Raw genomic sequence first — 57,671 nt, 5'->3', positions numbered from 1 at the left:
ATCTTCAGAAATTGTTTTAGCTTCATTTTCTGGTGATAAAGTTGCAGCCATTATTTTATACAAAATAAATAAAAGAACAATGATGACTACAATAATACCTATAATCAGATATTTCTTTTTATTGTGCTTGGGTGTAACGTTTTGACTTTGAAGAGGGTGACCGCATTGGGTACAGATTTTATGATTATCTTTGACCTGAGCGCCACAGTTTTTACAATATTTCATTTTCTCTCCTCCTAATAGTGATTGGGTTAAATTTTCGAAACAGTGTATAACTTTTAAACAAAGGATAATGAGTGTTTATTTGTGAAGGTAATAGGACTAATTGAAAATAAAGTGATTACAGTAGCATTTTTACTTAATTTGAGGAAATGGTTTGAAATCATAAAGTAAGCTATTTATGGCTTAAGTAACGCAACGCATCCAAGCTATTTTTAATGTTTTGAACCTTAATTTTACTTGTTCTATGTATATATTTTTACTTTGCTTGATACGCTTCTTAGCGTTGTATATCATATCTCTAAAATGATTATTGCCAAATCCAAATACGTTATAACTCAATATTTATTGTTTGGTCATATAAATTGAATTGTAACATATTTGCAAACATAGAATTAATATAAAATTGATTTTTTAGTATTGATATATAAATAAGTTATTTATATATCGTTATATACCAATTGTAAAAGTTAGTTTATCATTTTTAAAAATGATAATGAATATAGCATATAGAAAGGGGTATCTAAAGTAGATAAAAAACATGAATCCCAAAATATGTTTCAGGATTCATGTTATAGATTTAAGTTATATTGTTATAAAATGTTTTATTCTGTTGCATTTTGTTTTTTAAATGATAGAGCTAGGATGAGTGTGATAATCAATAAAATCCCAAATAGTTGGAAAATTTGAAATGTAACATGAAGCCAAACTGCGCTTGCCACGATTGCCATAACAGGTTCTATTGTCCCGAAAAGTGTCGTTTCTTTAGCAGTTAAATAATTTAAACTATTAACGAAGAAAAAGAACGCTATAGCAGTCCCGGCAATAATCCCGAAAGTCAGATATAATGACGTTGAAACTGTTAATGCTGACCATTCAAACTGCCATACAGGGGCTTTAAAGTTCATCATAATTCCAGAAATTAACATAGCCCATCCGACTACTAAAATGGATGGAAATGTCGTTAATAATCGTGTTGCATAAAGCGTATAAAAAGCGAGGGCTAAACCAGAGATAATGCCCCAAACTGTGCTTGGCATGGGAACTACCAATGCACTAAAAGATCCATTTGTCAGTAGCAAAAATGTGCCAGATAACGTAAGCATTATAGCGATGAAATCAAAAGCTTGGAAACGTTCTTTACGCCGGATGACATACCAAATAATGATATATACAGGTGCTATATATTGCAATAACGTGGCAATTGCTGCATTGCCATAATTAATAGATGCCATATACGCGTATTGAACAAGTAACATCCCAAAAATTGAAAAAATTAATAATTGAAATATGTGATGTCTGTTTTTAAATATGCTAAATATTGAAGACTTTCTATTCCTTATTTTGTAAATAGCTAATAATACAATACCACTTATCAGTAACCTGGCAGTTACATACCAATTTATGTCTATGTCTCTTTGTTGAAAAAGAAAATCTGATACAGTACCTCCTAATCCCCAAAAAGAAGCCCCGACAACTGCTAATATAATTCCAATCATACGATGGTTGTCTTTATTTATCATTTAATCACCTATAAAATATAAATATATTTATACTATAGCTTGAAAATTAAAGATATAATATATAAAAATTATCTAAAAGTATCAAAATATTGAGGTGGTCTATTGATGTATCAAGAAATAATTGTAGAAGATACAAGAGAAGAATTAATACAATTTCCAAATAAACAGTGGAAACATGTTATTCTACATACTAATTTGGAACAGACTTTATTTGGTTATATTCCTATACATTGGCACCATGCATTGCAATTTATGTACGTTATTAATGGTGAAATAGATGTTTCAATAGGGGATAAAGTAATTAAGATTAATAAAGAAGACGGCTTATTTATTAATTCAAATATTGTTCATGAAATTCGGAGCGAATGCGCTGAAACGGAATATTATTGTTGGAATATTGAAATACCAGAAACGACATACGATTTGGAATTTAATTATGTAGCACAAATTATGAATAAAGCGAACCAAGTCCCGTATATTTATTTATCTCATATAGATGACCAACAAAATAAATTGATCAAAACAATCCATTCAGCAGGAAAAATATATGAAAACGCGTATCCATATTTTGAATTAGATATCACTGTTAAATATTATGAAGCATTAAAATGGTTATTACTTAATGTAGATAATATATGTGAGCATAAACCATATTATTTTGATCGTCGTATTAAACAACTGATGGCATATATGCAAAATAACTACCATAAAAAAATCTCGTTGCAAACGTTAAGTGAACAAATTCATATGAGCCAATCTGAAACAATTAAATGCTTCAAGTATTATGTTAACCAGACACCTATGCAATATTTAACAAATTTGCGTTTAGAGCGTAGTGTAAGAATGCTGTATAGCAAACAATCATATACAATTACAGATATTGCGATGGCATGTGGATTTTCAACCACAAGTTATTTTATTAAAGTTTTTAAAGAAAAATATGATTTAACACCTAAGCAATTTCAGAAGAAACAATTCACTCCTTATCACGTTTATAAGTATGATAAATAAAAATTGTTATTTTTATTTATAAAAAGATACAATATGCTTAATATAAAATAAAGGAGATTTTGTTGATGGATATTAAACTTATTGTTGTAGATATGGACGGGACATTTTTAAATGATGATAGCCAATTTAATAGTGAAAGTTTTCAATTGCTAAAGCAAAATTGTGAAGCACAGCATATTCGTTTTGTCTTTTGTACTGGAAAACAATGTGAACGTGTAGAAAATATTGTGGGAGATTTAGCAGCGAATACATTTATTGTTGGTGATAGCGCTACACGCATTAAATATAATGGAGATTTTATTTATAATGCTTCAATAGAAAACCAAAAGGCTAAAGAAATCATTAGAGCAATTAAAGAAATTGATAATACGCAAACCGTTTTAGCCTGTTCTCAAACAGGGGCATATGTATTGGATAGTACTTCGGAATCGGAGAGAAGATTGGTACATGGTTCATACCAACATGTGAATTATATTAAAGATTATAACGATATTGAAGAAGATTTATTAAAAATTACGGTGCACGATGCAAAAGGTAAGTGTAAGGACACTGCTGACCGTCTAAATTATTTTGAAAAAGATGTTTATATTGTAGCCTCAGATGAATCATGGATTGATATCGCAGAATTAGGTGTTAATAAAGGGAGCACAATAAATCGAATTCAAAATCTACTTCAAATTACACCAGCTGAAACAATCGCATTTGGTGATGGCTTTAATGATATAGATTTATTCAAAGCTGCCAAATATAAAGTAGCTATGGATAATGCTTACCCCGAGTTAAAACGAGAAGCTAATTTAATTGCAATTAATAATAATGAAGATGGCGTCGTTCAAACGTTAAATTTACTTCTAGGGTTTAAATAAAAAGAATTAAACTTTTCAATTAAAATCAAAAAAACTTTTTTAAATTATAAAATAAATAGCTCTTTATATGATAATATTTGTCTAGTGCATATTTTTATATGCAACGTATATATAAGGAGGCTTATGCATCGTGAATATAAAGCAACAGTCAAATAACAAATTGATTTTGGCTATCGTTTTAAGTGTATTAACGTATTGGCTTTTTGCACAATCGTTTATTAATATATCGACACAAGTTCAACATACATATCAGACAACACCAGGCGTTGTGAATTTGTCTGTGAGTTTAGCGTCATTTGCTACAGGGATTTTTATGGTGGGTGCAGGCGATGTTTCAGACAAAATAGGAAAACTCAAAATGACTTATATAGGCATCATTTTTGGTATTTTAGGGTCACTACTTATTATTGTATCTAGTGTGACGGCACTCTTATTAGTAGGACGTATGTTACAAGGGCTTTCTGCTGCTATTTTACTTCCCTCCACTGTAGGCGTGATTAATGCACAATTTAAAGGTAAAGAGATGCGTAGAGCTTTCAGTTACCTTATGATTGGTAGCGTTGGTGGCATAGGGTTAGCATCAATGGTAGGTGGATTTATAGCAACTTATGTCAATTGGCAAGCTAATTTTATCATCTCTATTATCATTTCAATTATTGCATTTTGGTTATTATGGGGTACTGAAGAAGCAGAAAAGAAAAAAATCGATGCCAGACCATTTGATTATGTTGGTATGTTTCTGTTCGCAGTACTTATAGGAAGTATTACGTTATTTGCGACACAAGGATTTGAACAAGGATGGTTGAGTACGTTTTCGATTACTTGTCTTGTGATTTTTATTATTTCAACACTGATATTTATATTATTTGAGAGACAAAAATATGATCCATTTATTGATTTTTCATTGTTCCGCAATCGTGGTTTTGTGGGCTCTTCAATGATTAACGTCGTGCTCAATTCTGGTGTAGGAACGACGACCGTGTTTAATGTGTATGCACAGACAGAATTAGGATTAAATGCCTTTCAAGCAGGTCTTGTGACAGTACCTTACGTGATTATGGCGGTCGTGATGATTCGTTTAGGCGAAAAACTCTCCTTGCGTTTTGGTGGGAAGCCATTGTTACTTGTAGGCCCACTGTTCCCAGCAATCGGCATTATGTTTATCAGTTTAACGTTATTACCAACACAGTGGTATGTAGGGTTTGTAGTATTCGGGTTTGTTATTTGTGCCATAGGTAACGGTCTGTGTGCCACGCCAGGTATTACAGTTGCAATTTTAACAATTCCTGATGAAAAAGTTGGATTGGCTTCAGGCATTTATAAAATGTGTGCCACGCTGGGCGGTGCGTTAGGTATTGCACTTAACACTACTGTTTTTGCCGCAGTAAAAGTCAATCATAGTGCCAGTGTAGCCGCTACTGCCTCATTTTTAACTGGTTTATCAATTATGATTATTGGAGTAATTCTGACTCAAATCATTATCCCAAAAAATATAAAAGCTTAACCAATCTCTTTTATTATAAAACAAATTTAAATTATATATTGAATATGATGAGAAACAGCTCCTTGTGAGCTGTTTTTTAATTTGTAGGCGTGCTTTCAATTCAATTAAGTTCGTAGCAATCATTGCGGACGCATGTTTATTTTCAAATTAAAGTCGAACTGGTACCTTAAATTGCAAAATCTGGTTCTTTACACTCGGAAAAGGGTATCTTATGATTTTTTGAAAACGGATACAAAATGAAAAAGGGGTAGATTAAAATGTTTAAACCAAAAGATTCATCTATGTCACCAAGATTTGTCGGTCCTAGGACTTTTATGAGATTGCCGTTTGAAAACACTTTAGAAAATGTTGATTTTTTAATCATGGGTGTACCGTTTGATACGGCCGCTTCAAATAGAACAGGCCAACGTTATGGTCCACAAAGTATAAGAGATTTTTCAGTTTTATTAAGACCTTATAACCCAGACCAAGGTATAAATATCTTTGATTATTGTTCGGGTATCGACTACGGGGATGTTGATGTTATACCGGGTAATGTATTGAAAACCTATGATCATATAACAGAAAAATTAGATCCTATTTTAGATCAAGGCATTATACCGGTAATGTTAGGGGGAGACCATTCGATTTCACTTGGACATTTGCGTTCTTTTGCAAAAAAATATGGTCCAGTATCGTTAGTACATTTTGATTCGCACAGCGATACTTGGGAAGATTATTTTGGAGAAAAATATGTTCATGGCACGCCATTTAGGAGAGCTGCAGAAGAAGGCTTAGTGGATACCAAAAAATCAATACAAGTTGGGATGAGAGGACCTTTATATGGCCCAGAAGATATGCAAAATGCTAGAGATTTAGGATATAAAGAGATTGAAATGAGAGAAGCTCGAAAACTAGGTATTGAAAAAGTCATAGAACAAATCCATCAACGTGTTGGAAATAGTCCTGTATTTGTTTCATTTGATATTGATTTTTTAGACCCTGCCTATGCTCCGGGTACTGGCACGCCAGAAGTAGGAGGTCCAACTAGTTTTGAAGCGTTAGAATATGTGAGAAAACTTGATGGATTGAATATTAAAGGCTTTGATTTAGTGGAAGTATTACCAACGTATGATTCAGGAGAAATAACTGCAGTAGCCGCTTCCTCTGTAGTGTATGAAATGATTACACTGATCGCATTAGCAAAACGTAGGAATAGTAACTAATATAAACGTGAACATTTGCGTAAAAAGGGATTGGTTAAATATATGTCAAGCATCGATTTTATAATATTTGCTGTTTATTTTGTCTTATTAATTTCAATCGGAATTTTAGGCGTAGTCAAAGCTAAATCTTCTAAGAAATATATGCTTGCTGATAGTAACTTGTGCGTGTTTATGTTGTTTGGATGTTTAACTGCTGTTTTTCTAGGCGGATCTTCAACTATCGGTTCTTCTCAATTAGGTTATGAAGTGGGCTTGTCAGGGTTTTGGTTTGTTTTCGCAATGGGTATTGGTATAACTTTTTTTGGTTTATTTTTTCTAAATAAAATTTTAAATATGAATGTATTAACGATTAGTGAATTATTATATAAGCTTTTTGGAAATAGAGTACGAATTATTGGTGCAATGATAACTGCGATGTACACTTTAATGATTAGCGTTACTCAAGTTATAGCAATTGGGGCGTTATTATCTGTTATTTTCCATTGGGATCTTAAAATAGCTATTTTAGTTGGCGGAGGCGTAGTTTTTATATACACAATCCTTGGTGGCATGTGGACGTTGTCTATAACAGATGTTATCCAGTTTTCTGTGATGACTATTGGTATGTTTTTAATTATGTTACCAGTAAGCTTACATAGTGTTGGCGGTATTGGTACACTAGTCAATGTACTCCCCTCGTCACATTTAAGTTTTACAAATATTGGATTCAAAGAAATCGTAGGATACTTTATAACCTACACGTTAGGCATTGTAGTAGGGCAAGATATTTGGCAACGCTTTTTCACGGGGAAAACTAAGCGCGTCGCTAAAGTATCTGGTATATTAGTAGGCTTATATAGTGCGTTATATTCTATTGTTATGGTAGTTATTGGCATGTGTGCTTTTGTTTTATTCCCAAATATTCAAAATACACAAAATGTTTTTACTCATATGGCTTTTGAAACATTGCAGCCTGGTTTGTTAGGGATTGTATTTGCAGCGTTAGGCGCAGCAATTATGTCGACTGCTTCAGGGACATTACTTGCATCTTCAACAATTATTGCTAATGATTTATTAAAACCGTTCTTTTTCAAAACGATGAGTGATAAACAATATTTATTATTAACGCGGCTAACGACTTTTGGTTTAGCCATAATAGCTATGGTTATTTCTCTATGGATTAAAGAAGTTTTAGTAGCGATTGATATTGCTTATGCCATTTTGACAAGTGCCATCTTTGTGCCAGTTATATTAGGGTTATTTATTAAATGGATTACTGAAAGAGCAGCGTTTTTAGCTATTATCATCAGTATTGTGACTGTTTTTATAGGGCTAGCAATAGTAGGTCCTAATTCCAATCTCATAATTATATTGGCCATAATTTTAAATGCTATTACTTTATTAGGTGCTTCGTATTACGATAATAATCTGAGTAAAATTGCGAAAACAAAAAATAGTTAAACAATATGGTTAAAATGTTTTGAAAAGTTTGATACATCTACACACATACTTAAAATAAAACGCATCTTCATTTCTGTCGCGCACCCTACATGCTGAGCTTAAAATTCAACTTAAAGGGTGTGCTACGATTATGAGGGTGTTGTTTTTTTTGCTTACTATGCTAAAGTTACACTTATATGAATTTTTAAGGGAGTGTTTATATTTTGAGCAAAGTTCGAGTTCGAAATTTAACCAAAGTGTTTGGTAAAAGAACCCAACAAGCGCTTAATATGGTCAAAGATGGGAAATCAAAACAAGACATTTTAGAACAAACTGATGCCACAGTTGGTGTTCATAATGTGAGTTTTGATGTAGAAGAAGGGGAAATTTTTGTGATTATGGGTTTGTCTGGTAGTGGAAAATCCACACTAGTGCGTTTAATCAATAGATTAATTGAACCTACTTCAGGAAATATTTACATAAATGAAGCAGACGTCTCAAAGATGTCAAAAGAAGCGTTACGGCAATTACGCCGTACAAAAGTGAACATGGTTTTTCAAAACTTTGGACTTTTCCCAAAACGTACTGTGTTAGAAAATGCAGAATATGGTTTGGAAGTTCGTGGTGTAGCCAAAGAAGAACGACAGAAAAAGCAGAGAAAGCTTTAGATGATTCTGGGTTACTTTCTTTTAAAAATCAATATCCTGAACAACTTTCAGGAGGGATGCAACAACGTGTTGGATTGGCTCGCGCATTAGCGAATGATTCGGACATATTATTAATGGATGAAGCTTTCTCCGCGTTAGATCCTTTAATTCGTCGTGATATGCAAGATGATTTATTAGAGTTACAAGAGCGGCTTCAAAAGGTTATTATTTTTATTACACATGACTTAAATGAAGCATTGAGAATTGGAGATCGTATTGCATTAATGCGAGACGGTAAAATAATGCAAATTGGCACAGGCGAAGAAATTTTAACGAACCCAGCAAATGATTTTGTACGTGAATTTACAGAAGATGTAGATCGTTCTAAAGTGTTAACAGCAGAAAATATTATGGAGCATCCGCTAACAATTAATGTAGAAACAGATGGTCCAAATGTAGCGTTACAACGTATGCGGAAAGAAGAAGTGAGTATGTTGTTAGCTGTGGATAGAAAGCGTTATTTGAAAGGGAGTATAACAGCAGAAAATGCTTTAGACGCTCGTGAACAAGGGAAAACATTAAAAGATGTGATAGATAAAAATGTACAAAAAATTGATAGATATGCTTTAATAACTGATATTTTTAATTTAATCTATAATTCTCCTGCGCCACTCGCTGTAGTGGATGAAACGGATCGAGTTATCGGTGTAATTGTGCGTGGCAGTGTCATCGGGGCAATGAGCGATAAAGATACTACTATAAACAACAACGGTGAAAAATCCAAGGAAAAAGAGGGGGCGAATATAGATGCTTGATTTTTTACAAAATGAGATACCTCTTTCTAATTGGGTTGATAGCCTGGTCGATTGGTTAACGAGCAACTTATCAGGATTGTTTTCAGTATTACAGGTAATTGGAGAATCAGTGATGGGCTTTACAACAAATGCCTTATTAGCGATTCCACCGCTATTAATGATGGTGATTTTAGTCATTATCGCTTACTTTGTTTTTAATAGAAAATGGGGATTACCCATATTCATTCTGATTGGGTTACTGTTTATCTATAACCAAGATATGTGGCAAGATTTAATGAATACTGTCACATTAGTTATTATTTCTAGTATTGTCGCGATTATTATTGGTGTACCATTAGGTATATTGATGTCTAAAAGTGAGACCATACAAAAAGTGATTAAACCGATTTTAGATTTTATGCAAACCATGCCTGGTTTTGTTTACTTAATTCCGGCCGTTGCTTTCTTTGGCATTGGTATGGTGCCGGGCGTCTTTGCTTCGGTTATTTTCTCTTTACCGCCTACTGTTAGAATGACAAATTTAGGCATACGTTCTATTTCTACAGAGTTGGTAGAAACGTCTAACTCTTTCGGGACGACTGCTTGGCAACGTCTGTTTAAACTTGATTTACCTATGGCGAAAGAAAATATATTTGCTGGTATTAACCAAACAGTTATGTTGACGCTGTCTATGGTTGTTATTGCTTCAATGATTGGTACACCTGGATTAGGTCAAGATGTTTTAGCGGCTGTACAACGTTCTGAAGTAGGAAATGGATTTGTTTACGGTATCGGTATTGTTATTCTTGCAATTATTATAGACCGTTTTTCACAATCTATAAATCGCACAAAAAAGAAAAAAACACCTAAAAAGCAAAAGACAATCATGGCGGCCATCATTACAGTAGTTGTTTTATTATTTGTTGTACTGGGTGCATTTTCTATTTCAGATGACTCTAATAAAGGTACAATCACACTGGCTTATGCACAGCAAGATGATCAAATTGTCTCTACTAACGTGATAGCGCAAGTCTTAGAAGAAGAGGGCTATACTGTAAATATGACTTCTTTAGACATCCCAGTCGTATGGGAAGCTGTTGCTAACGGAGAAGCTGATGCAATGACAGGTGCTTGGATACCAATTACACACCAAGCGCAATACAAAGCATTTAAAGATGATCTTGATAATTTAGGTTCTAGTATCAAAGGACAAGCAAAATTAGGTTTAGTTGTGCCTTCATATATGGATGTAGATTCGATAGAAGATTTGGAAAATCAAGCAGATAAAAAAATCATCGGTATTGAACCAGGTGCTGGTATTGTAAAAGCGACTGATAAAACATTGGACACTTATTCAAACTTAAATGATTGGGAACAAGTCGTTTCTTCCACCGGCGCAATGAATGCACAATTAGAACGCGCAATTAAGTCAAAGGAAGACATCGTTATCACAGGATGGAATCCATATTGGATATTCCAACGCTATGATTTAAAATACTTAGACGATCCCAAAGGAACTATGGGTCAATCTGAAAATATTAATACGATGGCGCGTAAAGGTTTGAAAAAAGATATGCCAGAAGCTTATAAAATTTTGAAACAATTTAAGTGGGGCGTGGATGATATGGAATCGATTATGTTAGAAATTGAAGATGGCCAAGACCCAGAAGATGCTGCTAGCGATTGGATTGATAACAACCGTGATAAAGTTGACGCATGGGTTAACTAAATCATCAGAGTTTGAAAAATACTCATAAATGATTTGAATATAAAAGAGCGTACTGACATATCTGTATTTATTAAAAATATACATTTGTTCATTATCTTTATCAGGGAGGGACAACGGAGTCTTTTAAGAAAAAAGATTTCTGTCTCGCCCTGTTTTTTTATGCATTTAAAATAGAATAAGATGATTGCTTTTTTGGAGGTATTAAACCCATTTTTTATAACTGAGAATGTATTTAATACATTTTATGCTTATCATTCTTAATGATTAAAAAGGTCATTAGCCCTAATCCCCATATGAGAAATAAAGGATCCCAAATAAAAGCTTGTCCTATAAAGCTTAATTTAAATCCAACTGACATTATGTCTAACAATTTTAACCATCCAACCACTGTATTTACGCCACCATGTATAATGAGTATGATGGCACCAATATAGGAAGTGAACCTTATAACTTTATTGTTTTTGTAATAAAGTATAAGCGGAATCCAAGTGGATAAAAGTTTAAACAATCCTATAAGAAACATGATTAGTAAAAGCGGATTACCATATGATTTTTTCATACCGAAAGTCCAGCCTCCAACAGTCATCAAACCTATTTCGCCGCCAAACGACCAGTAGAATGTTGCTAATGCATGTAAACTGCCCGCTAATAAGAATAAAATCATAGCAATATTTTTGATTAAAACTGATTTGCTTTTCATTTAAACAACCTTTCATTTTAAAATGACTCTTTAGTATAAGTGACTTTTCAAATACATGAATACTTAATTTCTGTTAAATACTACGGAACGATTCACTTAAATTCCAACACATAGTGATCATGTTGGTTTTGACTTCTAACTACCCTCTAATCGCCACTTTAAATAGACCTATTTTCTAAAAATAACTTTTTGTACTGTCATGACTAAAGTCACAATCATTCCTTCTAGTTACTAATTTCGTAAAATTAAAAATTTTTGCATAATTTTCAATAATAATGGTATATTACATGTAAGGGCTTACATTTATAAGAAAAGGAGAGATTTATAGAGCAAAACATATTAAAGAGGGATTAAATATAGATAGGAGAACCTGTATGAAAATTATTCCGTTTTCAGATTTGAAAAACATCATTAACGAAGATGATGTTATAGCTCTGGCAGCCTTATCTACAGCAAATTTACCAGCTGAGATACTTAAAACGTTAGTCGAACAATATGATGAGGATCGATCACTCAATCATTTAACGATAATGCTCGCTAATGATATCAGTGATTATCGCGGAGACAGTTATGATTTAGATGCTTTCGTTTCAAGGGGTATGATTAAACGATTAATCACTAGTATTATTACTGGTTCACCGGTAACCATTCAAGCAATGCAAAATAATGATATAGAAGCTTATTATCTTCCTCAAGGCGTCATTACTACACACTATCGTGGAAGTACAGAAGCTTTACCAGGACCCATTACGAAAATTGGATTAAATACGAATGTGGATCCACGTTATTCTGGTGGGAAGGTCAATTCACGTACTACTGAAGATTTAGTTTCTTTAATTAATATTAATGATGAGCCTTATTTGAACTATCATTTTCCAGAAATCGATATTGCTTTACTAAGAGGCACTTATGCTGATGAAGATGGCAATATTTACATGACGCATGAGACGCATTTAGGAGAGGGTTTTAGTTTGGCGGCGCGTACACATAAAAATAACGGTAAAGTGATTGTTCAAGTTAAAGAAGTGATTCAAAATGGCCGTTTTAATCCGAGTGATGTTTTTATACCTGGCAAACTCATTGATTATGTCGTAGTAAACCGAGACCCTAAATATCATAGACAAGTGTTGCAAACATATTATGATCCGGCGCTCTCAGGGCATTATCAGATTACAGAAATGCGAGAACCATATATAGAATTAGGCACGCGAAAAGTTATTTTGAGACGTGCTTCTCAATTCCTACTTCAAGGAGATGTCATCAGTATTGGTTTTGGCATTAATAATGAGTTATCCAATCTTTTAACTGAAGAAGGGGTTAACGATTTAGTTCAACCCAATATAGATACAGGCGTTTATGGTGGCTTGATTAGTAGTGGCAAGCAATTTGGTATGAATTATAATTTAAGCGCACGTATGAGACACGACATGACTTGGGATTTTATCTATAACGGTGGTGTAGATATAGCATTTTTAAGCTTTGCCCAAGTAGACGCCAAAGGCAATGTAAATGTTTCAAAATTCGGCAATAAAATGAATGGCTGTGGCGGGTTTATTGACATTAGCCAGACTGTCAAAACGATTGTTTTTTCAGGTTCATTAGTTGTCGGGGGTCAACTAAACTATGCGCCTCATAAGGTAAGTGTTGAACAAGAAGGTCACATACCAAAATTTATTAACGAAATTGATAATATTGATTTCAATGTTGAAAATGCTTTTGCGCTTGATCAAGATGTTTATTTTGTTACAGAACGTGCTGTATTTGAACTTACACAACAAGGATTGAAACTGATTGAAATAGCACCTGGACTAGATTTAGAAAGAGACATTCTAGCAAGTATGGACTTTAAACCAATCATTGCAGAACACTTAGAAGAGATAAATCATGATATTTATCAATGTAAGTGGGGAGGATTGTCTGATGAGATAAAGTCGGAATATCGTATTTAAACTAAGGGGGAGAAAAATATGAACTACGACTGGATAAAAACAAGAGCAACATTTGATGATAGTAAAGCCGCGGTGATTGACCCATTCAAAGGTACAGAATGGTCTTATCAAGATTTGAATATACGTGCAGAAAATTTAGCGAATTACTTACAAGACCAAGGAGTTCAACGTGGAGACGTTGTAGGCATATTTACGCCAAATGATGTAGCTTTGTTGGATGTTATGTTCGCTTCATTTAAAATGGGTGCCGTTTACTTACCAATTAATTGGCGTTTAAAAACACAAGAAATACAAAGTGTTATCGCAGATTCGAACGTGAAACTGATTTTTTATGCTGAGAAGCATGTTTCGAGCTTAGAAGGTATTGCAGACGACCTGCTTCACATGGATATTGATTCAAAAGCTTATGATAATATTGTAGATCCATCGCATCATCGTCCTTTTAATACTGTAAGTGTTGAAGGTAGTGATTTAGCTTCATTAATGTATACAAGCGGTACAACAGGATTACCTAAAGGCGTTATGTTTTCATATGACTCTTTTGTAAATAATCCTATTAACACGGCACTTACTTATAAAATTAATGCGACATACACGACAATTATATCGACGCCGATGTTTCATGTACTAGGATTTAATGATTTGACGCTTCCTTTATTAATGGCTGGTGGCACGCTTGTATTACAACGTTACTTTAATGGTGAAGCTTTAAACGATTTAATGGCTCAATATCAACCTAATTATTTAATTCAAATTCCAACGATGTATTATGCCATGTTAGTAGCAGAAAATTTCGACTTGAAAAATTTTGAGAGCATTGATTTCTTAATACAAGGAGGATCGGCGCCCTTACCAATGGTACAAAAGAAATTTAACAGTATGGGCTATTCTATTATCAATGGGTATGGTTTAACAGAAGCGCCACTTGTTATGGTCAATACGCCAGAGAACGGTGCACAGAAACCAGCTAGTATTGGTCAACCTGTTATGTTTATGGATATATGCATATTCGATGATAACTTTGAAGAAGTACAAGTTGGAGAAATTGGAGAACTTGGCGTCCGTGGGAATAATACCACACCAGGTTATTGGAACAAACCAGAAGAGACTGCAAAAGCTTTTCATGGCGAGTATTTCTTAACAGGGGATTTAGCCAAGGTAGATGAAGATGGCGATGTCTATATTGTTGACCGTCGTAAAGAGATGATTATTACGGGTGGTGAAAATGTCTTGCCATCCGAAGTTGAAGCTGTGTTATCAGAGCATCCACTCGTAGCTCAAGGCGTTGTAGTGGGATATGATAGCCCTAAATTTGGTGAATCTGTATCTGCTGCAGTTGTTCTTACAGAAGATGATCCAGATTTTGAAACAAAATTAGATGCGCATATGAGAGAAAATATTGCTGGTTATAAAATACCGAGACTATATTTGAAATTAACACATATGCCATTAAATTCAACTTCAAAAGCAGATAAGTTAGAAATCCAAAAATATATGAATGAAAAAGCTAAAAAAGAAGCACAAGGTAGCGATGAATTGAATTAAAATATAATATCGAGAAAAGCGTAAAGCGAAAAAATTTTCAATATATATGTAAGCGATAACAAAATGGAGGTTTTAATTATGCCAACAAAAGAAGAAACATTAAAAGCATTGTACCCGGAAGATATTTTAAGTATCGGGAAAGATTTAACTGAAGGAGAAGTTAAATTATTAAAACAATTGAATGATATGTTAGAAGAAAAATACCGCGATTCTGTCAATGAGCATTGGTTAAATGCTACTGAACCAGAAGATTACTTTGAAGAATTAGGGAAGCTAGATTATTTTAACAATCCATTGCTTTTTGAAGGGCGTGAAGGCGCGCGTACACCGAGTCAAATGTTTCAATTTTTCATGTCATATACAATCGCTAGATTTGATGTATCTTTAGCAACTTTGTTAGGTGTACACCAAGGCTTAGGACATAATTCATTTTGGTTTGGTGGTAGTAAAGAACAACAAGCTTACTATCTACCTAAATTACAATCACATGAATTACGGACGTGTTTTGCACTTACAGAACCAGAACATGGATCAGACGTTGCAGGTGGGTTAGAAACGACTGCCCAACGTCAAGGTGATGAATGGGTTATCAATGGAGAGAAGAAATGGATTGGCGGAGCAAATGTTTCAGATGTCATGCCAGTATACGCTGTAGATGTGGAAACAGGTAAACCTAAAGGCTTCATTATTGAACCAAGCCAAGAAGGTGTAGAAATCGAGCTATTAGAGCATAAAATTGCACTTAGAATTGTGCCTAACGCAAAAATTCGTTTGAAAAACGTAGTCGTCAAAGAAGCACAACGTCTACAAAATATTAATAGCTTTAAAGATATTGCAAAAGTCTTATATTCAACACGTGCGGGTGTTGCTTACATGGCTACAGGAGCCATGGCTGGGGCATTAAAAGCGACTACAGACTATGTAACTAAACGTAAACAATTCGGCAAAGAAATTAGTAAATTCCAGTTAATTCAAGAGAAACTGGCAATGATGCAAGGTAATTTGGCACAAGCAATGGCTACATGCGCGCAACTTGCACGTATGCAAGCTAACGGTGAGTATGACGAAGTCGCAACGTCAACAGCTAAAATGATGAATTCATTACGACTGAGAGAGTCAGTAGCCATGGGCCGTGGGGTTCATGGTGGTAATGGTATTTTAGCTGGAGAGTATGATATCGCGCGTTTCTTTGCAGATGCTGAAGCAATATACACATATGAAGGTACACATGAAGTCAACGCGTTAGTTATCGGAAGAGCGATCACAGGAGATTCAGCATTTATATAAACATATGTGCATAAAATGTTATAAAAAATAATTGGAGGGTTTAGTATGACGATAAGAAAAGCGACAGTGCTAGGTGCAGGAACAATGGGAAGCCAAATTGCTGCATTACTTGTAAATGCAGGATTAAAAGTTAAATTATTAGATATTGTCATTGATGAAAATGATCCTAATAAAATTTCGAAAAAAGCGTATGAATTTATAACTAATCCTAAACGACCACAGCTGTTTGATTTATCATTTGCGTCCAATTTATCGTATGGAAATTTTAAACAGGATTTACAAGAAGATGATGACGCAGATATATATATAGAAGCGGTAAAAGAAGAAGTGGAAATTAAACATCAAATTTGGGATCAAGTTAAAAAAGTAGCTAGTGATAACGCTATTTTTGCAACCAATACATCAGGTATCCCAATTGAAGCAATCGCTCAAGTATTTGATGACAAAGACAAAGAAAGATTCTTCGGAATGCATTTCTTTAATCCACCTAGAATTATGAAATTAGTTGAAGTCATCCCGAATAAACAAACGCATTCAGATGTCGTAAAACGTGTGCAAGCTTTTGCAGAGGATGTGTTAGGTAAAGGCGTTATTGTAGCAAACGATGTGCCAGGGTTTGTGGCCAACCGTGTAGGTACACAAACAATGAACGATATTATGTATCGAGCAGAACAACAAGGCTTCTCTATTACGGAAGTTGATGCATTAACTGGCCGTAGTATCGGTCGACCTAAAATGGGCACATATGGCCTGTCAGATTTAGTAGGTTTAGATATCGCTATGACTGTGATTAAAGGACTACAAAAAGTGCCGGAAGAACAACCATTCTTCAAAGACGTAGCACTTTCTGAAAAGTTAGCGGAAAATGGCGCATTAGGTAATAAAATAAAACAAGGCTTTTACAAAAAAGTAAATAAACAGCGCTATGTTTTTGATGAGGAACAAAATGATTACGTAGAGCCTCAACGACCACAGCTAGCAATTTTAGGTAAATTTAGTAAAGATCTCGCATCGAATTTAGACGTTATTTTTAATGCGCAAGATGATGCTGGCGTATTTTTATGGGAAACATTGAGAAATAACTTCTACTATTCAGCGATTAATGTGCCTAAAGCAGCTGAAGACTTTAAAGATATTGACCGCGCATTGGTTTGGGGCTTTAACTGGAAGTTAGGGCCATTCCAATTATGGGATCTTATGGGCTATGAACGTGTTAAATCACGTATGAAAGAAGAGTTGGGTCAATTACCAGATTGGATTGAACAGCGTAATGAGTCATTTTATGCTAAAGGCGAATCGATTGAGCGCGTTACACCAGTAACAGCCTATATTGATAAAGCAATATGGGATAGATCAGATTCTAATTTATCTGTAGCAAATAAAGATCAGTTGTTATTAAAATTACAAAGTAAAAACAATGTTATTTCAAATCAGTTTTTAACAGACTTATTAGAGGCTATAGATAAACTTGAAAACGAAGACTTTACGAGTATGGTCATTTACGCAGGTGGCAACAACTTTAGTGTAGGGGCTAACTTGTATCAAATGAAGAAAGCGCATGAAGAAGGACAAGTTGTTTCTGAAGTAGGAGAAGCGGTAGAGCAATTACATCATGTGTTTACGAGATTAAAACATTCATTAAAACCTGTTGTAACAGCTGTGCATGGTCGCGCTCTAGGTGGGGGCTGTGAACTTGTATTACATTCACCAATTGTCGTGGCAGCAAGTGAATCTTACATTGGTCTTGTAGAAGCAGGTGTAGGTTTATTACCAGCAGGTGGTGGGCTAGCAGAACTTACTGACCGCATCATGCGTACAAATCATAAAAATGACGATAAACAAGCTTCTATTACAAAAATTTTAATGCAGATTGGTTTTGCTAAAGTATCTACAAATGCTTATGAGGCTAAGCGATATGGCTATTTAAGAGAGACGGATACAGTTATTTTAAACACGGAGAGACGTATAGAAATGGCGTTGAAACGTGCACGTTATGAATCGGAAACGAATTATGTGCCACTTCCAAAATCCCAATATATTGCTCTAGGCAGAGACTTTAAAGCCTTAGCAGAAGGTCAATTGGATGCACAACGTGTAGGCCACTTTATCAGTAATTACGATTATGAAATAACATTGAAAGTTGCAGAAGTACTGAGTGGCGGAGATATTCCACGTAATACCTATGTAAACCAAAGATATTTACAAAAACTCGAAAAAGAAAGATTTTTAGAATTACTACAAAACAAAAAAACATACGACAGAATTTCTCATATGTTAGAAAAAGGCAAACCATTACGCAACTAATAATCGAACATTATAGAAGAAAGGGTGAAATTAAATGCGAGATGCATATATAGTAGCTTACGGACGTTCAGCAGCTGGTAAAGCAAAGCATGGTGCAATGAATCATGAAAGACCAGATGAGGTTGCTGCGAAAGTGTTAAAAGGTGTATTAGAAAGAGTTGGAGGTTCATTTGAACCTAGCATGGTTGAAGATGTTATTGTTGGAAATTCATTTCCTGAGGGCTTACAAGGTCAAAATATTGCCAGAACCATTGCCTTGTTAGCTGGCATGCCGAATGAGGTACCAGGACAAACCGTCAATCGTTACTGTTCTTCAGGACTCCAAACGATTGCACACGCAGCGAACCAAATTATCGCTGATCAAGCAGACATACTTGTTGCAGGCGGTATAGAACTTATGAGTGCAGTACCTATGGGAGGCAATGAACCGACGAACAACCCAATTCTCCAAGATGAGGATTCTGGTGTTTCCTATCCAATGGGGTTAACTGCAGAAATGGTAGCTGAAACTTATAATGTTTCTAGAGAAGACCAGGATGCCTATGCAGTACAAAGTCATTATCGTGCTGCTAAAGCACAAGAAGAAGGTAAATTTGAAGACGAAATCATTCCAATTGAAGTGAACAAAGTTGATTATAATGAAAACGGACCAGTAGTTTCACAAGAAGTATTTAAAAATGATGAATTGATTAGACCAGACACGAATCAAGAGACATTGTCTAAATTGCCTACTGTTTTCAAGGCGGATGGCACAGTGACAGCAGGCTCCTCGGCACCCTTAACTGACGGCACAGGCTTTGTGGTTGTTATGTCAGGTGAAAAAGTAAAAGCGCTAGGTGTAGAACCTATTGCCAGATTTGTCGGCTTTAAAGCCGTTGGTGTAGATCCTAAAGTAATGGGTATTGGTCCAGCATACGCAATTCCTGAAGTGTTGAAACAAGCAAATTTAAACGTTGATGATATGGATTTAGTGGAATTAAATGAAGCATTTGCATCCCAAACGTTAGCTTCTATGAGAGAAACAGGCTTAGATGTTGAAAAAACAAATGTCAACGGCGGGGCAATTGCATTGGGGCACCCACTCGGAGCGACTGGTGCGATGCTAGTAGGTAGATTACTTTCAGAAATGAAAAAACGTCCAGACACAAAATATGGTATGGTTACGATGTGTATTGGCGTTGGTATGGGCGCTGCAGGTATCTTTGAATATATAAGATCATAACGTTGAAACATCAATATTTACCCCTTAAATGTGAAATCATCACATTTAAGGGGTTTTTGGTTATTATAACGTTTTGATTAAAGAAGAAACGTAACATTACAAATATCTTTTGATGGTTAGTTATTATTGATGTCTATTATGCTTTCGTTTTGAAATTATATCGTTAATCTCATTGATATCGTGTTGATTACGTTTTGTTTCAATAAACCATATCATAAAATAGACAACAGTATAAATAATGATAAAAAATAGAATGGCTGATATTTTAAGCGGAAACCATCCTGCTAATATTGCCAAAGGTAACATAATGATAAGCATAAGGCTAAAGTGAAGCGATGTTTTAAATAATAAAGGCTTCTTAGAGTTTGAAAATATCAAATCACCAAAGCTAAAAGTAATACCGATGAGTGACCAGATAATGACTGAAATAAACATAATTTGTAATTCACTTAAATGTTGAAAATAATACTCACCCATCGTCGATACAGGAGAAACTGGATGAAATTCATTCCGTGCAAAGATAGTGGAACATATTAAAGCAATCATAATACCGATAGCAATGCCTATTATAGCGCCATGAAATAAACGTTTCATAGTTTTAAAGCCTCCTTGATTAATGATAAATAGCGTCTTGAAGAATACGTGAAAGCATTATTGGTAAATCGAATTTCAATAGTGCCATTTTTATTGAGTTTTAGATAATCAATATAGTTAATATTTATAATTTCAGATTTTGAAATTTGTAAAAATTGTGTATTAAGTTGTGATTTCACTTCGTATAAACGTTGCGTAGTGGTGTATTGACAATTCGATGTTATAATCGTTAAAATCTTATTTTCTATACGAAAACAAATAATATCTTGATGTTTAATATAGTAAACAGCTTCATTGTATTTTCCGGGAAATAATTTGTTTTGTGACAGTTGTTTTATATAAGCGATAATTTCTGGTAATTGTTCTGCATGTTCGTGACAATGCATGATAATTTTGCTTTCTGGTAAATAATTATCGTAAATCACATCTAATTCCATAAATGTTGCACCCCCCTGTTGCCATAATTAAATCAAATTTTACCAATGAATACTATGTAAACTATATAAGTGGCATGTATTTGTAGCTAAGTGGCATACATTTACTCTGACTGATGTAGTTTTTGACCATAAACAAGTCCCCTTAAAACTTGGATGCGTCCTAAGTTTTAAGGGGACTTGTTGTAATATTTTCTAATTTAAAGTAATGAATTGATGCGCGTGTTGAGATGTAAGTGAATCTGGCCACGCTATATCAAATGCTACCCAATGGCTGCCGCCATCATCTGAATAATAAACACCTTTGTTATTAGCAAGATAAAAAATGCCATCTCTTTCAGTAACCGCTGAAACTAATGTGCCATCTGGAGAAGGTAATCCTTTGGTAGCTTCTGTCCACTTACTTTCTTGCTTTTTATCAATATAGTAAATCGTGGAAAATGTGTTATTTCCATAGTTATGTGCATCAAATGGAGAGTCTGAAGTAGCGATAACAATATTATCTGGGTTTAGAGAATGAACCGCTAAGCCATAACCGTATCTGTGCTCAATACCATCAATAAATGTCGTCCAAGTCTTGCCATAGTCATCACTTTCAATAAAGGTGTCTCGACCTCCATTTAAGAAAGCGTCACCTAAAACACCGTACATTTTATTAGGATACTCTAGATGACTTTTTAAGACATGAATATCAATTGGTGTATCTTGTGTCTTTGGCGCCTCCCAATGTTGACCCGCATCAGTGGATTGAATAAAGCCACCTGCCTCAATTGTAAGGTTAATCATATTTGGTGATTTAATATTTGTGTCAAACCATTTTACGTGATGCGTATGTGGTCTAGGAGGGAAGAACCAATGGTCTTTACCAGTAATATGACTAAAATCGGTAAGCAATTCGAATGAATCACCTTGATCATATGATATGAACAAAGCACTAGGTTCAGTACCTACGAGTACAGCACTGCGATTATCGCCTGTATCTATAACTGTAACTGCAGTGACAGCTGTCATGTGAATGTCATCTTTGTTGAATGGACTATTATAAGTAAAACGTGTGCCAATAGGGAACCATGTCTGACCTTTGTCTACACTTTTCCATAAACCGCGATCAAATGTGCCACAATAAAGTGTATCTCTAGCATGAGGGTCTTGGGCCACCGAAATCGTATTCATACCTTCTAATTTTCTTTCAAGTTGAATATGCTCATTTTCTTTGTTTATCAGTACTAATGCATTGTCATAAGTTATTGCGTATTGAGTCATATTATAGCCACCTTTTAAAAATTGAGTACGAACAAAAATGAATTCAGACTACATCATTTTATCCATAACTATTTAGCGTTGATTAAGATAGTGATTATTAATTTAAGATATTTATATCCTAAATTAATACACATCTCGTTGATATCTTTGGTTTTTAATGAGTTCTGTTAAATAATCTTCCGCTTGTGCTTGAGTAAAGTCACCATGTTGCACTAATACATTTACAAGTGATTGGTGCACCCCTTTAGCCATTTCATCTTTGTCACCACAAAGATAAACGGTTGCACCGTTTCTTAACCATTTATAGAAATCTGCGCCATTCTCTTCAATACGGTGTTGGACATAGATTTTGTTTTCTGTATCTCGTGAAAAAGCTAAGTCTAATTTGCTAATAATACCTTTTTCAAGCCATGACTCTAAATCACTACGATACAAGAAATCGGCGTCATAATTTTGATTTCCAAATATTAACCATTGATTTCCTCTAAGTTGTAAATGTTCTCTTTCTTGAAGGAATGCTCTGTAAGGCGCGATACCTGTCCCAGCACCGATCATAATGACTGGCGTATGGTTGTTATATGGGAAATTGAAATTAGGGTTCTTTTTAAGATAAACAGGGATTTTATCGCCTGTTTGTGTGCGGTCGGCAAGTTGTACAGAGCAAACACCTTGGCGTTCACGATGATGTGCCTCATACTTCACAACACGTACCGTAATGTGCACGGTGTGAGGGTTAACTTGATTACTACTTGCAATAGAGTACTCTCTAGGCGGTAGTTTTCTTAATAAATCCTTTAACATATCAGGTGTAAGTGATACAGGGGTAAAGTCTTTGATTAAGTCGATGAAATCTCTACCATAAATATAGTTTTGAACCCATTCTTTTTTCTGCACATTTGCGTTTAACATAGGATTTCCAAATAATGCTGCGGCATTATTTAATATGGAAGGTGTTAACTTAGATATTTCAAATTCATTTGTAAGTGCATTTTGTAATGAAACAGTTTGGTCACTATTATCTATAGTGATAGAAGTCGTACTATCCCAGCCTAATGTATCGATTAATTCTTCTACAAGCACAGGATTGTTTTTAGGGACAATGACTAAACTATCTCCTGGTTCGTAGGATTCACCATAGCCATCTAAAGATAGCTCGAGATGTCTGACTTCACGTGTTGCAGTTGGTTCAGTCAACACGCTATTTTCGACTACTTCAGCGAAAAAAGGGTGTGTTTTTGAATAGGGTGCTTGTGGTTCTTCTACAATAACATCCTCATCGATGGGTTCCTCATTTTGATTTCCAGAAGATATTTGAGTCAAAAGTTCAAGCATATCAATAATCCATTGCTCAGAAGTTTCTTCAAAATCAAAGTCACATTCGACACGATCAGCTAATCGATTGCCGCCTAAATCACCTAAAATTTTATCAAAATCTTTCCCGGCTTGGCAGAAATCAGGATAGTCTTGATCGCCTAATGCAAGGACTGAAAAATTTAAATGGCTTAAGTCAGGCGCTTCATCACTGTGTAGAAAATCATAAAAATCTAAAGCGTTGATTGGGGGCTCGCCCACGCCATGTGTTGAAGTGATAATAAACACATGATTCACTTTGGTTAAATCTTCTTGAGGAAAATCGTCCATCTCCCAAGTATGCACTGTGATGTCATGTTCTTTTAATTTCGTTTCGAATTCATCTGCTATTTCTTCAGCATTTCCTGTTTCTGTACCGAATAAAATATTTACTTCTAATGGTTCATCTGTAGAAGTGGCAGTAGTATCTGTTTGGGGCGCTTCTGAAGTAGCTGTTTCAGTTGATGCTGTTGATTCAGTTGGCTCAGTCTTTTCACTTAAATGCTCTGAGGGCTCAGCATGATCATCAGTATATTGATTTAGGTCACCTTCACCTGTAGAAGTATTAAGTAAATAGCCGCTTAACCAAGACTGTTGATCTGATGACAGTGTTGGCATGAGTTGTTTTATAAGTTCCAATTGATTTTCATCAAAAGGGGAATTTGTTCTATTTAATTCCAAAAAGGTCACCTCGTATTGTATTAATAATTTATAGCAAAGCGTGAATCATTACACGCTATTCGTATAATAGAATTTAAATGAAGTATAACATTGTTTTATAATTTTTAAATGATAGAGATTATCATCTATAAAAAAATCCAACTTATGGCCTATGAATTTATTCAAAAAATTGAGGCGGGATAGAAATCAAATATTTCATTTGATATCGTACTCCCGCCTCAGTTAGGTTGGCGATATGATTGAAAACTTTGGCACTTATATATAGTAAAGCGTTACTTAATGTACGCTTTACTATTTTTAAATAAACGCATATCGACTTTATCGTTTTTAGAATTTATCTATTATATAGAAAGGAAATATAAGAAGGGCTCAATTTCTTATATATTTTATAATGGCTAGGTTTTATAATGATTTATACTTTAGAGACAGAATGGACAGTTCCATTCGATGGTTATGGTTTAATAGCAAAAGCACGTACTGGGAACCCGGGTGATTTGTTTGGTTTTGGGCTAATGGCATAAATAATAGCACCACGTGTAGGTAATTGGTCTAAATTCGTTAGTAATTCAAGTTGAAAGGTGTCTTGTCCCAATACGTAACGCTCGCCTATAATGTCTCCGTTTTTTGCAACATCAATTGAAGCGTCTGTATCAAACGTTTCGTGTCCTATTGATTTCACTTGTCTATCTTCTAGTAAATATTGCAAAGCGTCTAAGCCCCAACCGGGTAGGTGGAGATTGCCCTTTGTATCTTTATTTTCAAAACGTTCAATATCTGGCCACCGCTTAGACCAATCACTTCGGAAAGCGACAAATGTGCCTGGTTCTATGGATCCATGTTTGGCTTCCCATTGTTTAATAAGATCCCGCGTTAAAATAAAATCAGCATCTGCTGCTACTTCTTGTGAAAAATCTAGAACAACAAGTGGTAATACGAGTTCTTTTAAGTCAATTTCATGCAGATAACGTGTTTTTTCGACAAAATGTATCGGTGCATCAATATGTGTACCATACTGGGTTACAATATTCCAATTTTGTACATAGAAACCATCATCGGCAATATTAAAAAGTGTGGAGACTTTTGCGCGTTCAAATTCACTGAAACACGGAATAGTTTCATCAAACGTGTGGGTCAAGTCGATCCACGATGACGTTTTTAATTGTTCTAATTGATCCCATAACGGATAATACATTGATATCACCTTCATCATTAATTATTAAACTGTTGCTGGATTTGTTGATTTACGTAATTTATCTACTGAATTTACAAGTACAGTTAAGGCTTCTTTAACTTCATCTTCTTTACGCGTTTTTAAACCGCAGTCTGGGTTTACCCAGAATAAAGAACGGTCAATTTCTTGTAAAGCACGGTTGATGGCTTCTGTAATTTCAGCTTCGGTAGGAATACGTGGACTATGAATATCATATACCCCTAATCCAATACCTAAATCGTAAGTAATATCTTCGAAGTCTTTAATTAAATCACCATGGCTACGAGATGTTTCAATTGAAATGACATCTGCATCTAAATCATAGATAGCATGGATAATTTGACCAAATTGAGAATAGCACATATGTGTATGAATTTGCGTTTCATCGGCAACAGAAGATGTAGCTAGTTTGAATGAGCGTACGGCTTTATTAAGGTAGTCTTCATGATATTCTGAACGTAACGGTAAACCTTCTCTTAATGCAGGTTCATCCACTTGAATAATTTGAATACCAGCTTTTTCTAGTGCCAAGACTTCTTCGTTAATGGCTAATGCAATTTGATCTTGAACTTCTTCACGTGGTAAATCTACGCGTTCAAATGACCAATTTAAGATTGTTACTGGTCCAGTAAGCATACCTTTTACTGGTTTATTCGTTAAACTTTGTGCATAAAGTGTTTCTTTAACAGTTAAAGGTTCTGACCACTTTACATCACCATAGATGATGGGTGGCTTCACTGCACGAGATCCGTAAGATTGCACCCAACCAAACTTAGTTACTAAGAAACCTTGTAATTTTTCTCCGAAGAATTCTACCATGTCATTTCGCTCAAATTCACCATGTACTAAGACATCTAATCCGATATCTTCTTGTATTTTAATCCAACGGGCAATTTCATTTTTTAGGAAAGATTTATAATCTTCATCTGTAATACGGCTATTCTTCCAATCAGCACGGAACTTTCTTACTTCTTGCGATTGTGGGAACGAACCAATCGTCGTTGTAGGCAAGTCAGGCAAGTTAAGACGTGCGTCTTGCGCTTGTTTACGTATTTTAAATGGCGATTGTCTCGTAGTGCGTGCACGGTCAAAATCATATTCAAGGTTTTTGAAAGATTGATTTTGGAAACGCTCATAACGTGTTTGAAGCACATCAAATTTTTGACTGTCATTGTCATTAAATAGTCGTCTTAAAGCATCTAATTCGTCTAATTTTTCAGTAGCAAAGCTTAAACCCTCAGCGATTGACTCATCTAATGTTTCATCGTCTAATGAGACTGGTACATGCAATAATGAAGATGAAGGTTGAATAACAAGATTATTTGTATGATTTTGTAATGTTTCAATTAGTGATTTTTTAGCTTCAATGTCTGCAGCCCACACGTTACGACCATCAATGATACCAGCATAGAGTGTTTTGTCTTTGTCTAAGTCACCAGCTTTGATTTGTGCTAAATTATAGCCGTTATCGTGTACAAAATCTAAACCTAACCCTTTTACAGGTAAACTATTTAGGAATTTTAAGTTTACACGTTCAAAATAAGTTTGAATGGCAAGGTAATGACTTAATCCTTCTTCTGCAAAATAGTTATAAGCAGTACGCGTAACATCTTCGTATGCTGCGCTATCATCTTCGACAAGTACAGGTTCATCAATTTGAATATATTCAGCACCAGCATCTACTAAAGATTGTAGTACTTCTTTATATAAAGGCAATAATGTATTTACTTTTTCTTCAAATGATTGAGCGCCGCCTTTAGAGAGTTTTACAAATGTGATTGGGCCTACAATAACTGGGTGCGCATTTACATTGATAGACTGTGCATAGTTGAATCGATCTAATAATACGTTGTGGTTAAGTTTTGGTTCTGCATTATCCCATTCAGGTACAATATAATGGTAGTTTGTGTTGAACCATTTAATTAACGCACTTGCAACATGTTCTTTATTACCTCTGGCAATATCGAATAATAAATCATTATTTACTTCTCTACCTTGGAAACGTTCAGGAATAATATTAAATAGTAGTGAAGTATCAAGAATATGATCATAAAGTGCAAAGTCTCCGACAGGTACACTCGTTAAATTATAGTTCTTTTGCAATAATAAATTCTCTTTATGCAAGTCTGTTAATTGTTGGTTGAGTGTGTCAGTATCTATTTTATTAGCCCAGTAACTTTCAATCGTTTTTTTCCATTCTCTTTTTCTACCTAATCTTGGGAAACCTAAATTTGATGTTTGAATTGTCATAATATTGCCTCCTGTTTACTTGAAGTAATTGATTGTGAATATGACGCAAGTTCTAAAGAGTAATCTACTTTCTGGAACGGTGTAATTAAATACAAGCCATTAAAATATTTATGAACGGTGTCTATGAGTTCTTTCGAAAGCTTTAGGCTTAATGCTTTCGTTTTTTCTTTGTCATCCTTAACAGCTTCAAATTGTTCTAAAATTGCTTCTGATAGCTTAATGCCAGGTACTTCGTTATGTAAAAATAATGCGTTATTATAACTAGTGACTGGCATAATACCAATAAAGAATGGCACATCTAAATGTTTGGTTGCTTCATATATTTCTTTGATTTTTTCAGTGCTGTAGACCGGTTGTGTAATAAAGTAGTGCGTACCGCTTTCTATCTTTTTCTCAGCACGCTTTACTGAACCTTCTAACTTTCGAACATTTGGATCAAAAGCACCTGCGATGTTGAAGTTTGTCTTTGTCTTCAGCGCATCACCATCTGTGTTAATACCTTTATTAAAGCGCAATGCAATTTCTGTTAAACCTTTGGAGTTCACATCATAAACGTTTGTTGCGCCAGGTAAGTGACCTATTTTTGATGGGTCTCCAGTAATTGTTAAAATTTCATTGATATTAAGTAGTGATAGTCCTAATAAATGTGACTGTAAACCAATGAGATTACGATCACGACACGTAATATGAACTAATGGCTCAATAGTATATTGTTGCTTGATAATACTTGCAGCTGCAACGTTACTAATGCGTACAGTGGCTAATGAATTGTCTGCTAATGTCACTGCATCAATATGTGCATCATCAAGTTTTTTGATATTTCTGAAAAATAATTCTGTATCTAAGTGCTTAGGTGTGTCTAATTCGACGATAATGGTCGGACGTTGTTTGACTTTGGTTGTTAAGTTTTGCTGTTTGGTCTGGGTACGTGAGCAACTGTTATATTTTTTAATAGGTATGACGTTTTTATGAGTGACTGGTTCTAAGTTGGCTATTGAAGACTTGATAAATTGAATATGTTCAGGTGTTGTACCGCAACAGCCCCCGATAATTCGAACACCTTCATTAATCAATTGTTTGGCGACTTTACCAAAGTATTCAGCGTTATCACTATATTTGAATTGGCTATTTTCAATATCTAATAAACTTGCATTTGGGTAGCAAGACAGATAGGCATGCTCGGGCAATTCAATATGTGAAAATGATTGCTGCATGTGGTGTGGGCCGTGATGGCAATTCAGCCCTACGATATCTGCGCCGCTATTTACAACTTGTTGTAACGCCGTATTGATTTCTGTGCCATCTCTTAAATAGTTTGTGTTTAAAGCTGTTAACTGTGCGACAATAGGTATATTATGTTTTTGCTTTGTAGCCTTGATGATATTGGTGAGTTCTTCTAAATCGTAATATGTTTCGAATAGTAAACCGTCGATGCCTTCTTCGACTAGTGTATCTACTTGTATTTCAGTGTGGTATTGAATGGCCTCTAAACTTAAAGGTTCTTGTTTTACACCTCTAAACCCGCCAACAGTACCTAATATAAATGTTTCATTGTTAGCTGCTTTTTTAGCAATCTGTACTGCGGCTTTGTGTATGTCTTTCACTTTATGTTCTAAACCAAATAATTTTAATTTTTCAAAATTTGCGCCATACGTATTGGTTTGGATAATATCTGCTCCAGATTCAATATAGGACCGGTGTATGCGTTCTATTTTTTCAGGATGGGTTAGGTTATATGCTTCTGGACACGTATCTAAACCATCTGAATACAGAATCGTTCCCATAGCACCATCAGCGACTAAAATATTCTGTTTCAGTTTGTTGATTAGTTGACTCATTGAAGGCCTCCTTCAGTGCATAGTTCAAGTCTGCTATTAACTCATCTGCATTTTCTAAACCTACACTTAATCTAAATAATCCAAACGTAATATGACGTGCTTCACGAACTTCTTTTGGTACAGCAGCATGAGACATTGTAGCCGGGTGAGACAGAATTGTTTCAACTCCGCCTAAGCTGACAGAAACGAGTGGTAACGTGAGTGCATCTACAAATGCTTGTGCTTTTGTTTCGTCTTTCAACCTTAAGCCTAAAACGGCACCGCCATGACTTGCTTGAGATAGGTGTAATGCATCATTCCCAGGGTAATAAACTTCTGCAATTTCTTCACGTTGTGATAAGAATGTATAAAGTTTTTGCGCATTTTCAACAGATTGGTTAAAACGCACAGATAACGTTTTTAAATGTTGAGATAAAGTCCAGCTATCATGTGCAGATAACGCGGTCCCTGTGCCATTTTGTAATAAATAAAGTGCATCAGCTACTTCTTTATTACTAGTTATAGCAGCACCTGCAATGATATCGCTATGGCCACCTAAGAATTTGGTAGCACTATGAACGACAATATCTGCACCTAATGCTAAAGGCGATTGGCCAAGGGGTGTCATAAATGTATTATCTACAGCAAGCAATAGTTTATACTGTTCAGCAATTTGTGCGACACCTTTAATATCCGTGATTTTAAATAATGGATTGGATGGCGTTTCAATATATACGAGTTTTGTATTTGATTGAATGGCTTGTTCGATTTCTTGTAAGTGTGTTGTATCTACTGTAGTAAATTGAATGTTGAAACGTGTTAATATTTGTTCAGTTAACCGGAAAGTACCGCCATAGACATCGTCTGGAAGGATAACATGATCACCAGAATTTAATGTGAGTAATACAGCTGAAATAGCAGCGATACCAGATGCATAAGCAAATGCATAATCGCCACCTTCAAGTGCAGCTAACTTTTCTTCTAATAGCGCACGATTAGGGTTACCACTGCGCGCATAATCATATTTAGCGTCGCCACCTAAAACTTTTTGATGAAAAGTTGAAGATGCATATAAAGGAGGATTAGCTGAATCATAATCAACACCTCTATTAGCATCGAATATCACTTCTGTTTCTTTTGATAAACTCATGAAATCACTCCTTCTTTAGCTTTTTCTAAAGCTTGAATAATATCTTTTTCAATATCTTCGTAATTTTCAACACCGATAGATAGTCTAAGTAAATATTCGTCAATACCACGTTTATCCTTTTCCTCATCAGGCATATCGACATGTGTTTGCGTATATGGGAAGGTAATGAATGTTTCAGTGCCGCCTAAACTTTCTGCAAAAATACAAACTTGTAAGCTTTCTAAAAATTTATCCGCTTTATAATTTTTATCTAACCGTAAGCTCAACATGCCTGTGCGCCCACAATATAAGACTTGATCAATACCTTTTAAGTTACAACATCGTTCTGCTAGCAATTTGGCATTGTATTCTGAACGGTCCATTCTTAAATGTAATGTCTTTAGCCCACGCTGTAATAAATAACTGTCAAAAGGTGATAAAGTTGCACCGATCATATTGTGGAATTCACCTAATTGTTCAGCTAAATGAGGGTCTTTAACTGTAACTACACCAGCAAGTACATCATTATGCCCACCTATATACTTTGTAGCCGAATGTAGTACGATATCCGCACCATCTTCAAGCGGTGTTGATAGATAAGGTGTTAAAAATGTATTGTCTATAATCGTTAATAAATGATGTTCTTTACTTAATACATAATAAGGGTCAACGTCTACTTCTAACATTTGTGGGTTTGAAATTGTTTCAATGAATAATGCTTTAGTATGATCTGTAATGCTTTCCTTTACTGCTTCATAGTTTAAAAAATCTACGTATTTGAAGTGAACACCATATTGTTTTTCATAAAAATCAAATAGTCTAAACGTGCCTCCGTATAAATCAAATGATACTAAGATTTCGTCACCTGCTTTAAATAAATTACATATTAATTGTATAGCTGCCATACCACTTGCAGTAGCAAATGAAGCAGTGCCACGTTCTAACTTAGCAAAGGCTTCTTCAAATGCTGAGCGTGTTGGGTTTTTAGTTCTTGTATAATCAAAGCCTGTTGATTCCCCTAAATGCGGATGCTGATAAGCAGTTGATAAATAAATTGGGTTTGCAATTGCGCCCGTTGAATCATGTGTAAGTGCTATTTGTGATAGTTCAGTATTTTTCATAATACAAATAACCTCCTTTAAAAATAAAAAAAGCTTTCGTCCTTTAAACCCGAATAAATCGGATGTAAAGGACGAAAGCTTAGCTCGCGGTACCACCTTTGTTTATTACTTTATCACTAAAGTAATCTTATCCAGTACGCCAAATTGTCTTACACACATGTACTGAATTGTGCTATCGTAATATGTTTAAATAAAAAACTCACTTTAGCTAAATGTAAAATGAGTATTAACAACATATCCGACGCGTGGCATAATCCAGTACGCCATTTAACAAAATGTTAATACTGTATCGCTGTAACGGGCGAACCCGTTGATACCTCATATTGGCATCAACACTCAAAGGCCATTTTCAAACTTTCTTTCTGTGTCTCCTTTCAGCAAGCGAAGACTCTCTGTGTCAGCAGTGTAAATTCTACTTTCCTTATTACTGTGTGTTGCTATTTCGAATTTGTTACATTTTAGGTTACACACTTAAATGACTTTTGTCAACAATTTATCTGAAAATTTAGATTTAATCAATAATTCCGAATTATGTTTTTCATTGTGACAGTAATGATATACTAGGATTAAATAAAAAGGTTATATTTGTCAGGAAAGTAGGTGTACACGATGAGAGATTCAATAGATGAACGTCTTAAATTAGATCAAAATGCTCAAGTCAATGAAATTGAAATTCAAAAAATCAAAGCAAACCCTTATCAACCCAGAAAAACATTCGATCAAGCACGCTTGAAGGATTTAGCTGAATCAATTCAACTGCATGGTATTTTGCAACCTATCGTGTTAAGAAAAACCATAGCGGGTTACAACATTGTAGTAGGGGAACGTCGGTATAGAGCTTCAAAGATAGCTGGGTTGACTCATATACCAGCAATAATTAAAGAATTAACTGATGAAGATATGATGGAACTCGCCGTGATTGAGAATCTCCAACGTGAAGATTTAAACGCTATAGAAGAAGCCGAAAGTTACAAAAAGTTAATGGAGGATTTAAAACTTACACAGCAAGACATTGCAACGCGTTTGAGCAAATCTAGACCATACATAGCTAATATGTTACGTTTACTCCAATTACCTAAAGAAGTCACTGGGATGGTGAAAGACGGCAAGCTTTCAGGGGCTCATGGTCGCACCTTACTAGCGATAAAAGATAAGCAAAAAATAAAAAAAATAGCTCATCAAGCCTCCCGGGAGGCTTGGAGCGTACGTTCACTCGAGCAATATGTGAACACATGTAATGATGGTAAGATAAAGCAAAGCACTTCATCACAACCTGCTTCAAAGCCTAAGTTTATTCAACAACAAGAGCGCCAATTAAAAGAACAATATGGTGCAAATGTTATGATATCTACAAAGCATAAAAAGGGACAGATAACATTTGAGTTTAAATCTGAAGCAGAATTTAAAAGATTAATCCATCAACTTAATGAAAAATATAAAGAAGAATAAGACAGAAACCATGATCCGCAATAAGCGTTATGATATCGCTAAGGCAAAGATGACTAGGAGTGAAAAAAGCTTGTTTTGCTTATAAGCGTATTTTCATTCCAGTCACCTACTACCTATATAAACCTCAAAGCAGAGATATTGATCGCTTTGTCTCTTGATTATTGAATGAGAAGGAAGGCTTATTTCTTGTAAACAACTTGCCCATTACAGATTGTCATTTCGATAAGCGAATTATTTAATGTTGTATGCGTATCTAATGGATTTTGATTTAATACAACAAAATCGGCAACTTTTCCAGCTTTAATCGTGCCTTCACTTTGTTCTGTATGGTTTAATTTAGCAGCGTCTGCTGTCATTTTTTTAAAAGCTTCATCACGTGTTAAACGTTGGTGTTCTCCTAGAGTGTCGCCATCTTTAGTTTTTCTATCTACAGCAATTTGAATAGACTCTAAAGGAGATATTGGTGTCACAGGGGCATCTGTATGAAGCGTAAAAGTCATACCGCTATCTTCTGCCCATTTCACAGGGTTTAAATTTTGTGCCTTATCATTACCTAAAAATACATCTCGATGTAAGTCTCCAAAATAATAAACATGATTAATAAAGAATGATCCGCCAATATGGTGTTTTACCATTTCTTGTATGTCTGATTTTGAAATAGTTTGTAAATGTTCGATTCTGTTACATAATGGATTAGTTTTAAATTCTGCTGTTTTTTTATACGCTTCAATAACCGCTGAAGCTGCGGCATCACCATTAGCGTGTGTAACAATATTATAACCTAACTGCTGGAAGTGTTTGAACTTTTCAATCATATGGTGTTGTTTCAATAAAGGTTTTGGTGGTTCAGTGCCATCTAAGTAGGCTCCTCTAATAGAAGCAGTTTGTAATTGTATTGAACCATCATTGAAAAATTTCACGCCGCCAAGATGACTCATATGATTACTATAGGTTTGAAAATCGCGTTCAATCGTATCAGCGTGAACGTCTTGAAACTTAGGGTGATGTTCTAGTAATTGATGGGTTATCATCCAACGTGTGCGTATGCGTTGTGGTTGTTTTAAAAAAGTTAATACGCCCTCATAGTCTGTTTCGCCTTTGTTACCAATTAATAAATCAGAAGTGTTCGTGATACCACTTTTAACATAATCATCAACGGCTAAGTTCATTCGTTGCGCAATATCTTCAGGTGTGGGTTCTGGCAGAACTGACATTAATTTTTCTGTAGCAGGCATTTCGATTAATACACCGTTAACTTTACCTTCATTATCACGCTCATAATAACCGCCTTCAGGATTGTCATCTGTAAAACCAATACCCATGAGTTCAAGGGCTTTTGTATTTGCAGTTGCCATATGTCCTGAATAATGCATAACAGCAATTGCGGTATCCGTAGATATTTGATCTAAATCATAGCGGTTTGGATGTCGTTGTTCAGCTAGATCTTTCTCGTTGTAACCATAACCAATCAACCAACCGTCATGAGTTAAATGCTCTTTTTGTGTTTTAAAAGTAGCAATGATATCATCCATATTTTTAATATTAGAATCAGCACAATTGACCATTAATTTGGTCATTCCATAAGCGGTTGGATGACTATGCGTATCGATAAATCCAGGTATAATATATTGGCCATTTAAATCAATTGCATCTGGGTTTTTAACCTTTTCGTCTTGAGTAATAATATCTGTGATGATGCCGTTATTGATTATAAGTGTGCCTAAATAAGGTGTGTTTGTGTCCATATCTAAAATCATAGCGTTAATTATTTTTGAGATTTGCATATTTAATTCCTCCTAGAAGACGATTCATTTTCAATCAGTATTTTAGTCTTCTAAAAATTAATTATCAATCATAATCACTCCTAATAAAAATTATATTTATAATTTAAGTGATATAACCTTATAAATAGAAGCGCTAATAAGTTAAATATTATGTTATTTAATAATAAAAATAAAAGTTACAAATTAATGAATATTGAATGTGAAGTTTCTGTGAAATCAACATAAAATTCATTGTAAGAGAGCTCACTTAGTACAATAATGTGGATGACGAAATAATTAGGAGGGGTTTTATGTTAACTCAAGAAGAGGTACAAATAATTAGAGAAACTGTACCATTATTAAAAGATAAAGGGCAGACGATTACATCAACTTTCTATAAAAGATTATTCGAACAACACCCTGAATTAAAAAATGTATTCAATCAAACGAACCAAAAAAGAGGGCTACAATCTTCTGCTTTAGCAATGGCAGTGTTAGCAGCAGCTGAAAATATTGAAGATTTATCACCTATCGTCCCTGCAATCATGCCAGTTGTATACAAACATTGCGCATTGCAAGTAAAAGCAGAACACTATCCAATTGTAGGAGAAAATTTAATATGGGCCATCCAACAAGAAACTGGTTTAAATGAAGATGATCCAATTATTCAAACTTGGGTTAAAGCGTACGGAGCAATTGCAGATGCGTTTATCGGTTTAGAAAAAGATGTATACAGTAAAATGGCTTGGGATGGTTTTAAACCATTCACTGTAACAAATATTACTGAAGAAACTGACATGATTAAATCTTTCACAGTAACATCAGATGAAATTGACTTAAGTCAGTTTATACCAGGTCAATATATTACAGTTGATATATCTAGTGAAAAATTACCGTACAGAGCTAAAAGACATTACTCTATTGTTGATGGAGATAAAGATTTCTTAACATTCGGTGTACGTAGAGACGTTACAGAAGAGCATGAAGGCGAAGTATCCACAGTGTTACATGATGAAGTTAACGTAGGGGATACATTGCTGCTATCTGCGCCTGTAGGTGGATTTGGTTTAGCAAATAAAGCTAATAAACAATTATTCTTAGGCTCTGGCGTTGGTGTTACACCACTCGTTTCAATGTATCAAGAAGCGGTTGATGCTGATTTAACTGCAACATTCCTTCAATCAACATCTAATGCTCAGAATGTAGCTTTTGAAGAAAAATTAGAAGACATTACGGCTAAATTTTCAATAGCACAATTTGATAAACACTTCCGCGACCAAGACGGCTTTATAGATGCAGAACAATTAAAACAATATCTTGATGGCGAAACGGAAGTTTACGTATGTGGTGGTAACTCGTTCCTAAAAGCAATGATTACGGAATTACAAAAATTAGAAGTGCCAATGGATAACATTCATTTCGAAACATTTATTCCAAGACTAAGCTTCTCAGTATAATTTACAAACACCCGAGCATTTGCAAAATATTGATTTTATAAGCAAAATATCTCAGCTATTAGCTGACTACCCAAAACGAGGAAATAAAATAAAAAACACGTCCGTTGATTTCATACTAAAATGAATTTATACGGAGGTGTTTTTTTATGGAAAAAATTACTTGTTTTTAGAAAGTAAAAATAGAGTAATGATTGATCACGAAAATATAAAAAATAGTACTCAAATGAACAATTAAAAATAGAGGTGAAAAGAAAATATGCAGAATTAGATATTTTAACCGTATATTTAAGATTTCACTCTATCCATCAAAATTTTAAGTGTTTCTAATTTTGTAAACATTATAATGATTGCGTTTTCAAACATTATAATGTTATAATCTTTTCGCGAGGTGAGATAGTGTGAAAAGCACAGGAATAATAAAAAATATCTCCACAATAAATGAAGAGCGTATCGATATTTTTCTTGAAGAGGGTGTAATTAAAAGTATTGGAGAGCATCATACATTAGAGGGGCCTATCCTTTTTGATGGTTCAAGTTCTTATTTATCGACGGGTTGGATTGATTTACATGTACACGCATTTTCGGATTTCAGTCCATATGGAGATGAGATTGATGAGATCGGAGTGAAACAAGGCGTTACCACAATTGTCGACGCTGGAAGCTGTGGTGCAGATAGAATCGATGAATTATATAATCGTGCATTAAATAGTGAAACAAATGTATTTTCATTTTTAAACATATCAAAAATAGGGCTCGAGAGAATTGATGAGCTATCTAATTTAACTTGGATAGACCAGCAACAATGTATTACAGCGGCGCATCAATATAAAGATATGGTCATTGGTTTGAAATCACGAATAAGCAGTAGCGTTGTGAAAGGTAACGGCACGATACCCTTGGAAAAAGCTGTGGAAATCAGTGAACAGTTGAAATTACCTATTATGACCCACATTGGTTCTGCCCCGCCAAAAATCCAAGAGGTAATACCTTTATTGCGAAAGGGAGATGTAATCACACATTTCTTAAATGGTAAAGATAATAATCTGTTTGATAATAATGGCGAACCGTTGAAAGTATTAACAGAAGCGGTCAACCGAGGGGTTAATTTAGATGTTGGTCATGGTAATGCCAGTTTTTCATTTGAGGTAGCAAAGCAAGCACGAAATGCTAATATACATTTTGATACGATAAGTACGGATATTTATAAAAAAAATAGAGTAGAAGGACCAGTATTTAGTTTAGCTAATGTATTATCAAAATTTTTATATCTAGGATATACACTAAAAGAAATTATTTACGCAGTAACGCAAAAACCCGCGGCAATTATTAACAAACCTACATTGGCAGAACTGAGAGAGGGTGGTATAGCGAATCTGACTATATTTGACGTGGTTGAAGAAGAGCAAATGTTTACTGATTCGTCTAAACAAACGGTTAAAAGTAACCAAATAATTAAAGAAAGAGGCGTAGTAGCAAATGGAAAATTCATTAAATTATAAATATGGTTTGAAACGTGTTGTTAATGCAAGTGGGAGAATGAGCATTCTTGGCGTTTCATCACCAACAGATTCAGTAATGGACGCGATGAAATTTGGCGGACAAAATTACGTAGAGATGGCAGATTTGGTTGATAAATCTGGCGCATATATTGCGAATAAGATTAATGCAGAAGATGCTGTGGTTGTAAACTCTGCGTCAAGCGGCATAGCATTATCAATTGCTGGTGTCATCACAGGGGGCAACGAACGTAAAAGTCAAAGATTGCATAACGATAAAATTGATAAAAATGAAGTGATTTTATTTAAAGGGCATAATGTTCAATATGGTGCCCCTATAGAGACAATGATTTATTTAGGCGGGGGTTCAGTAGTTGAAGTAGGGTACGCAAATGAAGGGAAAAATAAACATATAAAAGAAGCAATTAATGAAAATACAGCAGCTATTCTTTATGTAAAATCGCATCATGCAGTTCAAAAAAACATGGCATCTGTAGAAGAGGTATATGAAGTGGCACAAAGACATCATATTCCGCTTATTGTAGATGCAGCTGCAGAAGAAGATTTGAAAAAATATACACAATGCTCAGACATAGCTATTTTCAGTGGCTCAAAAGCAATACAAGGTCCTACAACTGGTATCGTTGCAGGTAAAAATTCACTCATTGAAGCTACGAAAGTGCAATTACACTTTATAGGAAGAAGTATGAAAGTGGGTAAAGAATCAACTTTTGGGTTATTACAAGCTTTAGATGAATATTTTGAGAAAGTGGACAATTCTAAAAATGAAAAACAGGAACTACAAAAATTAGAAGCGCTTAATGACTATCAAGGCATTAAGCTAGAAGTCGTTCAAGATGAAGCAGGCAGAGAGATATATAGAACACGTGTATATGTGGATCCATCAATTTTAAATTTGAATGCAGAATCATTTGCTAAGAAACTAAAATCTGCTGACATAGCTATTTACACACGAGATTATGGTGTTAAACAAGGGTTCTTTGATATAGATCCTAGACCGTTAAAACGCGGTGAAATGGAGATAATATATAAAACGATTGTACAGATAGTGGAAGGTGAAATTTAATGAAAATATTAGACAGATTTTATAAAGATAGCGTAGCGCTCAATGTATTAGCCAAAGGGGAACGAAATATTAAAGATGTATATCAAGCAGCAAATAAAAATGTAGTTATTGGCGTATTATCAAAAGATTATGACACTGTCAAAGACGCGGTAACTAGTATGAGTGATTTTGGTTCACACGTTGATGATGCAATATCGATTGGATTAGGTGCTGGTGATAATAGACAAGCAAAAGTTGTATCAGATATTGCAAAAGATTACCAAGGTTCACACATTAATCAAGTATTTACAAGTGTAGGACAAACAACAGCTAACACGCACGACACATCTTGGGTTAACGCTTTAGTATCACCTACAGGTAGAGTAGGTTATGTCAATGTTTCCACAGGTCCAATAAGTAGCGAAGATTCTGAAAAAGCAGTTATACCAATAAAAGCTGCTATTAATTTAATTAAAGACATGGGCGGAGATGCTATTAAATTCTTCCCAATGAGCGGTTTAGATACAGTCGAAGAATATAAAGCCGTAGCTCAGGCATGTGGAGATATGAATTTTGGATTAGAGCCTACAGGCGGTATTACCAAGGAAAATTTCGAAGAAATTCTAAAAATTGCTTTAGATTATCATGTGCCAAAAATTATACCGCATGTCTATTCTTCTATTATTGATAAAGAGACGGGTTTAACTCGTATTGAAGATGTAGAATGGTTAACTTATAAAATGAAACAATTAGTTGATCAATATGAATAAACATATTGCAGCATATGGAGAAATAATGATGCGTTTGGAAGTGCCTGATAATCTCTTGTTAAGACAAGCAGAAGATTTGAAATATTCGTTTACTGGTACGGGAGTCAATGTTGCTGGGTTGTTAGCACAATTTGGATATACTTCTAGTTTAATTAGCGCTGTACCAGATAATTCAATTGGTTCATCTGCTATTGGTGCAATACGTAGGTTAGGGATTCAAAGTAATTTAGTAATCAAAAACGATAATAATTTAGGTATGTACTTTTTAGAAAAAGGGTTTGGTAATCGTCCAAGTAATGTGACGTACACCAATAGGCAACAAAGTAGTTTTAATATTACCGGTATTTCAAAATTTGACTTGTTACAATCACTCGAAGACATTGATGTTTTGCATATATGTGGCATCACGTTAGCTATGAATCAGTTAACACGAGATAATGTTTTAAAACTAGTGAAATTAGCAAAGGAACAAAATATTAAAGTAGTTTTTGATTGTAATTTTAGACCTTCGTTATGGGGAGAAAATGGTAATCAACGTGCTAAACCATATTATGAAACTATTTTATCAGAAGCAGACATCGTTATAATGAGTGAAAAAGATGCTATTCAAACTTTAGGATTATCAACGAATAAAGAGACAAAAGAAGGACAATTAGAAGCACTCCTCCCTCTAGTGGCCAAAAAATATGGAATTAATAAAATCGGGGGGACGATTCGAACTGTACAAGGGAGCAACCATAACGTCATTAAAGGATATTTATATGATAATGGGGCTATGTATTATTCTAAAGCGTTTGATGTGGATATCTTAGACAGAATTGGTACTGGAGATGCCTATACTTGTGGGATCATTCACGGAGAACTTTCAAATATGGATCCGCAAGACACGGTGACATTTTCAACTGCTTCTTGTGTGTTAGCGCATACAATTTCTGGAGATACACCTTTGTTTGATACTGATGATATAATAAAAGTTATAAATAATGAAAAAAATGATATTGAGAGGTAATTGATTTATGACGAAATTATCATCAGAAAAAGGGCCATTATATTTACAAATAAAACAAATTATTGAAGACAGAATTATCCATGGGATATATACAGTTGGAAATTATATACCGACAGAAATAGAGTTCGAAAAAGAGTTTAATGTGAGTAAAGTGACTGTAAGATCTGCAATTAAAGAATTGGTAAACTTAGGCTACTTGGAAAAGAAAAGCGGTAAAGGAACCACAGTAATTAATCATAAACAGAGGAACAACATCACAAACAATAAAAATTTCACAGAAAAACTTGTAGAACAAGGCAATAAAATACAGAAAATTATTAAAGATATTACGGTAGTTGTACACGAAGAAAATAGTCAATTATTTCAAATGTTTGGTGTGAAATCCTACAAGATAACAAGAGTCTATCTATTAAATGATCAGCCATATATACTATTCAATCATTATTTACCATATCCATTGAATCATTTAACTAATTATGATGAATTAAAGCAGAACAATGATTTATCGATATATAAAATTTTAGAAGAAGAGAAGATGGAAATCCAAAATATTGAAGATAATTTCTCTGTTGGGTTTGATGAAGAAGCTTCAATACAATTAAACCTTAATGTGTCAGAACCTTTGCTCATTAGAGAGAGAGAAACTTACGCAGTATCAGGTGAAGTTATCGAGTATAGTATTGGTTACTATAATAGTAAGTTGAAAAAATATACAATCAGTTTAAAAGATTGATGTGAAACTTTTGTAACTTGTTGGTAGCGCTAACATTAATGGGGGGACAGGGATGGATTCTAACATTTATTTATTAATCATTACGCTACTTTCAATTGTTATTGTCATACTAGGGGTTGCTTGGTGGAAATGGCATGCATTTATCAGTTTAACCGTTGCTGGTTTATTTTTAGCAATCATGGCAGGCTTATCACCTGAAAAAATTGTAACAGCCTATGAAACAGGTGTGGGAGACGTATTAGGACATTTAGTCGGCATTTTAGCTTTAGGAACCATATTAGGTAAATTGATGTCTGATTCAGGTGCAGGCATGCAAATTTCAGATTATCTAGTGAAGTCATTAGGTTATAAAAAATTACCATGGGCAATGATGTTATCAGGTTTTATCATTGGTATACCAGTGTTTTTTGAAGTGGGTATTGTTATTTTATTACCACTTGTTATTTCAATTCATAAAACTACAAAAGCAAACATATTACTTATAGCAATCCCATTATTAGCGGGCTTATCAATTGTTCATGGTATTGTGCCGCCTCATCCTGGGGCAATGACTGCAATCGGTATTTACGATGCAAATTTAGGAAAGGTATTACTTTATTCACTTATTATTGCTTTACCTACTGCGATTATTGCAGGGCCGATTTTTGGTAAGTTTATTAGTAAACGTTTAATACCAGAAAATTCACCAGACATTATTAAAGTAGATAATAAAACGAATGCATTACCAAGTGTAGCGATATCATTTTTAGTTATTGTGTTACCTGTATTGCTAATGTTGTTATCTATAATTACTCCATATTTAGGAGATATACCGAGTTTATTGAAAAATACTTTGTTATTTATAGGTAGCCCAGTTATAGCTTTATTAATTTCATGCTTTGTCGCTTTTTATTTGTTAGGTTTTAAACAAGGTATGTCAAAAAATGTAATTAAAGATTTAGTAGAAGAATGTATTTTACCATTAGGATCTATTATTTTAATTATTGGAGCTGGCGGAGGGTTTAAAGAAATACTTATTGAAACAGGCGTTGGTGACACGATTGCACAAATGACTGAAAACCTTTCGCTCTCGCCATTATTATTAGCATTTTTAGTTGCAGGTTTGATACGTGTTGCTACAGGGTCTGCAACAGTTGCATTAACTACAGCTGCGGGTATTGTATCCCCAATCATACAGCATATGTCAGGGATAAATTTAGAATTATTAGTTATAGCTACAGGGGCAGGATCATTAATGCTGTCTCATGTTAACGATGCTGGATTTTGGATGGTTAAAGAGTATTTAGGTCTGAATGTTAAAGAAACATTCAAAACTTGGACAGTAATGGAAACATTGCTAGCGTTTATTGCTTTTAGCTTTGCTTTTATCATTAATTCGTTAATATAAGCGAGTTAAATATAAAGCTATTATATAAAAGAATTCTATTGAAGATGTTGAACTTTTAAAATAGCAAGTTAATAAAACACTATTTACTAGGCTACTAATTTCCTGAATTTTATAGGAGATAAGTAGCCCAGTTTTTGTTGGACGCTAACTTTATTATAATTTGCAACAATATCTATTAATGTATTATTGATTTTTACTATACTTCTACGAACTGAATCCGTTAGCTTAATAAGTAGCCCTTTTTAATGTACTTTATTATAAAAGAAATTTATGTTTTTGATTTCTTTATAGGTTGGATTTTTAAATAGGTTCCACAACGCCACAACCACTCTAATGGACCAAATAAAAAATAATGCATCCATATCAATGAGAAAGTAATCTGAAATAAAGTGACTGCTACATATAATAAAAGCATGCCATAAGTATGGACGGTATAATTTGAAAGAATCGGTGTTAAAATAACAACACCTATGATTGTTTGGCCTAAGTAATTCGTGAATGCCATTTTCCCATACGGAATCAATATAGAAAGGCATTTTTGTACTGGTTTAATTTGGTATAGTAATAAAATTGAAAATATATAAAATAAACCGATAATAGCGCCACTGTTTTGATTAAAGCTATGCAGTAATTCGTTATTTTGAATGAATAATGCAAGTGCCCATATAAGGAGGGTAAGTGTTAAAAACAGTAACCAATATTTTTTTAATTTAGGCAATAAACTTTTATTCGTAAAAATACCGATATAGTAAAGTGCTTGCCCTAATAACATATGTCCTAATGTTGAGAGCATGACCATTAATAAAACAAATGAATTAAGCAAATTAGGAATGTGGATACCTTTGATTTCTATAAATTTAATTAATATGGGTAAAAAATTTCCAAATGTAACCAATAAAACGCCACAACTCAGTTTTATTTTATTTGGCACGTTTTGAAAAAGTAGTAAAAGCACCCCCATGACTGCATATAGTTTAAGAATATCGCCATCCCATAATAAGGAACTTAATGCGCCAACAATAAATAAAAGAACCATTCGACGTATATGTACCCAAAGGGTTAACCCTTTTGTTTGTAAATTATTTATAAAAATAGAAGTACTGACACCAAACAAAAAAGCAAATATAAAATGAAATTTATTTAAACTGAACATTTCTATATAATTAATAACTTTACTATCAAATATGTTAATCTCTATACTTTTTGTATTAGAGGGTTCAAAAAAGTGAATATTAATTAATAGAATACCTATAATAGCTATACCACGTATAACGTCAATGAGGTTAATTCTTGTTAGCGAAGCTGTACCTTTTTGTACGCTCATTTTATCCCTCTTTTCCAATAATATAAAGCACATTATACAAGGGGGGATAAAAAATGAAAATCGAATTTGTCTTACGATTTTGTCACATTAATAATTAGTACGTGTTATGACGTTTTCGTTGTTATTGTAAGTTTGGAGTTTATTCTAATTAAACCCCACGTAATATTTTCATCAAATTTAGTTATACTATCTCTTAAAAAATTAATACATTGTCACGATCAAAATATTTTTATGTGACTTGTGTTTTTCAATTACTTTATAATATTTATCAATTGATTTTGAATAGTATTTATAAACACCATCAGAATATTGTTCAACTTTCTTAGCATCTGTTTGCATAAATGCTTTTGGGGATAAAATATTATTTGATTTATTAATAATTTTTTTAATGGTTCTATCTTCCTCTAATATATACTTTGTTTGAGTTTTTTTGTCATCATAGGTATCTTGATTCTGCCTACTGTTTAAAGTAAAGTTTCCATAAACCACATTGTTTTGTATCTTAGATCATTCTGTTTTATCAGGTAGGTTTTCTATTTTAGTATCTGAGTCACCGACTTTTTCTTCTTGCTTTTCTGAATGCTGATTATGTTCTTTTTGCTCATTTTCTTGGTTGCCACATGAAGCTAATAACAACAAAATCAATAAAATAGGTGGATAAGTCTGTCTCATACATGACGTCCTTAATTAAATAGTCATATTATAATAAAACGATTTATTCTGCAGTTTCTCCGCCATCGACGGGGAGGTTAATCCCTGTAATAAAAGAAGATTGTTCAGAACATAACCACACTGCGGCATTTGCTTGTTCATTCGGTACGCCCATACGGCCCATTGGAATAGCAGATTCAAAAGCTTTCGCTTGTTCTTCTGCTTCTTGAATCCAATTTTCTACAGCTGCTGTTTTTGTCATACCAGGACAAATTGAGTTAATGCGTATGTTTTGTTTGCCAAATTCTAATGCCGCACTTTTAGTTAACCCATTAACGCCGTGTTTAGCAGAAATATAAGGCGTTAAACCAGGTGTTCCAACTAAACCACCTGTAGATGCCGTATTAACAATTGCGCCTCCACCAGATTCAAGCATAGCTGGTATCTCATATTTCAAACATAAAAAAGTACCAGTTAAAGTAACATCTATTACACGCTGCCAACGGTCTGTGTCAATCTCTGTTAATGAAGCCGTTGGAGCGCCGATGCCTGCGTTATTATGCGCCCAATCCAATCGACCAAATTGTTTAACAGTTTGGTCAATTAAATTTTTAACGTCCTTTTCTTCGGCTACATTACACTTAATAAATTGTGCTTCTCCACCTTCGTCTTGAATGAGTCTTACAGTTTCATATCCTGACTCTTCAGAAATATCTGATACGACAACTTTCGCGCCTGCTTTTGCAAAGGCGATAGCACTTGCTCTACCAATGCCATTACCTGCTGCGGTTACAATACCAACTTTATTTTTCATTATTTATCACGCTTTCTTTATATGATTAATATAATTTAATACTACCACCGTCTACCATTACGGTTTGTCCAGTAATATATTGAGCATCTTTACTTCCTAGAAATACAGCGACCGGTCCAATGTCTTTTTCAACGTCTCCAAATTTTTGTAGAGGAATGCCTTGGACAACTTGATTATAATATTCTGGGTTATCTTTTCTCCATTGATCAACACCTTCAGAATAAGCAATAGGTGAAATCACATTAGCATTGATACCAAACGCTCCGAATTCATTTGCAATCACCCGAGTTATACCACGAATAGCTTCTTTCGCAACAACATAGGCACCTTGATTTTTATCTCCCTTAACAGCTGCGCCAGAACCAAAGTTTATAATGTTTCCTTGAGTTTCTTTTAAATAAGGAATTACCATTTGGCATAAATAAAACGTCGCATAAAACCCCGTATTAAATGACAAATTCAAATCATCTTCCGTAATATTTAAAAAACTATTCATACGAGATATAGCAATTTTATTATCTAGTCTAGCCATTTAAATCACCTTTCTTTTTAGAATTCCAATATCCTTCTTTAACAAGTTTTTCTTTATTTTTAAAAGCCAAAATAATCGCAATGATATTAACCACAAATAGTAAAATAATGATAATAAGGCCCGTGGTATAGCTTCCTGAAATATCATATATAAAACCATAAGCTGGTAAAGCGACAATAGATGCAAGGGCTAAGCCAATTGATGAGGTGGAATAAATTTGACTATAGTCTTTACTTCCAAATAATGACGAAGCCATCGCTGGTGCTATTGTTCCAATCGATGAAGTAAACATTCCAAATAAGAATAAAGCAACAGCTACTACCACAATAAAATCAGGCATAGCAATCAATAAAATAGTGGCGATTAGCCCTAGTATCATAGCCAATAAACCCACTTTTTTTGCGCCAATCTTGTCTGTGAGATAACCAAATACGAGTGAACCGACAAAAACACCCACCATCAGTGCAGACATCATTGCGCCAGCAATACTAACTTTTTGTCCATGATTAACAAGATAAGTAGGGACGTGCATTGTAAAGCTTGATATAGCGGTAATAATGAAGAAAAATAGGGCTAATAAGAAAAAAGCTGGCGTTTTTTGGCCGTAGTATACGCAATACCTTCGATGTTTTGTATTTGTTTATGGGGGTCTATATCAGTGCTTGTATCTCCATAAGCTTTTGTATTTTTATCCTTAGGAGAATTACGAATTAATAATAAAATGATAGGTGTAACAATAATAAGCACACCTAATCCTGTAATAAAGTATGCATTTCTCCAACCAAACTGACTAATTAAAGCGCCTATAATAGGTTGCGCAAATACACCCAGTAACCCTCCAATTGCTGATAAAATACCAAGGGCCAGCCCTTTCCCTTTACTAAACCATCTTTCGATTAAAACAGGACCGCCTATTACAGTAATGAAAACCCCGCCGATAGCGAATGGTATAGCTAAGAGGTACCATCCCCAAATTGAATTCATTAAACCAAATAAAGCGAACGCACCTGCTTGGAAAATAATGGCAAAAAATAATACCAACCGTGCACTATATTTAGATAATAGCTTTCCTCCAAACGGAAGAAACAGCAGGGTCACAATCGAAGAAACACTTAAATAAATCGTTAACCTCCCTACGCCTACATTTAAATCTTGGGACACAGGGGATAAAAATAAACCTGCTGAATTATTTAACGCTGCTTTACCTAATCCTACAGAAACACAGAGCCCTATTAATATTAACCACGCAAAATGTAACCTTTCTTTATGCATTTAAGCCACCTCTAAAATTCAAAATATTTATCTGCTTTCTGTATTTAAATATTTTACTCGTTCAAATAATTTCTTTTGTATGCTTAATAGTTGTTCAACTTCTTCAATATTTAAAACAGAATAAACTTCATTTCTCATGTTTTGGCCTTGCTTTTGGGCTTCTTCTAAAACTTTTAAACCCTTTTTAGTTATTGTAATCAAGACTACTCTACGGTCATTTTTTTGATGTTCTCGTAAAATATAACCTTCTTTTACAAGGTTGTTCGTTAGTTTTGTGATAGCGCCAGACGTGTACCCTAGAGCAAGTGCAAGTGTAGAAGGCTTTTGCGGACCTTCTTCTTTTAATTTTGATAAAGCTAAAATTTGTGAAATATTAACGTTTAAATTAAATTTTTTCATGAAAAGCGTCATCGTTGCATCATTAAATAATTCGGCGTTGTGAATGAGTTCAAAAAAATTATTGTTTTCCATGTTATCTCCTTCCTAAAAATAAATTGTAATGTTAATATACCAGTAAAAGGTTTCCAGGTAAAATAATAAAGGAGTAATTATGACTGTTTATATAAATAATATAAATCCATCTAATGTTAACGAAGTAAAGCAATTAAAAGTAAATTCTAAACAAATGAATTTTATTGAAACTGTACACGAATGTTTAAATGAAGCCGAGAAATTTTCTCAGTGGTGTCCTGTAGCAATTTATAACGACAATGAAATTGTAGGTTTTGCGATGTATGGTTGCTTTGGTAAAAAAAAAGAAACATGGATTGATCGAATTCTCATTGATGAAAAATATCAACGTCAGGGTATTGGTCGAAAAGCAATGAGGTTATTAATGTTTTTTGTATTAGATAAATATAAAGTTAATACACTTTATTTAAGTATTGTTCGAGAGAACCAAGTAGCTAGAAAGTTGTATGAGGAGTTAGGGTTTTACTATACATTAGTGGATGATTTAAATGGGGAATTGATATTTAAATATAGCAAAGGAGCATAATAAAAATGAAAAGATTAGAAAATAAAGTGATAATAGTTACTGGTGCAGCACAAGGTATGGGAAAAACGCATGTTGAAAAATTATTAGCTGAAGGTGCAAGGGTGGCTATTACTGATATCAATAAAGAATTGGGAGAACAAGTTTCTAAAGCATTAGGAGAAAATACTATTTTTATACAACACGATGTTGTTAACGAGAGTGACTGGCAAAATGTAGTAAATACAGTAATGAATAAATGGGGGCATATTGATGTATTAATTAATAATGCTGGTATTACGTATAATACACCCCTAGAAGAATTAAGTTTAGAAAATTATATAAAAATAGTAAATGTTAACCAAGTATCCGTATTTCTAGGTATGAAAACAGTAGCAAGCATTATGAAAGCACAAAAAAATGGGTCCATCATTAATGTTTCATCTATGAATGGTTTAGTAGGAGGCGCTATAGGTTACACTGATACCAAGTTCGCAGTTAGGGGTATGACTAAAGCAGCTTCTAGAGAATTATCCCCTCATAACATTAGAGTAAATTCAGTACACCCTGGCGTTATCCAAACATCTATGTTAGAACAAGAAGGTGTTAAAGAACAAGTAGAACAATTCAAAACAACAATTCCTATGAGACGTGTTGCTCAAACTGAAGAAGTTTCTAATATGATTATTTTCCTTTCTTCTGAAGAATCGAGTTATTCAACTGGTTCTGAATTTGTAATTGATGGCGGTCTCACAGCATTGTAATAAAAACAATAATAATTTATTCGGAATAATAGTGAGCACTGTTTTATTATAAAAACCAAATTATTATATCGTCGTATTTCTAGGTGAAATACTTTGAAAATCAAATGTGTGATTACTATATATTTATAAATTTTGTAGTTATTTTAAATGTATCATTTTAATCTGTATAAGTATTCACCTTACGCTTTTGCAATTGTTTCGTGTTTTATAGCTTTTTTAATAACAACGCATATTAAAACAAAAGAAGCGTTGTTAAATATTACATTCAACGACGAAAGGCTGTTTTTCATTCTATATAAAATACGTACGCCACAATTCGGTTACATGCCGCAACTATAGGATACTTACCTGTTAGAAAAAATGCATTTAAAATATTTGGATAAGGGGGTGTAACCAAAATGGATTTTCATAATATATTAAAAAAGAAAAGAATAGAAGCTAATTTATCTCAAGAAGGTTTAGCAGATCGTTTAAATATAAGTAGGCAATCTATATCGAAATGGGAAAATGAAAAAGGATATCCAAACATTGAAACACTCCTGAAAATAAGTGACATATTTAATATCACAGTAGACGAACTTTTAAAGGGAGACGATTATTTGAAAGACAAAATAATTCAAGATAGCAAAAATTTAAAACGCCACAAATGGAAGACTTTTTTTGATGTTTTAATAGTGATTGGTCTCATATTGATAGTCGCAAAAATAGCAATCTTTATAATCACAAAAATATCTGGTAACGAAATTGATTTTTTATCTGGTTCCATTATTTATTCATTTGGGCCATTATGCTTAATGATTATTGGTGCTATAGGTACAGATATATTAAGTAAAAAGTATAAATAATACTTTACGCACGTAGACTCCCGGTATGCTTAACTGTCATAAACCTTGAATAATTGGTTTATATCGCACGATATACTAACAATTTTTCCTGATTTAGTTAAGCATTCTTTTCAATATTTTAATAAATTCATTCAACGTAAATGCCACAAGCTACGTACTTCAATTGCACGCTTCTTTTCTCGAAAATGTAAAAACACCAATTGCTCCTCCAAAATATCGTGAAGTATACAGCATATACCCAAGGCATGAAAATTCGTCAAAGAAGCCCTTTTGTCTCTCTCAATATCTTAAAAGAATACTCAATATTACCTTACTTTTAATTTTAAAAATCGTTACGTTTTTTAAATAATGGTCCTACTTTTTAGGCCTCCCCAAATCAAAATTTTTGAAAAATTTTACAAATTTCTAAAAGCGTTTAGATACGGGGAAAACTAAATATAACAAGGTTGTTATAAAATTTAATTAAAATTAGAATATAAATTGTTCGAAAGTTTGTTATGACAGTTTTTAAGACGGTTTTTAGTAAAAAAATTATAAATTTAGATATACAAATATACACTTGACATAAAAATTTACAATGAGTAAAGTGTAAATCATAATTATTTTCGAATAATTCTAAAATTAAAATCAATCTAATTATTAATTATTGATGAATGGTAAGAGGAGGGCGAATAAATTTATGCATGAATCAAAAATTACATACGACCATTTTAATGCAGATGCCTCTGAATCAATAAATATTGATGATGAAACGAAAGGCGCACGTGAAGTTGTGACATGGGCTTATCAAACCTATGGAGAGTCAGTTATTTATGCTTGTAGCTTTGGCGCTGAAGGCATGATACTGATTGATTTAATTTATAGTGTTAAAAAGGATGCTCAAATTGTATTTTTAGATACAGGACTTCATTTTCAAGAAACGTATGACTTAATTGATCGTGTTCAAGCACGTTATCCAGAATTACGTATTAAACTTAAAAAGCCAGAGCTCACTTTAGACGAACAAGCGTCACAGTATAACCCAGCACTTTGGAAAAATGCACCGAATCAATGTTGCTATATTAGGAAAATTAAGCCTTTGGAAGATGTTTTATCAGGTGCCACTGCTTGGATATCTGGATTGCGCAGATCACAGTCACTAAGTCGTCAAAATATGGTGTTCATTAATAAAGATGAACGATTCCAATCAGTCAAGATTTGCCCTTTGGTACATTGGACGTGGGAGGATGTATGGCACTATATTAAAAAATATGAATTGCACTATAACGAATTGCACGATTTTAACTATCCAAGTATCGGTTGTATACCGTGTACTGCGGCTGTTGAAGGGCCTGGGGATTCACGTGAAGGAAGATGGACAAATTCAAATAAAACTGAATGCGGACTCCATACTACAGATCATCCTTCTCTATAGTTAAAATCTATTTTTTTATTATTAATCCTTAGTATTCCAATCAGATAGATATAGTAAAAAAGAATTGATGCCATAGCGGGCTTAAATATCATTTAGATATGTGAAACGTCATGGTTCAGTATAATTTTTAAAGATATTTGAACAAAATCTGAAAGTAATTTAAAAAATTAAAATGAGGTGAAATGGTTGTGAATTTATCTGTTATCAATAGTCCATTTGATGAAAATCAAGCTACACAGCTAAATCAAATTATTCAAAATCTCACTATTGAGCAACAAGTTTGGTTGAGCGGTTATTTAACTGCAAATTTACAAAGCGTTACAACAAAACAAGAAACGCCCTCAGAAGTTGCGCAATTTGTATTAAATAAAGGGACATCTTCAAATAGTGATAGGCACATCACTGTGCTTTACGGTTCAGAAACAGGAAACGCCCAAGGCTTAGCTGAGAAGTTAGCGGACCGCCTTGTCGAACTTAATTTTAATGTGCAACTAAATGCTATGAGTGATTTTAAAACAAAAGAATTAAAAAAAGTTGAAGATTTATTTGTGATTTCGTCCACACATGGTGAAGGTAACCCACCAGATAATGCGATAAGTTTTCATGAATTTTTACATGGTAGAAAAGCACCTAACCTAGCAGACGTCCGTTTCTCAGTATTGTCTTTAGGGGACGCATCCTATGAATTTTTCTGTCAAACCGGTAAAGAATTTGATTCGCGCCTTGAAGCACTAGGCGGGGCACGCTTAGTAGAGAGACGAGATTGTGATTTAGATTACGATGATGTGGCTGAATCATGGATGGATCATATTATTGAACAATTGAGCGACAAGTCCTTGAGTGAAGAAACAGCATCGACAACAAATGAAGTTCAGTTGACGAACGACAAACATTATTCAAAGTCTCAACCATATAAAGCAGAAATATTAGAGAATATTAATTTGAACGGTAGGGGTTCTAATAAAGAAGTAAGGCATATCGAATTACAATTTGAAGATTATGGTGAAGCGTATGAACCAGGCGATTGCTTAGTCGTTATTCCAGAAAACGATGAAAAATTGGTAGATAGATTGTTAGAAATTTTAAATTGGGACGCTCAAATAGATATACCTATCAATGAAAAAGGTGATGTCCTCACATTGAAAAACGCATTGCAACATCATTTTGAAATTACGAAACTAACTAAAACTTTGTTGCAGAAAGCTGCAGAATTATTTGATAATTCAGATTTATCAGAACATGTTTTAGATTATGAATGGATTAAATCTTATATATATGGCAGAGACTTAATTGATTTAATTCAAGACTTTCAACCTAAGGCACTTGCACCTGAAGTGCTTTATCAGTTTTTAAGAAAATTACCTCCAAGAGAATACTCCATAGCAAGTAGTTATGAAGCAAACCCTGATGAAGTACATATAACAGTTGGTGCAGTCAGGTATTACTCACATCAACGTGAGCGCCAAGGTGTGTGTTCGATTCAATTAGCTGAACGCTTGGAAGCAGGAGAATCAGCATCGGTATATTTAAAGAAAAACCCGAATTTCAAATTCCCGTTCGATGAAGCTACGCCTGTGATTATGATTGGTCCTGGAACGGGGGTGGCGCCTTTCAGATCATATTTACAAGAACGTGAAGAGCTGGGTTTAAACGGTCAGACTTGGTTGTTTTTTGGAGAACAGCATTTTACAACAGATTTTTTATATCAAACAGAATGGCAGGATTGGCTTAAAACAGGCGTGCTGAGCAAAATAGATTTAGCATTTTCAAGAGATACTAACGAAAAAGTATATGTTCAGCATAAAATTGAAGAACAAAGTGAAGCCTTCTATGAATGGCTGATAAATGGCGCTGCATTATATGTTTGTGGCGATGAACAGTATATGGCTAAAGACGTTCATGAAGCCATTCATAATGTTTTAGTCAAAGAAGGCAATATGTCTGACGAAGAAGCTGAAGTGTATTTGACACAAATGAAACAAGACAAACGATATCAAAGAGATGTTTATTAGAAAGGGAGTTGATTACGTGTCAGAATCAAATTTAAATTTTTCAGAAAAATTGGATGAGATGGAGCGTATCAAAGCAGATAGTAATTATCTTCGTGGAACAATTGTTGAAGGATTAGCAGATAGAATTACAGGCGCTATTTCAGAAGAAGACACTAAATTAATAAAGTTTCACGGCAGTTATATGCAAGATGATAGAGATATTCGCGATGAACGACGTAGACAAAAACTGGAACCCGCATATAGTTTCATGATTAGAGTTCGGGCGCCAGGTGGAGCTTCAACACCAGAACAGTGGATTGCAATGGACGACATAGCGAATCAATATGCGAATCAAACGATTAAATTAACGACAAGACAAGCTTTTCAATTTCATGGGGTCTTGAAACGTAATCTAAAGCAAACCATGTTTGATATTAATCAATCTTTACTCGATACACTAGCTGCTTGTGGAGATGTGAATCGAAACGTGATGTGTAACCCCAACCCTTATCAGTCCGATGTACATGCTGAAATCAATCAAATTGCAAGTGATATCAGTAGTTATCTTTCTCCTAAAACACAAGCATATCATGAAATTTGGTTAGATGGAGAGAAAGTGTTAGACACCAGTGACCAAGAGCCAGAACCACTATATGGCAAAACCTATTTACCACGTAAATTTAAAATTGGTATCGCTGTACCTCCTTCTAACGACATTGATGTGTTTTCACAAGATATCGGTTTGATTTCTATTATTGAAGATGGTGTTTTAGTAGGGTTCAATCTTACAGTTGGTGGCGGTATGGGTATGAAACATGGCAATACCGCAACGTATCCACAAGTGGGCCGTTTAATAGGTTATTTCCCTAAAGCAGAAGTCGTAGATGTTTGTGAAAAAATACTTACGATTCAACGTGATTATGGAAATCGTGAAGACAGAACCAACGCTCGATTTAAATACACAGTTGACCGTAAAGGTGTCTCATGGATCACTGATGAGTTAAACCGTCGTTTAGGTTGGGATTTAGAATCAAAACGTGCTTTTCATTTTGAAGATAATGGTGATCGATATGGGTGGACCGAAGGCAGTGGTAAACACCATTTTACTTTGTTTATTCAAAATGGACGTATTAAAGATACTGAAGAGTATAAATTAAAAACTGCGCTTAGAGCCATCGCTGAGATACATACTGGTGACTTTAGACTTTCTCCTAATCAAAATTTAGTTATTGCAAACGTAGAAGCGGAGAAAAAGGCGGAAATTGAAGCGTTGATAGAACAATACAATTTAACCGATGGGGCACATTATACTGGGCTACGCAGGAATTCTATGGCTTGTGTAGCGTTTCCAACTTGTGGTTTAGCAATGGCTGAATCTGAACGTTATTTACCTTCACTTATTACTAAAATAGAAGCTTTATTGGATGAAGCTGGTTTAAGTGAAGAAGAGATCACTATCAGAATGACAGGATGTCCAAACGGATGTGCACGCCCCGCGTTAGCAGAAATTGCATTTATTGGTAAAGCACCTGGTAAGTACAACATGTATCTAGGAGGCGGATTTGCTGGTGATCGTTTAAATAAATTATTTAAAGAAAATATTGATGAAGCAGAAATATTAAAAAGTTTGAGACCAATTTTATTGCAATATGCACAAGAAAGAACAGTGAATGAACGTTTCGGTAATTTTGTAGTAAGGGCAGGCATCATAGAAGAAGTGACAGACGGCCAATTATTTCATAGTTAAAATTTGGAAAGCAGGTGACAGTATGGGGAAAGTATTTTTAGTTGGTGCAGGACCTGGAGATCCTGATTTAATTACAGTTAAAGGACAAAAGGCGATTGAAAAAGCGGATGTTATTCTATACGACCGTTTAGTAAACCCAGAATTATTAGGTTATGCGTCTTTGACTACTAAGTTGATATATTGTGGGAAAGATCCGAATCATCAGTCTATTTCACAAGCAGATACAAATCAGATGCTCGTTGATTTGGCTCAAGAAGGTCATACTGTTACACGTTTAAAAGGAGGCGACCCTTTTATATATGGTAGAGGTGGAGAAGAAGCAGAAATACTAGCTAGATATAGTATACCATTTGAAATTGTACCTGGTATTACTGCAGGTATTGCAGCGCCGGCCTATGCAGGTATTCCAGTGACTCATCGAGACTATAGTTCTTCGGTGGCTTTTGTTTCGGGTGTCATTAATAAAGATATTGATAAAGACGAATATTGGAAACACCTTGCGTTAGGGCCTGAAACGTTATGTATTTATATGGGCGTGAAAAAGTTACCTAAAATTGTTGAATTATTAACGCAAAATGGTCGTGACCAAAAGACGCCCATTGCACTCGTTCATATGGGTACTTCTCAATTACAAAAAACAGTAGTAGGCACCTTAGAAACCATCATTGATGAAGCTAAAGAGATCGAAAACCCAGCTATGATCGTCGTAGGAGAAGTTGTGAAACTGCGAAACCGTATTAGTTGGTTTGAAGCAACATATAAAAATGAATTATTGACGCAACTCACATATCAATAATGGAGGGCTTGAGATGCAAGGTGTCTTATATGTTAGTCATGGAAGTCGTGTAGCAAAAGCAGTTGAAGAAGCAACATCATTTATTGAACTTGTTCAAGCGCAAGTGGATGTACCTTTACAAGAAATTTGTTTTTTAGAATTAGCAGAACCAGATATATCACAAGGTTTTCAAAAGTTAGTAAACCAAGGAGCAAATGAGATTGCGATTATTCCTGTATTACTTTTAAGTGCAGGACACTATTATAAAGACATTCCTGAAGAAATCGAGTATAGTCAGCAACAGTTTCCTCAGGTAAAAATAGTTTACGGCCAACCCTTAGGCGTACAAGCGCGATTAACAGAAATACTAAAACAGCGTCTTGAAAAAGTAGATATTACGCCTAACTCAGATGCTAAATTATTAATTATTGGAAGAGGAAGCTATAATCCTCAAACGAAAAAGGATTTCTCTATAATCAAATCACAACTATCGGCTATGTTGCCATCTAACAATATAAGCGTATGTTATTTAGCAGCTTGTGAACCATTATTTGAAGATGCGTTAAATCATGCAGTGGACGAAGGGTATTCACAAATATTCATTCTACCTTATATATGGTTCACAGGTATTTTAGACCAATATATTGCTAAGGTTGTGAATGATTATCAGAAAAAAAGCGATATTATCTTAACAGAGCATCTTAGCCATCATGAACATTTGCAAACAGCGCTAAAAGAACGTGTTGAAGAGGCATTTCAAAATATTTAATGACTTAAAAATGGCGGTTAATAGCAAGGAGTGGCATTATGGATTTCATCCCTTTAATGGTTGATCTTTCACAGAAACAAGTTGTTGTTATAGGTGGCGGAAAAATTGCAGCACGTCGTGTGAGCGTTTTAACACAATATACAAAACGAATCACTGTTGTTAGTCCTACAGTGACAGAGGGTTTAGAACACTTGGCCAAACAGCAATCGATTCAATGGCATAATAAAATATTTGAAAATAGTGATGTGGAAAAGGCTGATTTAATTGTTGCCGCAACAAATGATGTAGCTACCAACCAAGCTATCTTGAATGCAAAACCAAGTAAAGCTCTAATTAATATGGTAGGTAAAGCAAATGCTGGCGATATTTTGTTTCCTAGTATTTTACGACGTGGCAAATTAACCATCAGCATTTCAACACAAGGTGCTAGCCCCATGCTTACAACTCATATTTTAGAGGCATTGCAACAATATTTTAACAGTGCGTATGGTGATTATGTTGATTTTTTATATGACTGTAGACAACGAATCAAGCATAGCTCACTTATATCTACAGAGAAGGAAACATTTTTGAAAAAAATGTTAAATGAAAAATATTTAAATATCAACAAGCAACAAGAAGTTAGAAAGTGGTTAGATACTTTAGATTAAATTGAATTGAGAGGAGGCATCATTCTATGTATAAATTATTCATTTTTGCATTAGCGGGTTTTCTCGCACAATTGATTGACGGTTCATTAGGTATGGGATTTGGCGCGTCATCATCCTCTATATTATTGACATTTGGCGTGGCGCCGGCGATCGTATCAGCAACAATCCATTTTTCTGAAATTGCTACTACAGCAGCGTCCGGGACATCACATTGGAAGTTTAAAAATGTGCATAAACCAACGATGGT

Annotated in this window: 49 protein-coding genes, 2 pseudogenes and 1 other annotated feature (2 of these 52 running past the window's edge); of the genes and pseudogenes, 30 read left to right on the top strand and 21 right to left on the bottom strand. The window is 34.4% G+C overall.

Going from position 1 to position 57,671, the window contains the following annotated elements:
* Together KA900_RS10220 and KA900_RS10215 are read right to left on the bottom strand one after the other, a co-directional pair.
* Nucleotides 1-225: the 5' portion of a TcaA NTF2-like domain-containing protein gene (locus KA900_RS10220; RefSeq protein WP_096811163.1), read on the bottom strand. Its footprint begins 1,107 nt before the window's first position; 225 of the gene's 1,332 nt are visible here — the first part of the coding sequence; it begins with the start codon at nt 223-225; its stop codon lies beyond the left edge, outside the window.
* Nucleotides 226-824: 599 nt separating this feature from the next.
* The gene (locus tag KA900_RS10215) at nt 825-1,742 is read right to left on the bottom strand and encodes a DMT family transporter (RefSeq protein ID WP_096811162.1); all 918 of its coding nucleotides are present in this window, start codon (nt 1,740-1,742) and stop codon (nt 825-827) included.
* A 105-nt stretch (nt 1,743-1,847) separates the two neighbouring features.
* Here KA900_RS10215 and KA900_RS10210 point away from each other — a divergent pair, with 105 nt between their 5' ends.
* The 7 genes and pseudogenes from KA900_RS10210 (at nt 1,848) to KA900_RS10180 (ending at nt 10,917) form a co-directional block, all read left to right on the top strand.
* The gene (locus KA900_RS10210) at nt 1,848-2,753 is read left to right on the top strand and encodes an AraC family transcriptional regulator (protein WP_096811161.1); all 906 of its coding nucleotides are present in this window, start codon (nt 1,848-1,850) and stop codon (nt 2,751-2,753) included.
* 65 nt (nt 2,754-2,818) lie between these two features.
* Entirely contained in the window at nt 2,819-3,619 is an 801-nt protein-coding gene (locus tag KA900_RS10205; RefSeq protein WP_096811160.1) for a Cof-type HAD-IIB family hydrolase, read from the top strand.
* A gap of 127 nt (nt 3,620-3,746) precedes the next feature.
* Nucleotides 3,747-5,123: an MFS transporter gene (locus KA900_RS10200; protein ID WP_481906339.1), complete on the top strand. Its 1,377-nt coding sequence runs from the start codon at nt 3,747-3,749 to the stop codon at nt 5,121-5,123.
* A gap of 257 nt (nt 5,124-5,380) precedes the next feature.
* On the top strand, nt 5,381-6,328 hold the full coding sequence (gene speB, locus KA900_RS10195; protein ID WP_210139551.1) for an agmatinase: 948 nt from the start codon (nt 5,381-5,383) through the stop codon (nt 6,326-6,328).
* Between the two features lie 42 nt (nt 6,329-6,370).
* Nucleotides 6,371-7,768, top strand: a complete 1,398-nt coding sequence (locus tag KA900_RS10190) for a sodium:solute symporter family protein (protein WP_210139549.1) — start codon at nt 6,371-6,373, stop codon at nt 7,766-7,768.
* Between the two features lie 203 nt (nt 7,769-7,971).
* Nucleotides 7,972-9,209: pseudogene (locus KA900_RS10185) on the top strand (quaternary amine ABC transporter ATP-binding protein).
* The gene (locus KA900_RS10180; protein ID WP_210139547.1) at nt 9,202-10,917 is read left to right on the top strand and encodes an ABC transporter permease/substrate binding protein; all 1,716 of its coding nucleotides are present in this window, start codon (nt 9,202-9,204) and stop codon (nt 10,915-10,917) included. Before KA900_RS10185 ends, KA900_RS10180 begins: the two are co-directional and overlap by 8 nt.
* A gap of 232 nt (nt 10,918-11,149) precedes the next feature.
* Here KA900_RS10180 and KA900_RS10175 read toward each other — a convergent pair whose 3' ends face one another.
* Nucleotides 11,150-11,617, bottom strand: a complete 468-nt coding sequence (locus KA900_RS10175) for a DUF3995 domain-containing protein (RefSeq protein WP_096811154.1) — start codon at nt 11,615-11,617, stop codon at nt 11,150-11,152.
* Nucleotides 11,618-11,991: 374 nt separating this feature from the next.
* Here KA900_RS10175 and fadX point away from each other — a divergent pair, with 374 nt between their 5' ends.
* The 5 genes from fadX (at nt 11,992) to KA900_RS10150 (ending at nt 19,924) form a co-directional block, all read left to right on the top strand.
* Complete coding sequence (fadX, locus tag KA900_RS10170) at nt 11,992-13,566, top strand: fatty acid degradation protein FadX (protein WP_096811153.1); 1,575 nt, start codon at nt 11,992-11,994, stop codon at nt 13,564-13,566.
* 18 nt (nt 13,567-13,584) lie between these two features.
* Nucleotides 13,585-15,111, top strand: coding sequence for a long-chain-fatty-acid--CoA ligase FadD (gene fadD / locus KA900_RS10165; protein ID WP_096811152.1), 1,527 nt, complete (start codon nt 13,585-13,587; stop codon nt 15,109-15,111).
* Nucleotides 15,112-15,189: 78 nt separating this feature from the next.
* Nucleotides 15,190-16,398 carry an acyl-CoA dehydrogenase FadE gene (gene fadE / locus KA900_RS10160; protein WP_096811151.1) on the top strand — a complete coding sequence of 403 codons (1,209 nt, stop codon included), beginning with the start codon at nt 15,190-15,192 and terminating at the stop codon, nt 16,396-16,398.
* A 45-nt stretch (nt 16,399-16,443) separates the two neighbouring features.
* Complete coding sequence (fadB, locus tag KA900_RS10155) at nt 16,444-18,702, top strand: 3-hydroxyacyl-CoA dehydrogenase/crotonase FadB (protein WP_096811150.1); 2,259 nt, start codon at nt 16,444-16,446, stop codon at nt 18,700-18,702.
* 34 nt (nt 18,703-18,736) lie between these two features.
* Nucleotides 18,737-19,924 (top strand): thiolase family protein, encoded by a 1,188-nt coding sequence (locus KA900_RS10150; protein WP_103372634.1) that lies wholly within the window; start codon nt 18,737-18,739, stop codon nt 19,922-19,924.
* Between the two features lie 123 nt (nt 19,925-20,047).
* On the opposite strand, the gene KA900_RS10145 is transcribed toward KA900_RS10150, so the two are convergent.
* From KA900_RS10145 to KA900_RS10105, 9 genes are all read right to left on the bottom strand, one after another.
* Nucleotides 20,048-20,518 carry a DUF3021 domain-containing protein gene (locus tag KA900_RS10145; protein ID WP_096811148.1) on the bottom strand — a complete coding sequence of 157 codons (471 nt, stop codon included), beginning with the start codon at nt 20,516-20,518 and terminating at the stop codon, nt 20,048-20,050.
* A complete protein-coding gene (locus KA900_RS10140) occupies nt 20,515-20,955 on the bottom strand; it encodes a LytTR family DNA-binding domain-containing protein (RefSeq protein ID WP_096811147.1) in 441 nt (146 codons plus the stop codon). The genes KA900_RS10145 and KA900_RS10140 overlap by 4 nt, the downstream gene beginning before the upstream one ends.
* 192 nt (nt 20,956-21,147) lie before the next feature.
* Nucleotides 21,148-22,215: a WD40/YVTN/BNR-like repeat-containing protein gene (locus KA900_RS10135; RefSeq protein ID WP_096811146.1), complete on the bottom strand. Its 1,068-nt coding sequence runs from the start codon at nt 22,213-22,215 to the stop codon at nt 21,148-21,150.
* Nucleotides 22,216-22,338: 123 nt separating this feature from the next.
* On the bottom strand, nt 22,339-24,255 hold the full coding sequence (locus KA900_RS10130) for a diflavin oxidoreductase (protein WP_411756569.1): 1,917 nt from the start codon (nt 24,253-24,255) through the stop codon (nt 22,339-22,341).
* 442 nt (nt 24,256-24,697) lie between these two features.
* The gene (locus tag KA900_RS10125; RefSeq protein WP_096811144.1) at nt 24,698-25,438 is read right to left on the bottom strand and encodes a cyclase family protein; all 741 of its coding nucleotides are present in this window, start codon (nt 25,436-25,438) and stop codon (nt 24,698-24,700) included.
* 24 nt (nt 25,439-25,462) lie between these two features.
* Nucleotides 25,463-27,709 carry a 5-methyltetrahydropteroyltriglutamate--homocysteine S-methyltransferase gene (gene metE, locus KA900_RS10120; protein ID WP_096811143.1) on the bottom strand — a complete coding sequence of 749 codons (2,247 nt, stop codon included), beginning with the start codon at nt 27,707-27,709 and terminating at the stop codon, nt 25,463-25,465.
* A complete protein-coding gene (locus KA900_RS10115) occupies nt 27,703-29,544 on the bottom strand; it encodes a bifunctional homocysteine S-methyltransferase/methylenetetrahydrofolate reductase (protein WP_096811142.1) in 1,842 nt (613 codons plus the stop codon). The genes metE and KA900_RS10115 overlap by 7 nt, the downstream gene beginning before the upstream one ends.
* Nucleotides 29,498-30,673, bottom strand: a complete 1,176-nt coding sequence (gene metC, locus KA900_RS10110; RefSeq protein ID WP_096811141.1) for a cystathionine beta-lyase MetC — start codon at nt 30,671-30,673, stop codon at nt 29,498-29,500. Before metC ends, KA900_RS10115 begins: the two co-directional genes overlap by 47 nt.
* On the bottom strand, nt 30,670-31,773 hold the full coding sequence (locus KA900_RS10105; RefSeq protein ID WP_096811140.1) for a PLP-dependent transferase: 1,104 nt from the start codon (nt 31,771-31,773) through the stop codon (nt 30,670-30,672). The genes metC and KA900_RS10105 overlap by 4 nt, the downstream gene beginning before the upstream one ends.
* Nucleotides 31,774-31,837: 64 nt before the next feature.
* Nucleotides 31,838-32,210 (bottom strand) — a binding site (T-box leader).
* 172 nt (nt 32,211-32,382) lie between these two features.
* Between KA900_RS10105 and KA900_RS10100 the strand changes: the two genes are divergently transcribed.
* Nucleotides 32,383-33,222: a ParB/RepB/Spo0J family partition protein gene (locus KA900_RS10100; protein WP_096811139.1), complete on the top strand. Its 840-nt coding sequence runs from the start codon at nt 32,383-32,385 to the stop codon at nt 33,220-33,222.
* Nucleotides 33,223-33,401: 179 nt separating this feature from the next.
* Here the strand turns inward: KA900_RS10100 and KA900_RS10095 are convergent, their stop codons facing one another.
* Nucleotides 33,402-35,006 (bottom strand): amidohydrolase, encoded by a 1,605-nt coding sequence (locus tag KA900_RS10095; RefSeq protein ID WP_210139545.1) that lies wholly within the window; start codon nt 35,004-35,006, stop codon nt 33,402-33,404.
* A gap of 290 nt (nt 35,007-35,296) precedes the next feature.
* On the opposite strand from KA900_RS10095, the gene KA900_RS10090 reads away from it, so the two are divergent.
* The 7 genes from KA900_RS10090 to KA900_RS10060 all read left to right on the top strand — a co-directional run bounded on the left by KA900_RS10090 (nt 35,297) and on the right by KA900_RS10060 (nt 42,903).
* Nucleotides 35,297-36,442, top strand: a complete 1,146-nt coding sequence (locus KA900_RS10090; protein ID WP_210139543.1) for a globin domain-containing protein — start codon at nt 35,297-35,299, stop codon at nt 36,440-36,442.
* 398 nt (nt 36,443-36,840) lie between these two features.
* Complete coding sequence (locus KA900_RS10085; RefSeq protein ID WP_096811136.1) at nt 36,841-37,941, top strand: amidohydrolase/deacetylase family metallohydrolase; 1,101 nt, start codon at nt 36,841-36,843, stop codon at nt 37,939-37,941.
* Entirely contained in the window at nt 37,919-39,025 is a 1,107-nt protein-coding gene (locus KA900_RS10080) for a DgaE family pyridoxal phosphate-dependent ammonia lyase (protein WP_096811135.1), read from the top strand. Before KA900_RS10085 ends, KA900_RS10080 begins: the two co-directional genes overlap by 23 nt.
* Entirely contained in the window at nt 39,025-39,774 is a 750-nt protein-coding gene (gene dagF / locus KA900_RS10075) for a 2-dehydro-3-deoxy-phosphogluconate aldolase (protein ID WP_096811134.1), read from the top strand. The genes KA900_RS10080 and dagF overlap by 1 nt, the downstream gene beginning before the upstream one ends.
* Complete coding sequence (locus KA900_RS10070; RefSeq protein WP_096811248.1) at nt 39,767-40,783, top strand: sugar kinase; 1,017 nt, start codon at nt 39,767-39,769, stop codon at nt 40,781-40,783. Before dagF ends, KA900_RS10070 begins: the two co-directional genes overlap by 8 nt.
* A 7-nt stretch (nt 40,784-40,790) precedes the next feature.
* Nucleotides 40,791-41,516 (top strand): GntR family transcriptional regulator, encoded by a 726-nt coding sequence (locus KA900_RS10065; RefSeq protein WP_096811133.1) that lies wholly within the window; start codon nt 40,791-40,793, stop codon nt 41,514-41,516.
* 52 nt (nt 41,517-41,568) lie between these two features.
* Nucleotides 41,569-42,903: a GntT/GntP/DsdX family permease gene (locus tag KA900_RS10060; RefSeq protein ID WP_096811132.1), complete on the top strand. Its 1,335-nt coding sequence runs from the start codon at nt 41,569-41,571 to the stop codon at nt 42,901-42,903.
* A 268-nt stretch (nt 42,904-43,171) separates the two neighbouring features.
* On the opposite strand, the gene KA900_RS10055 is transcribed toward KA900_RS10060, so the two are convergent.
* The 8 genes and pseudogenes from KA900_RS10055 to KA900_RS10025 all read right to left on the bottom strand — a co-directional run bounded on the left by KA900_RS10055 (nt 43,172) and on the right by KA900_RS10025 (nt 47,967).
* Nucleotides 43,172-44,227, bottom strand: a complete 1,056-nt coding sequence (locus tag KA900_RS10055) for a DUF418 domain-containing protein (RefSeq protein ID WP_210139541.1) — start codon at nt 44,225-44,227, stop codon at nt 43,172-43,174.
* Between the two features lie 201 nt (nt 44,228-44,428).
* The gene (locus tag KA900_RS10050; protein ID WP_108909592.1) at nt 44,429-44,716 is read right to left on the bottom strand and encodes a hypothetical protein; all 288 of its coding nucleotides are present in this window, start codon (nt 44,714-44,716) and stop codon (nt 44,429-44,431) included.
* An 18-nt stretch (nt 44,717-44,734) separates the two neighbouring features.
* Nucleotides 44,735-44,899, bottom strand: coding sequence for a hypothetical protein (locus KA900_RS10045; protein WP_157772560.1), 165 nt, complete (start codon nt 44,897-44,899; stop codon nt 44,735-44,737).
* Between the two features lie 43 nt (nt 44,900-44,942).
* Nucleotides 44,943-45,692, bottom strand: a complete 750-nt coding sequence (locus KA900_RS10040) for a glucose 1-dehydrogenase (RefSeq protein WP_210139539.1) — start codon at nt 45,690-45,692, stop codon at nt 44,943-44,945.
* Between the two features lie 25 nt (nt 45,693-45,717).
* Nucleotides 45,718-46,200, bottom strand: a pseudogene (locus tag KA900_RS10035) (SDR family NAD(P)-dependent oxidoreductase); the annotation flags it as partial.
* Between the two features lie 16 nt (nt 46,201-46,216).
* On the bottom strand, nt 46,217-46,756 hold the full coding sequence (locus tag KA900_RS14965; protein ID WP_325051517.1) for an MFS transporter: 540 nt from the start codon (nt 46,754-46,756) through the stop codon (nt 46,217-46,219).
* Nucleotides 46,757-46,797: 41 nt separating this feature from the next.
* The gene (locus tag KA900_RS14960; protein ID WP_325051516.1) at nt 46,798-47,496 is read right to left on the bottom strand and encodes an MFS transporter; all 699 of its coding nucleotides are present in this window, start codon (nt 47,494-47,496) and stop codon (nt 46,798-46,800) included.
* 27 nt (nt 47,497-47,523) lie between these two features.
* Nucleotides 47,524-47,967, bottom strand: coding sequence for a MarR family winged helix-turn-helix transcriptional regulator (locus KA900_RS10025; RefSeq protein WP_096811127.1), 444 nt, complete (start codon nt 47,965-47,967; stop codon nt 47,524-47,526).
* 79 nt (nt 47,968-48,046) lie between these two features.
* Here KA900_RS10025 and KA900_RS10020 point away from each other — a divergent pair, with 79 nt between their 5' ends.
* The 10 genes from KA900_RS10020 to KA900_RS09975 form a co-directional block, all read left to right on the top strand.
* Nucleotides 48,047-48,493: a GNAT family N-acetyltransferase gene (locus KA900_RS10020; RefSeq protein ID WP_096811126.1), complete on the top strand. Its 447-nt coding sequence runs from the start codon at nt 48,047-48,049 to the stop codon at nt 48,491-48,493.
* Between the two features lie 5 nt (nt 48,494-48,498).
* Nucleotides 48,499-49,233, top strand: a complete 735-nt coding sequence (locus KA900_RS10015; RefSeq protein ID WP_096811125.1) for an SDR family NAD(P)-dependent oxidoreductase — start codon at nt 48,499-48,501, stop codon at nt 49,231-49,233.
* Nucleotides 49,234-49,631: 398 nt separating this feature from the next.
* Nucleotides 49,632-50,078 carry a helix-turn-helix domain-containing protein gene (locus tag KA900_RS10010; RefSeq protein ID WP_115342478.1) on the top strand — a complete coding sequence of 149 codons (447 nt, stop codon included), beginning with the start codon at nt 49,632-49,634 and terminating at the stop codon, nt 50,076-50,078.
* Between the two features lie 679 nt (nt 50,079-50,757).
* Nucleotides 50,758-51,492 carry a phosphoadenylyl-sulfate reductase gene (locus KA900_RS10005; RefSeq protein WP_096811123.1) on the top strand — a complete coding sequence of 245 codons (735 nt, stop codon included), beginning with the start codon at nt 50,758-50,760 and terminating at the stop codon, nt 51,490-51,492.
* Nucleotides 51,493-51,680: 188 nt separating this feature from the next.
* The gene (locus tag KA900_RS10000) at nt 51,681-53,504 is read left to right on the top strand and encodes an assimilatory sulfite reductase (NADPH) flavoprotein subunit (RefSeq protein WP_186330070.1); all 1,824 of its coding nucleotides are present in this window, start codon (nt 51,681-51,683) and stop codon (nt 53,502-53,504) included.
* Nucleotides 53,505-53,520: 16 nt separating this feature from the next.
* Nucleotides 53,521-55,230 carry an NADPH-dependent assimilatory sulfite reductase hemoprotein subunit gene (locus tag KA900_RS09995; protein WP_103372487.1) on the top strand — a complete coding sequence of 570 codons (1,710 nt, stop codon included), beginning with the start codon at nt 53,521-53,523 and terminating at the stop codon, nt 55,228-55,230.
* 22 nt (nt 55,231-55,252) lie between these two features.
* Nucleotides 55,253-56,026: a uroporphyrinogen-III C-methyltransferase gene (gene cobA / locus KA900_RS09990; RefSeq protein WP_207572948.1), complete on the top strand. Its 774-nt coding sequence runs from the start codon at nt 55,253-55,255 to the stop codon at nt 56,024-56,026.
* A 13-nt stretch (nt 56,027-56,039) separates the two neighbouring features.
* Nucleotides 56,040-56,774, top strand: a complete 735-nt coding sequence (locus KA900_RS09985) for a sirohydrochlorin chelatase (protein WP_207572949.1) — start codon at nt 56,040-56,042, stop codon at nt 56,772-56,774.
* Between the two features lie 38 nt (nt 56,775-56,812).
* Nucleotides 56,813-57,424 carry an NAD(P)-binding protein gene (locus KA900_RS09980; protein WP_103372486.1) on the top strand — a complete coding sequence of 204 codons (612 nt, stop codon included), beginning with the start codon at nt 56,813-56,815 and terminating at the stop codon, nt 57,422-57,424.
* A 26-nt stretch (nt 57,425-57,450) separates the two neighbouring features.
* A protein-coding gene (locus KA900_RS09975; protein WP_207572950.1) for a sulfite exporter TauE/SafE family protein crosses the window boundary here: on the top strand, nt 57,451-57,671 show its beginning. Its footprint extends 685 nt past the window's final position; 221 of the gene's 906 nt are visible here — the first part of the coding sequence; its start codon is at nt 57,451-57,453; its stop codon lies beyond the right edge, outside the window.

The organism is Staphylococcus sp. GDY8P120P, from assembly GCF_017892065.1.
GTDB classification, from domain to species: Bacteria; Bacillota; Bacilli; order Staphylococcales; family Staphylococcaceae; genus Staphylococcus; species Staphylococcus nepalensis.
This window is presented reverse-complemented; position numbering and strand designations above follow the sequence as displayed.

Coding starts and splice junctions, on each gene's coding strand:
- KA900_RS10045 (WP_157772560.1), bottom strand. CDS start 44,899: ATGAGACAGACTTATCCACCTATTTTATTGATTTTGTTGTTATTAGCT.
- KA900_RS09980 (WP_103372486.1), top strand. CDS start 56,813: ATGGATTTCATCCCTTTAATGGTTGATCTTTCACAGAAACAAGTTGTT.
- metC (WP_096811141.1), bottom strand. CDS start 30,673: ATGAGTTTATCAAAAGAAACAGAAGTGATATTCGATGCTAATAGAGGT.
- KA900_RS10105 (WP_096811140.1), bottom strand. CDS start 31,773: ATGAAAAATACTGAACTATCACAAATAGCACTTACACATGATTCAACG.
- fadD (WP_096811152.1), top strand. CDS start 13,585: ATGAACTACGACTGGATAAAAACAAGAGCAACATTTGATGATAGTAAA.
- KA900_RS10205 (WP_096811160.1), top strand. CDS start 2,819: ATGGATATTAAACTTATTGTTGTAGATATGGACGGGACATTTTTAAAT.
- KA900_RS10060 (WP_096811132.1), top strand. CDS start 41,569: ATGGATTCTAACATTTATTTATTAATCATTACGCTACTTTCAATTGTT.
- KA900_RS10210 (WP_096811161.1), top strand. CDS start 1,848: ATGTATCAAGAAATAATTGTAGAAGATACAAGAGAAGAATTAATACAA.
- KA900_RS10150 (WP_103372634.1), top strand. CDS start 18,737: ATGCGAGATGCATATATAGTAGCTTACGGACGTTCAGCAGCTGGTAAA.
- KA900_RS10070 (WP_096811248.1), top strand. CDS start 39,767: ATGAATAAACATATTGCAGCATATGGAGAAATAATGATGCGTTTGGAA.
- KA900_RS10095 (WP_210139545.1), bottom strand. CDS start 35,006: ATGCAAATCTCAAAAATAATTAACGCTATGATTTTAGATATGGACACA.
- KA900_RS10135 (WP_096811146.1), bottom strand. CDS start 22,215: ATGACTCAATACGCAATAACTTATGACAATGCATTAGTACTGATAAAC.
- KA900_RS10115 (WP_096811142.1), bottom strand. CDS start 29,544: ATGAGTCAACTAATCAACAAACTGAAACAGAATATTTTAGTCGCTGAT.
- fadE (WP_096811151.1), top strand. CDS start 15,190: ATGCCAACAAAAGAAGAAACATTAAAAGCATTGTACCCGGAAGATATT.
- KA900_RS10215 (WP_096811162.1), bottom strand. CDS start 1,742: ATGATAAATAAAGACAACCATCGTATGATTGGAATTATATTAGCAGTT.
- KA900_RS10190 (WP_210139549.1), top strand. CDS start 6,371: ATGTCAAGCATCGATTTTATAATATTTGCTGTTTATTTTGTCTTATTA.
- cobA (WP_207572948.1), top strand. CDS start 55,253: ATGGGGAAAGTATTTTTAGTTGGTGCAGGACCTGGAGATCCTGATTTA.
- KA900_RS10080 (WP_096811135.1), top strand. CDS start 37,919: ATGGAAAATTCATTAAATTATAAATATGGTTTGAAACGTGTTGTTAAT.
- KA900_RS10010 (WP_115342478.1), top strand. CDS start 49,632: ATGGATTTTCATAATATATTAAAAAAGAAAAGAATAGAAGCTAATTTA.
- dagF (WP_096811134.1), top strand. CDS start 39,025: ATGAAAATATTAGACAGATTTTATAAAGATAGCGTAGCGCTCAATGTA.
- KA900_RS10125 (WP_096811144.1), bottom strand. CDS start 25,438: ATGTATTATCCGTTATGGGATCAATTAGAACAATTAAAAACGTCATCG.
- KA900_RS10025 (WP_096811127.1), bottom strand. CDS start 47,967: ATGGAAAACAATAATTTTTTTGAACTCATTCACAACGCCGAATTATTT.
- KA900_RS10140 (WP_096811147.1), bottom strand. CDS start 20,955: ATGGAATTAGATGTGATTTACGATAATTATTTACCAGAAAGCAAAATT.
- fadB (WP_096811150.1), top strand. CDS start 16,444: ATGACGATAAGAAAAGCGACAGTGCTAGGTGCAGGAACAATGGGAAGC.
- KA900_RS09985 (WP_207572949.1), top strand. CDS start 56,040: ATGCAAGGTGTCTTATATGTTAGTCATGGAAGTCGTGTAGCAAAAGCA.
- fadX (WP_096811153.1), top strand. CDS start 11,992: ATGAAAATTATTCCGTTTTCAGATTTGAAAAACATCATTAACGAAGAT.
- KA900_RS10180 (WP_210139547.1), top strand. CDS start 9,202: ATGCTTGATTTTTTACAAAATGAGATACCTCTTTCTAATTGGGTTGAT.
- KA900_RS10015 (WP_096811125.1), top strand. CDS start 48,499: ATGAAAAGATTAGAAAATAAAGTGATAATAGTTACTGGTGCAGCACAA.
- KA900_RS10175 (WP_096811154.1), bottom strand. CDS start 11,617: ATGAAAAGCAAATCAGTTTTAATCAAAAATATTGCTATGATTTTATTC.
- KA900_RS14960 (WP_325051516.1), bottom strand. CDS start 47,496: ATGCATAAAGAAAGGTTACATTTTGCGTGGTTAATATTAATAGGGCTC.
- KA900_RS10145 (WP_096811148.1), bottom strand. CDS start 20,518: ATGAAACGTTTATTTCATGGCGCTATAATAGGCATTGCTATCGGTATT.
- KA900_RS10100 (WP_096811139.1), top strand. CDS start 32,383: ATGAGAGATTCAATAGATGAACGTCTTAAATTAGATCAAAATGCTCAA.
- KA900_RS10055 (WP_210139541.1), bottom strand. CDS start 44,227: ATGAGCGTACAAAAAGGTACAGCTTCGCTAACAAGAATTAACCTCATT.
- KA900_RS14965 (WP_325051517.1), bottom strand. CDS start 46,756: ATGCACGTCCCTACTTATCTTGTTAATCATGGACAAAAAGTTAGTATT.
- KA900_RS10005 (WP_096811123.1), top strand. CDS start 50,758: ATGCATGAATCAAAAATTACATACGACCATTTTAATGCAGATGCCTCT.
- speB (WP_210139551.1), top strand. CDS start 5,381: ATGTTTAAACCAAAAGATTCATCTATGTCACCAAGATTTGTCGGTCCT.
- KA900_RS10065 (WP_096811133.1), top strand. CDS start 40,791: ATGACGAAATTATCATCAGAAAAAGGGCCATTATATTTACAAATAAAA.
- KA900_RS10020 (WP_096811126.1), top strand. CDS start 48,047: ATGACTGTTTATATAAATAATATAAATCCATCTAATGTTAACGAAGTA.
- KA900_RS10040 (WP_210139539.1), bottom strand. CDS start 45,692: ATGAAAAATAAAGTTGGTATTGTAACCGCAGCAGGTAATGGCATTGGT.
- KA900_RS10090 (WP_210139543.1), top strand. CDS start 35,297: ATGTTAACTCAAGAAGAGGTACAAATAATTAGAGAAACTGTACCATTA.